A 46158-nucleotide genomic window follows, 5' to 3' on the forward strand; every position below is an offset into this window, starting at 1 on the left:
GTTTATCCTAACCATAACAATTTTATTTTGAGCTGACTATATATAAAATATAACAATCCGAATAGCTATGACAAACTACTTTGCCTGACGATCTTAAACTCTTCAGAAGAAATGAGTAAAAAAAGAGCGTTCAACATAGCTGATTTTATTTATGGTGTTATCAAAGTTTTTACCTACTTGTACAACGTGAAAGCTAGCCAATTAAATACCATGCACAATCCAATTAAAAACCAAACTACACTTTACCTTGCATATGATGATAATCACTATCGAATTGGTGGCTCACATTCATTTGGAGAAGACTTGACTGATTTTTGGAAATTCTTTAGTGACTATCTAAAAACAGAGTTAGGAGATACTATCAAAGAATTAATTGCTCATGCTCTTTTTCCAAAAGATAAAGAAGTATTCGCCGATCGTTTAATTGATGCATTTTATTGGTTCGGTGAGGCATCAAAGGATATCAATGAAAGTGCTCAAACTATTAAACTAGTTACAGCTATGGAACGCATAGTTACGGATCCAAAGGAAGATAATGGCAAGGTATCAGAAAATTTCAGCAAACGAACATCAAGTATGATAAGTAGGTTCCATGGTGAATGTAATAAATGGGGTCAGTATTCTACAGATATATATAACGAGAGATCCAATTTAGTGCATGGATCACAAGGTCTACATAAGTCCTATGGGCATAGTTTAGGCTTTAATAGATTTGAATTAGCCTATAAGGCCATACTATCAGCATGTGTATTATTTAATGAAATAGGTCTAGAAACACCTGCAACCAAAAATAAAATACAAAAATTCTTTAAAAATATTTGTGAAATAAAACCGTTAAAAAACACGTTCGGTAGTGATGAAACGTAGTTTCAATTATCTTTAGTTTTAGCCCGCCGACACCACTGCGAACAATAAATCACCTGCTCCCAGTCTTTCTCCCACTTCTTACGCCACGTAAACGGACGCTGGCAGATGGGGCAGGTTTTTCACTGTGATTACTCACAAACCTTTAGCCCTTGCTTAAAGCACTTGCTATATTTTTCTGCCATTTTAATCCGCAACTGAGTATTAGGATGACTTGATAAGAAGTCAGACAACTTGTCTTCCTCAACCTCTTCAACTTTTTCATTATTGGCTTCAGCTTCTGGTTGGTCTGCAGCGTCATCAACGTCTTCTGCATTGGTTGCTGTAGTCGAGTAGTCTTCCATACGGCTCAGGATATCTCCAAAGGCCTTTGGATCAATGCCAATCTCAAGCATCTTGTTAAAGGCAAACTCATCGGCTTCGGTTTCGTACTGACGTGAATAGTGATTTGACACCAGTGCCGTGCCCAACCCCGTAGCAAGCTCACTGATACCGTCTGGGTTGCCCAGTACCATTATCACAATCATCGTGGTTAATGAGTTCTGAGTGAGCATCTCTAAGCTATGACGCTCGACCACATGACCCATCTCATGTAACAGTACCGCATCTATCTCATCATCATTTTGGCTCAATTCTACAAACTTATCGGTCAAAATAATATCGCCAGACGGTAATGCAAAAGCGTTTGGCAGACTTGAGCCGCCTATGCTCATATCCCGAAAGTGTAGCCGATACTGAATATTGTCATCGCCACCGAATGGTTTAAGGCGTGTCTTAAACCGATATATGATTTGCTGTTGTTCAGTACCACTTATTTGAGTGGGTTCTAAAAAATAACGATCCATAAAATCTAATGACTGATGACCTATAAACTCGCCTGTCTGCTGAGGGAGCGCATGAGCGACTGTTTGACTCGTCCAAGGAATACCCCATTTAATAAAACTAAATACAAAAACAACAGTGATGACCAACATCGTCAAGACGCTGGTCATTTTTGTTTCATGACGATGTAAGCGTAAACGCCACTTTGAGGCTGTATCGCTGTTTTTATTACTATTGATTATAGTATCGATAGCATCATTATTGTGAGTCGTAAAGAGTGAGCCATCAGTGAGTGTAAGCTTGCGTTCAGTATTTCCTAAGCGATCATTGATCGTCACTTGCGACCACTGACCCGTGATATTTTGATGTCTTTCGCTGTCGTTACCAGTCTCACTAGATACAATTTTTACCTCATATCTCGTTTTAGCTACCGTGAGTTGCGCGGCGTATTGAACCGAGCTGTCTTTGGGATACCATTTGCCTGATATTGAATTTATCATTACTGTTCTCACTGTATCCACTAGCTAAACGAAGCAATCAAGGATGCCATTAACCAAGCCATGATTGAAATAAGGTGTCGATCAATAAGGTATCGGTTAATAGGATCTGGCTTAGATGGCAATATCTATATCGATATCTAAAACATCACCAATTTCTTCACCAATAGCAGACTGCTCTTGCTCTTTTTGGGTCAGATAACTATTGATATCTATATCTAAGGCTTCTATCCAAGAGTTATCAGCGATATAACGGGCCACACGGACTTTTGCCCAAGGCAATGCTAAGCCCGCAGTAAATAGAACCAATAGCATATTGGTCGCTAACACATAAAAATAACCTTTAGCGCTGACGGTTGACTTAAAAGTGATGGCTCTATCCAACGTGGTATTTTCGAACAGATACTGACGTTGACGGCTAAATGAATAGGCTGTAGCGAATAAGAACGTGGCAATAAAACCAAAATACATAACCAAAAACCCAACAACGAATAATGGATTTGCATCTGCGCTTTCGATGTCACTGGAAATACTGCCAAGGTTAAATCCGCCCGACAACGTAGACGCAAATATTAAGCCGGAGAGTATTAATAGGACAAATAAACAACCAATAATGATTAGCATTTTTTTAAGTTGAATTTTTATAAATTTTTCGGTGTTGATGTTGATGAAGAAATGACCTTGACCAAATTTTGTCTGACCAATCTGGTATTCTGCTGCTTTTTTTGTAAAGAGTCCTGTGACAAAAATGCCTATGGCTATCGCGGCAATGATACCTACGGCAAATAGTATGAAGGCAAAACTTAAATCAGAACCTTCATCTAGACTGGTCATTGGGACTAGGCTACCAAAGGCCAGCAACGCAACTGCTGCATAACCCAATATGGGTATAAGCATATAAATAATATAGGCGGGCTTTAGATTGCCTATGAAGCTAAAGCGCACGTTGCTAAAGCTGGTCATGCGCATATTGAACTTGAGACTGCGCCAGATGATCCAAGGAATAAAAGCAAATAAAATAATGGGTAAAATGACTCCGACGGTAGGTAAAACAGAGCCTACCACCTGTAGGGCAAGCAATATCAGCACACCGATTAAGTAGCCCAGAAACAGCTGTCTTCCGGTGGCATGGTAATCAAAATATCGATCTGCATATTCAGTATTCGCATAAAAATATCGACGCGTACGTACTTTTGCCCAAGGGTAATAAATGCCTATGGTGACGATGCACAATAAAACATTCACAATCCATATCTTAAAATACTCTGATCCGTCACCTTTAAATTGTATTTGTTTCATCCTATCCTTAGAACCTTAAAATTTGATGTGAATGTTTAGGGCGTGTCCGCATTTTAAAATAGTAATAAAAATAAGAACATGACCTAGTTGAATATGAGTTAAATTGAGTATATTTTTGAGATATTAGGGTCTGTTGAAAAACAGAAAATTTAAAAAAAGCATTATAGATTATAAGCTTAGTAACTTCGAGTATTTTATGGAATTTTGTTGATTGAAATATTTTTGCGATGTTATCGCGACAGGAGTGCTGAATGAGATAGAATCGATTCGCTATTTCACGTTTTGACCATGATTCAAATAACATTCTTTGTAGTCATTAGCTAACATCTAGCAACGACTGAGATTTTGATTATTGAGTTTTTATGAATTGATAAAGCCTAGCAAAACAAAAAATGAGCTGCACCTTCTACTTTTTAAAGATACTTCGATTAAAGACGTGGCAGTTTTCTATTATCGACATTTAAAATTACTCTGTTTTATCCTTACTCCGCCGACAGCGCTCAGAACAATAAATTACCTGCTCCCAATCCTTTTCCCACTTCTTGCGCCACGTAAATGGGCGCTGACAGACTGGGCATACTTTTTGCGGTAGGTTTGCTTTTTTGTGTGCCATGAGCTTCCCTGCGTCACTTTGTATAGTTAATACTAAATAAAATGGATACGTTATTTAATAACGCGAAACTGGTATAAATTTTTCTGGCTTGCTGTGCCTATGCCGACAGAGGCTGCAAAAATCATATTAAAAACTAAGCATCCCAGTCCCGCTGTATCTTTTTCATATTGGACTGAATATAGTATAAAAGGCTGGGTTAAAAACCCAGCCTACAACCAACGCGAAATTTAGATTTAAATTCTTACTTTTGATGATCTAACCCTTCATACTTTTTTACGCGGCGGCATTGGTCGGAACAATAGACCATACTCTCCCAGTTTTTATCCAACTTCTTCGCCCAACTAAATTCGCGCTCGCAGACAGGGCAGAGTTTTTTGCGGACGTTTTTCTTTTTGTGCGCCATACGTTTCTCATTGGTTTGTTTAACATAGTCGAATCAACTGCCACGACTATACATCAATAACTTATCGCTATAGCCTATTAATTATAAGTTCTAATTATCATTATTGCTTATAAGCGTTAATCGTCAGTATCAATCATAGTCATCAAAGATTTTGTTTAGCCTGTTGAGGCTATTGACGATAAGCTTGCCGGATTGATCGGTACTGCTATCAATTGCCAGCTTCTCATCCATCCGCATCGTCAGTGGCGTAAGCGCTTCTTTAAGAGCTGTTGCCATCAGCGCGGTCTGTTGATGAACATCAAGCGTATCGCTGTCTGCCGTTTGGTTCTCATCATTCTTAAGCAGGCTCTCTGTTAAGCTATTAGACAAGCTATCAGCCATTTTTTGTGCCAGTTGCTCAACAGCATCCACCAGCTGCATCATCAGCGCTTTTTGCGCGCCTTGATTTTGTTTGAGATACTCGCCTTCCGCCTTTTCAGTATTGTGATTGTGCTTATATATTTGTACCAGTTGACTCACGCTTTTCTCAAAGCTATGGTCGATACTGTCGCTGACGACTTTGGCATTGTTAATGACGCTATCGGCAAGGATTTTCTGTGCTTCTAACTGGGCATTGAGTTGTGCTTGTTGTCCTGCCTCTCGTAAGCGGGCGATTTGCTCTGGGTCATTTTTCGTTAAGTATGTCTCAAACTGGCTACTGATGGTATTGAAGCCACTAGCCAAGTCGACCAACTGGGTAACGATACGCGCGCCAGTATCACCGTCTTCACCGCCCATGGCTTTATTACGTAAGAAGTCGGCTTTGATTTGTGCCCAACGCTCTTTTTCTGCGTCAGTCAACACACCGCGCATCTCGCCAAGCTTGAGAAGATTGCTCTCTGCGCCTTGGGTCAATAGCTGCGACTCACCCAAATAGTGATCGTCTATCAGCTGGTTCAGCTCGTTTTCATTCATGACCGCCGATAGCTTTTCGGTCATCTTATTCATATTACGATAACTGCCTTGCAGCTTAAATATTGGCTCGACACGGTATTTATCATCTTGTGATGCTGAGGCAATATAGGCTTGATTAACGTCAAGAATGACTTCTTGCACCCTAAACATATGGCGCAAGATAGCGATAATCTCGTTAACCTCTGAAGTGCTATACGGATACGTCAGCTCGCTGCTCTGTGCTTGGGCGAGGTTGGCATTGTCCGTTTTTGCCATTTTAATCAAACGATGAACATCCGCTAAGTCACGGTTGGCCAATGGTGCGAGGACGGTATTAGAGGTCAGTGAGTTTTCAATATAACTGAGCGCAAATACCTCTTCCATGCCGCTCATAATATCGCCCAAGTTATAAATATCGGCGCGGTTGGCGAGCATATCAGGGACTTTAAAGGCCTCACCGCTTTCGGTGTACGGGTTACCCGCCATGACCACACAGAACTTTTTGCCACGCATGTCATAGGTTTTGGTTTTGCCTTGCCAGACGCCATCGATACGGCGCGTGCCATCGCCGAGTGAGATAAACTTCTGCAAAAATTCCGCATGCGTATGCTGAATATCATCGAGATAGAGCATGACGTTATTGCCCATCTCAAAGGCTAAGTTGATTTTATTCAGCTCTTCTCGGGCGGTGGCATTGGGTGCTTTTTCGGGATCTAATGAGGTGACATCATGACCGAGTGATGGACAGTTAATCTTCATAAAGATAAGGCCGAGACGATTGGCCACATACTCCATCAAGGTGGTTTTACCGTAACCTGGTGGCGATATCATCATTAGGATACCCATCAGATCGGTACGCTTATCCTCGCCGATCGTGCCCATCTGTTTGGCGAGGTTGTCACCAATTAACGGCAAATAGCTCTCATTAATCAGACGGTTACGCACAAAGGAGGACAGTGGTCGCGGCATAAACTCGTCCAGTCGCAACGTCTCTTTTGAATCATGCAAAATCTCTGAGCGCATGGCTAGATAGCGTCTGTAAGCAGGGATGACTTGGGTATCATGGTGATGCAGACGATTTAAGAAGTCATCGACCGCAAAGGTCAAGGTCTGCTGATGAATACGTGTATGCTCACCTAGTAAGTTATTAATTTGAATCTCAAGCGATACTTTACCTGTGCTGCGCTCAAAGCTCTGCACTTGATTGAGCGGATTGTTGAGGCTGGTCAGCGAGGTTGTGGCTGAGAATGACAGTGTAGATGGCGTGCCAGTGGCGCTCTTATCGAAACTAATACCTGAATCAATGAGGCGCTGTACCAAGGCTTCACGCTGGGTATCATTTAACTGGGTAAGTAAGACCGCAATCGCTTCGGGCACATAATGACGGCCACTTTCTAGCTGTTGTTTGCGTAGTGCTTCTTTTTCTTGACTCTCAGCAAGCTGCTCTTCAGTGAGGGCCGCGCCTGCCTCATCCGTGCCATCAGCTGATACGTTAGCCGACTCAGTATCACCATAGGTCTTATCAAGTAACGCATGAAACCATGTTGCCAATAGCTCATAGGCCGATTTGGGCTGAAAGCCAAGCTTGCCGATTGAAGACTGTAGCTGCTCAAAACTGGTCGTATTTTGCGTGCTACCTGACGCACTATTCAACGTTTGGCTTAACTGCTCACACAACTGCTGCGCTTGTTGACTCGTTTGCCAGTCTATCTTGGCATCTACGCCACTATCAGAGATACTCGCCTGCCCTATGACGCTCACCAGATACTCACTGGCAAGCTGGACATAGCTTGGTTTAAAGATGTTAGCGTTATGAATATCGCTATTTTCAGAACCTAGCTTTGAATCTAAGCCTGATTTTGACTGCTTACTAGCGCCGTTATCAACGCTACTGCCTTTATTAACACCAATGCTGTCATCATTATGAGCGGCGACAAACTGATGCATGATTTGACTCATGTCCTCAACGAGCAGAGATTTGGCTGTGTCGCTACCCAGTGCACGGCGCAGTTGCTCAGCGGTAGCGGCTCTATCTGTCCAGTTGCTCGCACGCGTCAGCACTGATTCATTCAGCCAATTATCATAACCAAACTGACGTAAGGCGTCTAAGCCAAGCGCTTGCACGAGGTTCAATTGCCAATAAAACAACTGTGCCAAGGCACGTACTTGCGGGGTATAAATCAGTAGCCCTGCTTCACGCAATGTCGGTAGTATTTGCATCAATAATAGCGTGGCATCATGGTCATGAATGCCCTTGTCATAACCGAGCTGATAGCGAGGGGTGGCGTAAGCTTTGACCAATTTAGACAATGGGCTGTCATTATCAATATCACCATTAATATCAAGGGTAATGATGGTCGCATCGTATGCTTGATATAGGCGCGTTTCAGTCAGGCCGTCTTGGCTATTTTTGGCACTTTCGATAATGCTATAAGCCAAGTACTCCGCACGGTATACCTTGTCAGATTCGGATGCGATATTCATATCCCAGTACGGCCGCAAGGCGTTTAGCTCAGCATTATTAAGCACTTCATAATAATCTGTTCCCGTTAGATGTAAGTTCAGCACACGCTTGCCATCTGACTGTTGACGACTCAATAAGGTCAAATCAAGCGGCTGAGTATTAACTGAAAAGCGGTGCTTGCCCAGTTTGATGATTTGACCACCATCTTCAAACAAGTCTGACTTATCTTTTAGACTCTTATAGCTTTCGATTTGAATGGCTTTTAAGCGGGCATCGATGTCATCAGCTTTGACACTAAAGCCCATCGCTTGCAGCTCTTTGGCGATATTACGTACTTTTTGTACCAGTCCGTCGGCAGCAAAATACGTATTGAGCGCTTCCTCTTCCTTAAAGCCGGTGACGCCTGTGCTTTGCGTGCGTTTTTTGATACTCTCAAGCATCCGCAGCGCGCCATCGCCTAAGTTCTGCGCTTTGCGGTTGCGGGCATCGAGCAATTGCTGCTTATGATTCTCAAAAGTCTCGTAAATCTCTTCACGCTTGCTGATGATGTCGGCTAAAAATTGATCGCCACTACCGCTCTCTGGGTCCGCGAACTGGCTTTCTAACTCTTCCAACTGCACCAGCAATTTTGCCATTTGCTCGTCTGATTTCTCAGGCGTATTGGCAATGGATAAGGCATTAGCAATCGACTGACCAAATAGCTTGAACTGCGCGCCAAACTGCGCGACTGCTTCAGCCGATCCTAAATTTTTGCGCTTATGATTAAGCTTGGCTTTGCTCTGATTGAGACTCGCATAAATGGTCGATATATCATCGATAATTTGGGTACGTACCGTAGCATCAGCAACATCTAATGTGCCTAATAGCTCAGTCAACAAATCTAAGCCTTGCGCTGTCTCATCAATTTTTTCTAGTACAGGTTTTAATTCAGCATTAGTTTCTGCTGTGTTTAAACGCTCACTGACATCGATCAATATACCTTCGTAACTTGAGAGTGCCTCTTCCCCGCTTAAAAACAGCACGGTTTTTTCGGCAAGCTCGCTCTCTGCTGTTGCTAGCTGAGTCTGCAACGCTTCTAATTTATCACTATCTAAATAGCGTAAATCCTCTAGGCTAACCAAACGGCCCTTTTGCCGTCTTAATGCTGACAGCTGATCGACATAATCACTGGCAGACTCAAAGGTGGTAACGCGTATCTGCCGCAAAATCTCATTTTGCTGCGTGTCGGCATCGGCCAATGCCGTTTGGGTTTGCTTCTGGATGCTTTGTACTTTGGCGAACTCATCAATGACCAATTCAGCCGTCGCCGTCACTTCCTTAATACTACTGGCGACTTCACTCAGCTCAGGCTCAGACAGCCAGTAATAGCTATCAAAGAGACGGCTAGTATTGTCGGCTAATTCTTCATAGAGCTTTTGTGACACGCTTTGATTGTCAATGAGGCGGGTGATGCTATAGAGATCTGAGATGCCGCGCACCAATTCTTTATTGCCAATTTTGCCATAGAAGCTCGTGCTTTCAGGTAATTCACTGACATACTCAGGAGAGGCATAAGGGGTATGCCATATCTGCATCGGGTGAATGCGTGACGGCTCACTTTGGTCACTAAACAGCACCAAGCGCCCATTTTCTGCCAGCGCCATACCATTACAATAAATGGGGTTTGCCAATTGCTTTTTGATAAGGTTGTAGGGAAACAGACCTGTGACACCTAAAGCGACATCATAGAATAAAAACAACACATCTTCGCCATTGGGCGATACGATTTTACGTTTAAACTTTAAGTCTTTGGCACCGACATTATTGGCATCAAACAGCTTATACTCGCCCGTTTGTAAATAATAACCCCCCGGAAATATAATGCCGTGATCCTCAGGCAGCTGCACACACGACTGTCCAATTGCGTCTAAACGCAGTACCGTTTCGGTCAAGGTGTTATAAACAAAATAGCGATAGCTGTCTTCGCGATACGGCAGTATCTTGAGCAGTATTAAACTGCCAACTTTGGCATAAGCAATCTCGGCATCGGTCAGCGACTGGGTGCGATCATTTACAGGCTCACTATAGATACCCTGCCCTGACTGGGTATTGTCCTCAATTTTAATGGTCAAATCGCCGCCGACGGTTTCTACAAATACCGTATCTAAGATATTCATATGCGGATACTTGCCATTAATCATCTGCTCGCGAGTGGTCTCAATCCAATCAAAATCGTAAGCAGGCGGCAACTCGATATCACGCTCGCCTCGATTGTCTACGTAAGCAATTTGAGCCGATTCAGGTGTGCCTTGACTAAAATCTAACGCAAAACGAAAGACGCGAATATCGGTGATACGCTCGCCAATTTGAAACGCCAATAGCAGCTTGCTGTCTTTGACTGTCAGCTGAATCAGCCGTGTTTGCTTATAATATCGATACAGCTCATTAAAGTCTTGAACAAAGGCCTCTTGATCTAAGAAGGTGTTTTTTAGATCCACTTCTTCTAGCTGATACTCTTGCTCAGTGTGTTCGCGGCTCCCATTGTTATCTGTAGCGCTTTCAGTATGTGCCGTGCTTTCACCATTATCAATATCGGCAGCACTTTCACTATTATTATCACCAACATTCTTGTTAGGAGGATCTATCAATCGATATAGCGACAACACATCTTTGATATTGCTCGCGCGTTTGAGACCCATAAAGACGTTGTAGCCGAATAGCATATAATCACCGACTTGCACCATGTCTTGCGCCACACAGTTATATTCGGTGCGAATGCGGGTGCGAGCGATGACTTGCATTTGGGTACTGCCAAACTCTTGCAAGCGCGCATTGTTCAGCTTGGCCGTTTGCTGCTCTAGACGACTGCCCTGCTCAGTAAGACGCTTTTTAATAAGCTCATAAGCATTGCCTGAGGCGACCGCTTGATCCGTTTGCTCGGATTGATTATGACTATTGGTATTATTTGGATTGGTTGCGTTTTGGGTGTCCGCCATCGTTGCTCGTCCATTTGTATTTTTGGGCAATAAGATAAATCTAAGGAAGTTTTGAATTAAATAAGCACTTGGCTAATCTAAAAAAACCAGCATTGACTACTTGTTTTTTTAGATTAGCCAACTCATGGTTAATAGTAGTCATTAACTACTGCTCTGTTAAAGCTTTTAGATTGAGTTGGTTAAAGCAATCCGCCACCTAAATGACAGACTGCTTATTGATGAAAAAGTTATGGGTCAAATCTTGCTGATAATAAATCAGTCGTGTCGAATAACGATGATACTAAGCCGTTTCATCATCATTCTGCTTATTCGCTTTAGTCATCACTTGACTGGCCATCATTGTATTGATGATACCGCTCAATGTGTCTGATTTACCCGCTAGGCCATCGATGGCTTTACCGATAGACAGTGACTTGGCAAAGTTATCGAAGAAGTGCGCTTCACCGCCAACAATATCGATTTTGGCTTTTTGGAGCGCAACCGCCAAGACTTCAGCGTTTTCTTTGGCAATCTCTTTACCAGCTTCGATAGACGCCATGGCTTCTTGCAGCGCAGTCTCAAGACCCATACGGAACTCTTCGTGCTCGCGCGCTTCTTTGCTCATGCTGCCCATCGCATTGAATTTTTCGACCAGACCATCGGCTTCGGCTTGGAAATGCGCACGGGTGACTTCCGCTTTTGCCAGTCCCACTTCACGCTCCGCTTTGGCATTTGATTCGCCTTGAGCGGCGATAACTTGAGCATTTGCCAGCCCGATATCACGCTCAGCTTTGGCGTTGGATTCGCCGCGCGCCGCGATAACTTCAGCATCAGCCATGCCTTTTTCACGCTCTGATTGCGCTTCGGCTTGACCAGTTGCTCTGATAACGTTGGCTTTGGCAATGCCTTCTTTTTCAAGCGAGGACGCTTTGGCTTCTTGAATAGCCGCTTCGGCAAAGCCGTGTGCCGACTCTTCAGCCTTGATACCTTCCGCCATTTTAATTTTGGCTTCCGAGTCTTTGGCTGAGGCTTCAAGATTAGCGGCAGCCAGCGTGGTAATCTCGACGGCTTTGTGCTTGGCTGAAAGCTCTTCGGCTTCGGCTTTTTTGACCTGACGTACTTTGATTTCTTCGGCGTCTGCTTCGGCTGCCAATACGCGCGTCTGTTTAGAACGCTCGGCTTCGCTCACTTCGCGGACTTCTTTGATACGCTCTTCTTCTTGCGCGACCGTTTTGTCTACCGCGATACGCTCACGAATGACATTGGCGATTTCTTTTTTCTCAAGCTCAATTGCGCGTTCAGCTTCGATACGTTGTAAGTCAACTTCACGCTCACGTGAGACGATTTCTAAATCACGAGCACGCGTGACTTTCTCTTCTTCAATCACAACCGCACGCAAGCGGTTCTGACCAGCCACTTCAATTTCACGTTGTTGGTTTTCGCGCTGAATCGCTAAGTCCTGCTCAACTGAAATAATCGCGGTTTCAGACTTTTTGCGCTCTTCTTCTTCAATTTTGCGCGTCTCAGCTGTCTCACGCGCAATGACAGAAGAGATTTCACGTTGCTGTTTGGCTTCGGCATCGGCTTGTTGACGCTCAAGCTCCAGCATTGCCTCTTTGGTCTCAACGTTTTTCTTTTTAACGGCCAACTCTTCGTCACGCTCAAGCTCGTTAGTGATGACGTTTTGGAAGGCTGTTAGCTGAGTAATCTTTTTGATACCTTCAGCATCCAAGATATTGCTTGAATCAAGTGACGCTTTCGGCGTTTGCTCTAAATAATCAATCGCCACATCTTCTAAGACATAGCCATTCAGATCGTTACCGATTTCTTGGACGATACTGTCACGGAACTCGCTGCGATTTTCAAACAACTTAACGAAATCAATCTGCTTGCCCACAGTTTTTAGTGCTTCTGAGAACTTAGCGTTAAACAGCTCATTGACAGCGACTTTATCAGAAGCGCGCTCAACCCCAACCGATTTGGCAACCTTTAACACGTCTTCTTCGGTTTCATTGACTCGCAAATAAAATGCAACAGTAATGTCCGCACGCATATTATCCGCGCAAATCAGTCCTTCTTTACCTCGTCTATCAACCTCTAAGGTGATGAGTGAGATTCTCATCAATTCTTTTTTATTGATGATAGGCCAAACAAAGCCACCATCAAAACGTACAGCGATTTTACTCACACCATTGATAATCAGTGCTTTGCCTTGCTCAACCTTGAAGTAAAAGGCTTTGAGCATCAAAAGTGCTACCATCATAAAAACAAACGCCAGCACCACAACCACGCCGACGATAATGAGTATGTCCATATCCATTCCTTTAATTAAAACATTCTATAGTCAATCCTACATAAATCAGATACGGCATTAAACGCGCTCAGCCTACTATTCGTAGGACTTGCACTCACTTTTCTTGTATCTCAATTATATTGAATCAACCACAAGCGAATTTAAAACCGTTACGACCATTCTTAAAAATAGTTTATTTTTATCTTACTGAATCATTATTCATTAACCGTTGCCGTCTATTTACTCTGCACGTCTAATCTACGCTAACAGCGACTATTAATAGCCATCACGATTACATTATTGGTGACAGTTACTCATCTTTGACAGAAGCGACTCGATAGGTATTGGCTTCGTCTAAATACTCTATCAATACCACTCTATCGCCTTGTCTTAGCAAATCATCATTAGTGTCTGAGCGAATTTTAAGTATCAATCCTGCGCCGCCATCGTTTAATTCTGCTTCGCCATGTTTGTCGGTCACACTCAGGGTGCGCACAACGGCGATTTTGCCAATATTGCTAGACGCATTCCGTTTGGGAATTTTAGCGATATTTTTGCGAATGGGTGAAATGATAATGCCCGTCAACCACATGGAGACGACCAGTACAAAAATGAGCGCCCCTGTACCGAATAGGTAATACAAAAGACCAGAGTCAAAATATTGATGTAAAAAGCTGGTATATAGGTAGCTTAGCAGCCAACCGATTAAGCTAATCAAGCTTAGTATGATAATTAAAGGCACGCCATAAAGACCAAATTTGAGCATGAGACCGGTAAAAAAGCCAGGCGATGACAAGGGGGAGACATCACCATCTGCCTCACCAAAATCCACGCTATCCATATCCGCCATGCCAAGTAAAGACACCAGCCAATATAGAGTCACGAACATCACAAGCCCCGTAAAAACAATCGTGGGGTACAAACTGATTTTAGTGATAAAGACTAAAAAAGACTCTTGCATGAACCGCTCTCTCCTATTACTCGCTTAATCCAACATATTAATGGCTCGGTTATACAATTTGGCAGTATGTGGTTACAATTTACTCAACTTTGCTCCACTCAGATTCGTTCTGTCAGCTTGCTTATACCAGATTTTTTACCCATAGCTTGATTATTCTCTTTTGAATGGCAGGCGATATGGCTATAAGCGCATTGGCTTTAACGAATTTAAGCGATGGCTAAGCCACCTCTAAAATGCAGGCTATACAATCAACTTATGTTTCTTTGTCAGTGATTATATATACATTCCATTACATAATACATAGGTTTTACTCTTACCGTCCCCAAATGGGTGAGCGTACGACGCCTCCCGTCTTACTGCCAATGGCATAGCTTGTATTACCTGTTAATGAATGAATGACCAAGCTGCCGCCATTTTGACTGCCCACTTGTGCAAGCTTGGTGGGATAGACGGCATACTGCGCGGAAGGTGACAGACGAGCGGGTTCATCAAGACCCGTTTCGGCTAGATTGATAACTTGCCCAGTAGCCAGCGTCATCACCGCCGCCTTGCGACCATTAAGGTAGGCCAAACGTTGACCATCTAAGCTCAGTTGCGGACTGGCCGCATAGCCCGCTGTCGGTATCACGCTTGCATTGGCTGTGGCAAAACGATAGCGATAGATACTGGGGCGACCAGCGCGGACCTTATCACTGGTATAAACAAAGCTTTGCCCGTCGCTGGCGTAGCTTGGCTGCACTTCCGTACTCGGTAAGGTGGTTAGCTGTTTGGTACTACCGTCGCTTAGGCGCATCTCATAGATATCGGCATTGCCGCCGACGGTTGAGCTGTAGAGGAGTTTTTGACCATCAGGCGAAAATGATGCTGACAAATTACTGCCCTCAGCATTTACCACCAGATTTTGGGTATTGCTTTTGCGATCATAGATATAAATCTTTGGATGCTGACGCAGCGCTTGTTTACTATAGGCCAGCATTTGACCATTTGCTGACCACGCTGGCGCATAGATATAACCCTTGAGCTGATCAATCAATTGGCGGTCGCTACCATCAGGGCGAATACTATAGAGTGTCGATATCTTTGCAGCGCCAAAGCCTTGCTCCTCAACATAAGCAATATACCCTTGCCGATCTATTGCTGACATGCGGGCTGTCAGCGGATTGTTCGTCATTATATTGACAGCAGCATTGGGTGCGGTCATGTTCGGCAATGTCTGACAACCTGTTAGGACCATCCCCGTTAAAAAAGTGATAGCCGTTATGACGATTATTTTATTTAGGTAATGTACATTACTATTCGGTTTCAAAACAATCGGTTTTAACATGAAATAAAGTCCAATAGGGTTTTAATGGTGCGGTAAATATGCTTGAGTAAAAGCTAAGGTTATATAACAGCAAAGAGGATTAATCGACCCCAACAATCCATCACTACAAAAGTTGATGACCTTAGTGTAGCGCAAACGGCAGCATATTTTGGATAAAAAAATGCCCCACTACATAGTGAGGCATATCAAAGACAGGAATTACTGATTAAGTTGCGTCATTGAATTGGCAAATTATTTTGCGACAGCTTTAAAGTACGCCACTTGATTGGCATTACGGATAGTCAAGATAGGCACGTTATTCGCATTGTTATTGATGCTGTATTTGCCTTGTACCGTCGCCATAGTTGCTGTATCGAAGCTTGCTTGTGGCTCAGGGCATGCCATCATAGTCGACATTACATTACCTAACACCACATTGTCATTTACGACGCTATAACTAGCGCCCATGTTATTACAAGTATTAGCAAAGGTGACACGGTTGCTCGTACCGTCTTTGAAGAATTTTAGCGTTAATGGTTTGCTTGGGTCAAAAAACAATTGGCTGACTTTGTCACCATTGCTGCGTTTGGCATCGACAAGCTGCCAGTTATATGCTTGTAGTGCATCAACAGTAATTGGTTGAGTCACAGGCGCGGTCACACTAGGGGTAGTTTGGCAACCTGCAGCCAATGTACCTACCGCAAGTGTCGCAGCCATCATTATTTTAGTCATGTTTTTCATAGTATCTCCTAAAAGGTTTAAGCAAATTTTTATAGACATGTGCGGAGCTTTATAGCGCCTGTTTGATTATTTTATTCATTGACCAGCACTTTATTCATTGAGCAGCACATGGGCGCTATTATGCATGACTGCCATATGACTGTCATGATAGATTAGGTATAGATTGAGACGTGGTTTGTGCCAACTATACAGGTGATTTGCTAATAGGTCTTGTTAGCAGCGCCATAAGCTGCTAACACTTTTGTGTGATGGCGAGTCTGCTTGTTACTTTTGGCTTATCAACTTATCAACTTATCAACTTATCGACTTATCGACTTATCGACTTATCGACTTATCAACCGATGATCGATCAAGCTGTTATTTATCGAACATCTCACTGCCAAATAATCATTTGCCCCGTATCTAATTATTAGGAATTATTGGGCAGCCGCAGCATTTTGTTGTTGCATCGCCGCATAACCCGCCAAGCGCTTGCGCTCAGTATCGTTAAATAACTGCTGCTCGAGCTGATTGATTTGGGTTTGTGCCTGCGCTTTGTCCGCATTTCGGCTCAATAGGCGCTGCTTTTGTGTTTGGTATTGATCAAAACGCTGATCGAAATTGGCGTCTTCTTGATCTACTTGTGCCAGTCTCGCTGCTGCAGGCGCACCGACCAGCTCTCGACGCATATTGTATAGTGCTTCGGGGCTTGCGCCTTTGGCTTTCATCTGCTCAGTACGAGTCATTAGCTCATTTAGATTGGCTTGTTGTGCAATATTGGCCTTGGTAGTGTTGTCCGGCATGCGGCTAATATAGTCTTGTTTTGCCGCCTCTTTTTGCGCATCAGACAACTGGGTATTTTGGTTGATTCTGACCATCTCCATACTATAATCGTCATAGTCATCCTCTGTACCAAAGAAGGCGGTGATGGTTTCTTTGGAAAAATACTGCTGACGTAGCTTACTGACGTCTTGCTTTTGCTGTGTCACCGCATTCAAATCCAACTCGCCACTTTTGGTCGCCTGCAATTGCAGATTACCATAACGCTTTTCTATCTCAGGGATGGCTTTTAGATAGGCAATATATTGGTCAAATATGGCAACCGCTTGACTGGCGGCAGGCTCTGGCGTGTGATTACGGATATAGCTCTCAACGCGAGCATAGATGACAGCGTCATTTTCTTCACCAAGCGCCGATAAGAAATAATCGAACAAGCGGCGTAAGCCTTCGGTAACGACTAATTGTTTATTTTCATCAATGATGATTTCACCGTCTACATCCGTGCCTTGTAAAGACCGCGGCAAGTTCTCAAGCCCTGTGATGAATTGAGTGTTATTTTGACCAGACAATGTCGCCACCCCACTATTAGCATCAGAACTATTGATCATTGTGCTATTGGCGTTATTCTCCACTGCTGTAGAGGTAGTCTCAGAAGATCCAGCAGTGCCTTGGTCAGGCTTAAACCACATGATAATCGCCACAGTGATAGCGATGATGACAGCGATAATAATGATAGGAAGATAAGGTAAACGGCGATTGTTTGGCATAACGAAAATATCTTATTTAATAAGTCAGTTGATATGTGTGTAGCATACTAATATATGAAAGAGGCACCAAGCGATAGCATGAATAAAAAATTTGTTTGTGTGAATATATAACCTCTGCTACCCATATAAGAAAAGGGTCAACTCAGTTGACCCTTTTCTTACACAACGCTTGCAGACTCAAGGCTATAGTCCACTCATTAACCAATTATAAATTGGCTTTTTTAAGACGATTCACTTGATCACGGTATACCGTTTTTGGATCAGGTTGACCCCACGCGACTAGACCTAATAATTGATTGGCAGAATCCAGATGATTCATTCGATAGTCATCACGAACCACATAGCCGAGTCGGCTTGAGCAGGCAGATACTAAGCCATCATTTGGCTCACCCTCGAATGTCGTTCCCGTTAAAGCCAGTAGATAATCACTAGGATCCAGTCCATTGGTTACCTGACCGATACCACTAAATGAGTAATATTTGATGCCGTTGACTTCGGTAGCTGTTGGCTGACCACAATAACTGGTTGGCATCGCTGCCGGAAATTTAGCATTAAACTTAGTAGCAGAATCAGTAGATAAGGCTTGAAGTGCCTCCCAACCGTCCTGCTCTTGTAACTCTTTAAAACTTATACCGGCGCTAATGTCCGTCAAGTTACCAACTAACTTAAAGACACCAAGGGTAATCTGTGAGGCGACATTAAACTCACCGTCAGCATAACCATCCTTAGCACTACCTTCAATAACTTGTTTCATAACCCAATCACCCATCTTTGAGCCTTGCTCTGGGCTTGAGATTGCCGTTACTGAAGCGACGTATTGTGGAGCAACACCAGCCACATAGCGGATATCAATACCACCCTGACTGTGTCCCAGCAAGTTAACTTTTGGACTGCCAGAAATAGCACTGATGGTTTTAATCTGTTGCAACAATTGCTCACCGCGGAGCTCACTGTTATGGACGGAAGACGTTTTGGTTGTATAAACCTGACTTCCGCCTTGCATTAATGTTTCAGGGATACCATAAAAATAGTCGACCAACCCAAACGCTTTAGTAAAGCCACCTAAACCATGTGCCATGACAACTGGATATTTGGTATCCGTATGATTGGACGTCCAGTATTTGTTACTAACCAGATTGCAACCTGTGGCATTGGCACAATTATAGTACTGACCAGCCGCTTGGGCTGATGTGGTTTGTAACGCCATTAGGAGCAAACCGGCACTGATAGCACCAAGTGAGGGTAAAAATGCGCTAGGCGTGAGAGCCGAGGCAAGAGAGGGTTTTTTAGTCATAACAACATCCTTGTTATCGTTAAAGTTTGGCAGTTCCTTTATATAAACTTATATTGCACTTACTGCAAAAGTTATAAAGAAACTATTGCTAAATCATTTAGCAACCAAAATTACCATACTGCTATCTTCTGTAACATTCAATCGTTTTTTAGAATATACGGGGCGATTTTTAGTGACTTTTCAGTCATTAATTAATAAATAATTGCTTTTATAGCTTTAATAGTCATTCATGTTAATGCTTTATATTCCAACAAGCTTTTGATAGTGTTACAGACTTTCATTTTTGAGACGATTAACCTGAGTAGTATAAAGAGACTTTGGATTAGGCTGCCCCCAAGCGGTCAATCCTACTACTTGATTGACAGAGTCCAAATGATTCATTTTATAATTGTCTCTGATGACATAGCCAAGACGACTTGAACAAGAAGACACTAAACCATCATTTGGCTCGCCAGCAAACGCAAGTCCTGTAGTAGCTAACAGATAATCACTTGGATCAAGACCATTGGTTATCTGGCCAACACCACTAAATGAGTAATACTTAATGCCATTAACCTCAGTATCAGCGGGTTGACCACAATAGCTGGTCGGCATTGCAGCAACGTAGCGAATGTCGATACCACCTTGGCTGTGACCAAGTAAATTGACTTTAGGGCTGCCTGAGATGGCACTGATAATTTTGACTTGTTGCAATAATTGTTCACCGCGAAACTCACTGTTGTGGATAGCAGAGGTTTTAGTTGCAAATACATTCGACCCACCATTTATCAAAGCTTGTGGAATACCATAGAAGTAGTCGAGTACCCCAAACAGCCTATTAAATCCATTAGCGCCATGCACCAATACAACGGGGTACTTGGTATCCGTGTGATTTGACGTCCAGTGTTTGCTACTGACTAGCTCACATCCAGTAGCATTGGCACAGTTATAATACTGTCCAGCCGCTTGCGCCGAAGTAGTTTGCATCGTCATTAACAGAAGACCTGTGCTCAGAGCACCTAGAGTCGGTTTTGCAATATTCAATGGAATTTTTATGCTAATAGTCCTATATTGATGACTATATAGTCATATATGTGCATATAAAGTCGTTTAATATCACTATGATTGAAATAGTCAATGACTTGCATTCAAACAGCATGTTGTCGATTTATGCTATAATTGACCACATAAAACCCATAACTATAAGTACCACAATGATGACTAAAAAATCCCTTATCCAGTCCCCAGAAGCCATAGAAAAAATGCGTGTGGCCGGCAAACTTGCCAGCGACGTCCTTGTCATGCTCGATGAGCATGTCAAAGTTGGCGTCAGTACCGAAGCCCTCAACCAAATCGCTCATGACTATATCGTTAATGTGCAAAAAGCCATCCCTGCTCCGCTGAATTACAACGGTTTTCCAAAATCGATTTGTACCTCAGTAAACCACGTGGTCTGTCACGGCATCCCAACCGAAAGCAAGCTACTCAAAGATGGTGATATCATCAATATTGATGTGACCGTGATCAAAGACGGCTACTACGGCGACACCTCAAAAATGTGGATCGTCGGTAACGGCTCTATCATGGCGCAGCGTATCTGCAAAGTCGCACAAGACGCGCTATATGCTGGCATGAGTGTGGTCAAAAACGGCGCGCGTCTCGGCGACGTTGGTGCAGCGATTCAAGCAGTGGTCGAGCCTGAGCGCTTTAGTATCGTCCGTGAGTTTTGCGGTCATGGCATCAGTGATGAATTCCACCATGAGCCACAAGTCATGCACTACGGCAAAAAAGGCACAGGTTTTGAGTTAAAAACGGGCATGACCTTTACCATTGAGCCGATGATTAACCAAGGTACGTGGCAGACCAAAATCTTGCCAGACGAATGGACAGCGATTACCAAAGATCGCAAGCTGTCGGCGCAATGGGAGCATACCATGGTCGTGACTGATAACGGCTGTGAGGTGTTTACAACGCGCCCCGAAGAAGACTTAAGCTTTTTAACTCAGTAGTACAAAAAAAGATCGCCTAGGCGGTCTTTTTTTTGCGCTATTATTAGAGCATGTTCTTAACTCAATCGACAACGATACCGTCGTATTGTGCTTATCGATTTTTCAGTTTTATAACTCCAAGAAGTTATTGGCTTCAATGATCCACCTTTTTAAATTGTTAACGGGATAACACTCATGTTTACTTGTGATGCCGCCTCGATCGATCTGACGCCGCTGCCTTCCTTTTCCTCACCTACGGCATCACTGTTGCCGGCGGAAAAAAGCCTACTCGGCATTCCTGAATGGTTAACCCAAATAAATGAAGATATCAGCCGCGCGCTTGAGCGTGGTATCAATATTCGTCAACTGGTGGCGGCACGCGCCTGTGCTATAGACAGTCTACTTATCGCCCTGTTTAAATGGTTTGAGCTGGATAAGACCGATTTGGCGTTATTCGCCACTGGTGGTTATGGGCGCGGCGAGCTGTCCCTATATTCCGATATCGATATTCTATTATTGGCTCCCAATGAGATTGGTCCTGATGCCAGTAGCAAGATTGATAACTTGGTGGCGTTACTGTGGGATATCGGACTTGAGCCTGCCTTATCCGTGCGTAGTGTCAGTGATGGCGTGGAAGCAGCGCTTGACCATACCATTGCCAGTGCACTACTCGAAGCAAGGTTGCTCATTGGTAATGAGGCTTTGCAAGACGTGCCTATTCAGATCGTCAACAAACAGTGGTCGCCGCGTGCATTTTTTGAGGTAAAGATTGCAGAGGCCAAAGCGCGGTATTTGCAGCACAATGCCACAGAATATAACCTTGAGCCTAATATTAAAACGGCCCCCGGTGGTCTACGTGATATTCATATCATCGGCTGGGTGACCAAGCGCTACTTTCGAGTGAGCAAGCTCTATGACTTGGTGCAGCAGAACTTCTTGACCGAAAAAGAGTTTGACGAGCTGAGCTTTGCCGAAGGCTATCTATGGCAAATACGTCATCATTTGCATGAATTGACTGGGCGCAATGAAAACAAGCTGCTTTTTGATTATCAGCGTGATATCGCCCAACTGATGGGTTATGAAGCGCAGCCAGACGATCAGCCTAACGCCGCCGTTGAGCGTTTTATGCGCGATTACTATCGCTGTGCCATGCAGATATCGACGCTGTCTGAGATGCTGACCAATCACTATTATGAGACCATCATCGAGCCGCAACTGCCTGATGATGAGCGCCCAAAAAAGCAACCCATAAACGCGCGCTTTAACCAAGTCGGCGAACAAATTGCCATGGCGCATCATCGCGTTTTTGCCCAACATCCTGAGTCGATTTTAGAGATGTTTTTACTCATGGGTCAATATGGCATCAAAAACGTCCGTACCCATACCTTGCGAGCGCTAAAAATCGCCGCGCGTGGCATCGATCAGACTTACCGTGACAACCCTAACCACCAAGCGCTGTTTTTGGGCAATCTAAAAGAACAGAATTACTTGTTTCATCGCCTGCGCACCATGAATCGTTATGGGGTTTTGGGCAATTATATTCCTGCTTTTTCTCAAGTCACCGGCCTGATGCAATACGATTTATTTCATCGTTATACCGTTGATGCGCATACCTTATTTTTAATTCGTATCTTGCACCGCTTCACCGATTCGCGTTTTTATGAAGACTTCCCGCTGGTCAGCGCTATCTTTCAGCGTATTGAGCGCAAAGAGATTTTGGTATTGGCAGCGATGTTCCATGACATTGCCAAAGGCCGCGGCGGCAATCATAGCTTGCTTGGTGAGACTGAATCGATTGAATTTTGCTTGGCACACGGCATGAGTGTCGCTGATGCCAATTTGGTTGGTTGGCTGACCCGCTATCACTTATTAATGTCGATGACTGCGCAGAAAAAAGACATCTCAGACCCAGAAGTCGTGACACTCTTTGCAGATTTAGTAGGCAACGTCACCCATCTCAATCATCTGTACGTGCTGACCGTCGCCGATATGAATGCCACCAATCCACAGTTATGGAACAGCTGGCGGGCGACCCTTATGAAACAGTTATACTCGCAAACGCGCCGTATTTTGCGTGCTGATATCGATGCACCGACCAATCGCCAAGACATGATTAGTGCCACGCGTAAGCAAGCATTGGTCATGTTAGACAATGTCGATAATCAACATATGAACCGCGATGAGGTACTTAGATTGTGGGATGATTTGGGCGATGAATACTTTTTGCGCGAGATTGCTGAAGATATTTTATGGCATACCGAAGCCATCTTGGACCATCCACCCATTGGTCGTGCCTCTGATGCCAATAGCCCGCCATTAGTCGTGTTACGTGAACATCGTGAGCTGGCGCTAGATGCAGTGCAAGTCTTCGTTTATACCCAAGATCAGGTCAACTTGTTTGCAGTTACCATGGCAGTCTTTGATCAGATGAATCTAGACGTATTGGATGCAAGAATCATTACTGCCACCCGTGACTTTGCCTTGGATTCCTATGTGCTGCTGGATCGTAGTGGCACGCTACTGGTTGATGAAGACAGCCAACAAGAGCTTAAACAGCGACTGATCGATGCCTTCAAAAACCCGACAGTGCCAAAATTGACGCACAAACGTATCCCGCGCCAGCTCAAGCACTTTGAAGTGGCGACGACGATTAATTTTGAGTTTAATGAAGCTTCAGATCAGCACATTATGAGCTTAGAAACCCTCGATCAGCCAGGACTATTAGCACGAGTCGGTCAGATATTTTTGCAGCAACAAATTGAGGTGCATGCAGCCCGTATTACCACTTTGGGCGAACGTGCAGAGGATATGTTTTATATAAGTGACCGAAATGACGAACCCTTATCAGCCGATAAGCTCGAAACCTTAAAAACGGCACTGATAACGAGTCTTAGCTTACGTAGCGACAATGTTGAAAGTTAAACGGTACTGAAGATTAAGATGGTATAGAGAGTTAAAAATATGAACGATCCATGAATTGGACAAGTGTCGTTGATTGATTGGGATTGAAGTTCTGAGGTGAAAAAATTTTTAAGGTGAAAAGTGGATTGGTGCTGGATAAGTTTAGACTTTTTAGCACCAAGTCATTAATCCATTTTTAATTTTGTATAATTGAATTCAAGTAACTTTGATACAAGGAAACCGAGTGCAAGCGATGCATTAGCATGCTTAGCGAGGATAACGATGTAGCGAATTTATATATAGTCAATTCGACATAAAATCGATACGCTAATGTTATCAGTGTTACTGGTGCAAATTTTACTTGCGTGCTGTTTCTACGCTGACAGAGGCTGCGCAAAATTTATCCCAGCAGCACGGTATTGGTTTGATAGTGATTCAACTATAGAATTGATTATATGATGCTTTTATATATCATCTCGCTAGCATGCTCGTTGAGCTCATCATCAGCCAAATCTGGTGGCAATATATTTGCCTCTAGCTGCTGCTCACCCAAGAGTAATCGTCCCGCATCAACCTCCTTTTTAAGCAAGCATTGCAAGCTTGAGAGATGAAACTGGGCATCGTAATACTCATAGAGTGCTTTTAAAGAGATAGGTGCTTTTGCATGCACATCGAGATACAGACTGTCAGCGGCTAAGATAGTCATCTCATTCAGCGCCTCTTCGCGCTGTAGCTCTTGTTTATTGATTTGGCGTTGTAGATTATTGGCCAATCGACCTTTAAAAGCCAACATAACGATAAAAATCAGCGTTTGTAGCACAAATAAAGCCACATACTGCCATAGCGGCAGCGAGATATTTAATAGCTTGCTGAGCGACATCAGTACCATCGCTACGACCACATAGCTGACCAGTTGCCATAGCAGCCACATCATAAAGCTGTTCTCACCGAACCAAAACATCTGGCGCTCTTTTAGGCGAATCAGATGCTGACGCGCCTGCCACCAATGATGCTCACGCTGCTTTAATTGCCTATACAACTCTGCGCGCGGCGTACTATTATCAAAGTTTTTGTTATTGATATCTTTGGCATTGAGATCATCAGTCTTTGAGACACTAGCCATATCAAATTATCCTCAGCATAATCTGTCGTTAACACTGACAGTTACTTTTATATTATTATCATGCCAATCCCAAAAATGTGATTAGCGGTATCAAGCTCACTTAGTGTACTAAATGTAGTACTGGCATTCGCCTTCCTTGCTAGTCAAGTTTTTACAGATGCTATCAGCTGTAAAGCACCAAGCAGCTATAAAGCACCAAACTTACGATAATGCCTGCAATCTTCTTAGGTTTGCCTGTCGCTTCAATCAATGAATAATTTCTAATTAGCATTTATTTAAGAGACGATAAATTAGCAGCGATAAGAAAAAGACAAAAAATAAGGGAAGTGCTACACTGCTCGAATGTAAATTTTCTTTATAACTTTATTATTAATTGTCTATTATAGTTACCCTACTTATGAATCACAACTTGAACGCTCTGCATCCTTATCCCTTCGCTAAGATGGCAACTTTACTTGCTAATAGTACGCCAGCCCATAACCACAGTGAAATCAAGCTCGGTATTGGTGAGCCGAAACATGAGCCACCTGAATTTGTGCTGGACGTCCTACGTGAAAACTTGGACAAAATGAGCCGTTATCCAAACACTAATGGCCTCTTTGAGCTACGCCAAACCATTGCTCACTGGCTTGAGAGGCGCTTTTTTTTAAATCACGTCGATGCCAAAACGCAAGTATTGCCCGTCATGGGCACGCGTGAGGCGATTTTTAGTTTTGTGCAAGCGGTTGTTGATCATAAGGCTAAGACAACAGATAGCATAGAAAACCAACAATCGCCTAGCTCATCGACTGGCTTATCGCCTACTGTGGTCATGCCCAATCCGTTTTATCAGATATACGAAGGTGCTGCGATACTGGCGCAAGCAACGCCTTACTTTGTGCCTTGCACGCTAGACAATGATTTTAAAGGCAATTATCGCGCTGTACCGAAAGAAGTATGGATGCAAACACAGCTGTTATTCGTGTGTAGTCCGAACAATCCAACAGGTTCGGTCATGACGATGGATGATTGGGAGTATCTCATTCGCCTGTCAGACCAATATGACTTTATCATTGCCAGTGACGAATGTTATAGCGAGCTATATTTTGATACCGCGCCGATTGGACTCCTGCAAGCTTGTGCAGCCTTGGGTCGTCATAACTTTAAAAACTGTGTGGTGTTTCATTCATTATCAAAACGCTCCAACTTACCCGGTCTGCGTTCGGGCTTCGTCGCTGGTGATGCAGAGATTTTGCATGCTTATTTGCAATATCGCACCTATCAGGGCTGCGCGATGCCCATCCCTCATCAGCTGGCGTCTATCGCAGCGTGGCAAGATGAGAAACATGTCGAGCACAACCGCGCGCTGTACCAAGAAAAATTCGCCCTATGGATGGCCGAGCTCGGTGAACTGTTAGCACTGCGCATGCCAGAAGCGGGATTTTACTTTTGGGTCAAAGTCCCCGAGCAGTTCGCGGGCGATGACGAGGCATTTGTGAAAGCCTTGTACGAGCAGACCAATATCCACGCCTTAGCTGGGCGCTATTTGTCACGTGAGGTCAATGGCAACAACCCCGGTCAAGGTTATGTGCGTATTGCACTGGTTGCCAGTGTCGAAGAGAGCCGTGAGGCCATCAGTCGTATTCGTCAGTTGCTTGGCGCATAACAGTCGCTTTAACAGCATTCACCTTTAACGGCAGTAGTCCTTAAAGCAGTAAGTTCTAAAAAATATATCCACCTCTACATAGCAACCTCCAATAACCACAACAATAATATGGTTATTGGAGGTTTTTTGCTTTAATAGTGCTATAGTAAAGCGTCTACTATTGAATATGCCATCAAGGATGATGCCATGCCCCATCTTGATTTTACCCAGCCACCGTTTGATGTTTTTCGTTTACCTGAACGGCAAAGCATCAGAAAGCACACCCAAATTCGCTATCTTGCCAAAAATGAAAGCTTGGCTACTGAAGACATGCAGTATCTTTATGTGGTCATCAAAGGGCAAATTGAGCAACTGCTTGATGGTGAGTTTGTCGCTTCCTACTTGGGTAGCAATCACTCTGACCACTTGAATAGCAACGACTGGTTCGATAGTCGGCGTCTGCCCAAATCGCTAACAGAGAAAACATCGGTAGCAGACTCAGACATAAATACTACCAACCCCTCACCCTACCAGTTCCGTGCGGCTGAAGACACTCTACTGCTACAAGTTGATGGTACGGCCGTGGACAAAATCAGTGCGCAAAACCATTTGGTACGCCAGTTATTGTCAGACAAATTGCCTGAACGGTTAAAAGCCTTACAACAGCGTCGTAGTAGTCAAGGCTTAGATATTGATAGCTATAATGATCAGCAAGAAGTACAGCAAATCATGCTGCAGCCAGTGATTGATGTCAATCTATTGCCGGTACACATTGTCGATGCCAATAATAGCTTATACGAAGCCGCTCATACTATGACCAAAGCGGGGCTAAAACATGTACTGATAAGACCCTTAAATCATTTAGAAAATATAAAAGAAACATCACATGGCACCGGTCATCTGCTCGGCATCTTGACCGATAGCGATATTTGCCGTGCCGTGAGCGAACAGCAAGACCCTGCCACTACCCTTTGCCAGCGTTATGCCAACTTCAATCTGCGTACCATTAGGGCTGATGACGAGATTGGCGATGCGCTATTGACCATGACCCGCTACCGTATTCATAGGCTCCCTGTGATTGACAGCAATGGAGACGTCGCAGGCGTACTGGGACAAAGCGATATGCTCGCCCATATTGGGCATCATTCGCAGCTCATTAGTATTCAAATCGGGCAAGCAAAAGACTTGCCGAGCCTAGATACGGCAGTCGAGCTCATCGGTCGCTATATACGCGCGCAACATCAAAACGGTGTCAAAATTGGCAATATTAGCCGCATGGTACAGACGCTCAATGCCCAAGTTTTCACCAAACTCTGGTGTCTTATCGTTCCTGAAGACATTGTGGAAAATACTTGCTTAATCGTCATGGGCTCAGAGGGTCGCGGCGAGCAAATCATGCGTACTGACCAAGATAATGCCTTAATTATCCGTGATGGCTTTACCCATCCTGACTTGGCGCAGTTCGCTGATACCTTTAACAATCACTTGGCAAACCTTGGTTATCCGTTATGTGATGGCAATATCATGATGACCAATCCGATGTGGCGCCAGCCGTTAAAACAGTTCAAAGCAAACCTCAGTTTGTGGTTTAAAAACAGCGATCCGATGCACAGTGTTTATTTGTCCGCCATACTGGACGGCGAATATGTCTGCGGCGATGAGTCGCTACTCACTGAAATACGCGACCATCTAAAAACAGCGCATAGGCAATCTGATCCAATGTTCGTCCGTCAGTTCGCCCGTGCCGCCTTACAGTTTGGTGATGTCAATCAGTGGTGGCAAAAGTTCGTGCCCCTGCTAGGCGGTAAGCCCAATGCACAAGATATTGACTTAAAAAAAGCCGGTATCTTTCCGCTGGTTCATGGTATTCGCACTTTGGCATTAGAGAATGATGTCTTACACGTGCCTAGCACTAAAGGTCGTCTAAAGGCCTTGGTAAGCAGTCATGCCTTAACCCAAGAACGTGCCGACACTTTATTAGAGGCGTTAGAGTTTTTTATGGCGCAGCGTTTATCCGTGGCGCTCTCTACCGATGACAAACATGCACGGCAGGTCAATCCGACGACGTTATCAGCGCTCGAGCGCGATCTATTAAAAGAGTGTCTGGCGGTGGTTAAAAGCTTTAAGGCGCAGCTCAGACAGCACTATCAACTAGAAATCTCTTGAATGGACGATCGACTAATATGGGTTGGTTTAGACAGTTATCATGCGCGTGGCAAAAGAAGCAGCTACAGCGTCCAGAGCTAGCAACGATGTTTACCCAATCAGCACCTGAGCAATGGGTGGCGATTGATTGTGAAATGACTGGCCTCAATCCAAAAAAACATCATCTACTCTCTATAGCAGCGATTCATATCAATGGTAATACCATCGATACCGGTAATGGCATGCATTTGGTTTGCAGACCGCCAGTGATGCCTGACCGCGATACCATCGTGATTCATGGTCTGCGTACCGCTGATGTTGAGCATGGCATGAGCTATGATGAGATGCTAGCATTATTGCTGCCATTTATTGATAATCGACCGATAGTGGGGTTCTGCCCACAAATAGATACGGGGTTTTTGAATCCCTTGGTGAAACGCTATATGGGCACGACATTACCGAACGAAGTCATTGATGTGCGGCATTTATACAGTCGGCGTATGGGCGATCGCACGCAGGGTATCCCCACTCAGTCACAACAGCTGGGCAATATCTTAGCGCATTATCAGATTCCCAAATTGGGAAGCCACGATGCGTATAACGATGCTATCATGACAGCAATGGCATTTTTACATGTACGTTAGAGCGTGTTGATGTTGAGAGGGGCTCGCTACAGCTACGCGAAAACAGCAACTCATGTTACCATAGTCTGATTTTTTACCTGATGACAGACTGCTCATGCTACTCACTTCTAAACCCTCTAATGACCCTGCTATTACCACCAAACATCAATCGCTTGCGAAATATCTGAGACTGTTTATGCCGTCTGGCAAACGCTTATCAACGCTGGCCTTGTTGGCAGCTATTATGGCATCGCCGCTCTATGCACAAGCGGCTCTACCAGCAGCCATTCAAGCCGCGCTAGGGCGAGCCGATTTAACCGCAGCAGATATCAGTATTGTGATCACCCCAGTGGGTGACAAAAATGCCAGTCGCTTACCCGCGCCTATTCAGATTGTTAATAGCAGCGAAATCACTAATAGTGACAAGCATAGTGATGATCATATTAACAAGCAAAACACACCCGTCTATCAGAGTCCATTGCTAACGATCGAGAAACAGACAATCCAAAAACATGAGCAACAGCTACACGCTTATACCGATGATCCTTATACTTATCAAAGTTTAAAGAATACGCCATCGATACTGCCGGATGATACCTCAACATCTGCCAATAATGGCAGTAGCAATGAAGGTAGCGACGTTGCCATAAACGCTGCGCCTACAAATGCTACGCCTACAAAAAATACCTCTATCAAGATTTCATTTTCACCGTTGATCAATCATCAAGCCGACATCCCTCGCACACCTGCCAGTACGATGAAGCTCGTTCCCAGTTTTATTGCCTTGGACACACTTGGTGCTGACTTTGTCTGGCATACACGCGTGTATCATAGCGGAATCATCATCGGCGACCGTTTGTATGGGGACTTAATCATTCAAGGAAGTGGCGACCCAAAGATGACCCATGAGCGCTTACAACAACTACTCTATCGCGTACAAGCAGCGGGTATTCGCCATATCGATGGTAATATCATTATCGATAGCGCGGTCTTCGATCATGTGAGTAAGGATCCGGCAGCATTTGATAATGCGCCTCTACGGCCTTATAACGCCAGTCCTGATGGGTTTTTGGTGAATTTTAGTACGATAGGTATCAAAAGTTATCCATTAGATAATGGGCAAGCAAGCCTCGACTACACACCAAAATTGGCTGATTATCAGCTGCCAACTACGATCAGTACGCGCACGGCCTCCTGTGGTCAAGCCCGTTATAGCCTAGCACCGCAGTGGCAACCAAATCAGCTGACGTTAAATAACAACCTGCCGGACAGCTGCGGCGAGCATGTTTTTTATGTTGCTTATCCAGATGCCAAAAACTTTGCGGCACGCGTTATCGCGGCCAAATGGCAAGCACTAGGCAACACTCTAAGTGGCAAGGTCATCTCACAAGAAACGCCGTATCGGGCCACAAAAAACAGCAAATCGACACAGGGTTTGGCAGCGTTATCGATGTCACCTTTGCCGCTGGTCAGTTATCCGTCTTTAACTTTAACCCAGCAGATTTATGATATTAATCATTTTTCTAACAATGTCATGACCGAGCAAGTTGTACTATCGATTGGCGCTTATAATCAATCTGCTATGGTTAACAGTACAACCAAAGCAAGTAGCGTTGAAGCCGTAGATAATAAAACCATGAGCAAGCAGACAAGCAGCTTATATCAGTTTGGCAAACCTGCTGCTACAGACTATCCTGCAGCATTACAAACGATAAATCAGTGGTGGGAGAGTCATCTGAACACCCCGCCACCCTATCTGACCAATGGCTCAGGACTCTGCCGCGACTGTACCATCACGGCCGCTAATTTAAGCGAGTTGTTAACCTATGCTTATAGCCATCCTAGTTTCGATGCTTATGTCAATTCGTTAGGCGTCGCTGGGGTCAGTGGCACCATTGCCGCTCATGGCGAGCGCTTGCCTGAGTCAGACGCTATCGGTCGCGCGTGGATAAAAACTGGCACTTTAAATAACGTCACATCGATGGCAGGATATGTCAAAGGCTTGTCTGGGCAGGATTATGTCGTCGTTGGCCTTATCAATACCGAACAGGCGTTAAATGCAACTACCGCCAGACCCGTATTGGATGTCGTGCTCGACTGGACCGCTCAGCAATGATTGGTCTTTATCAAGTAATATAGACGAACAGCTCTAACAAATAGCACTCAACTTTCTCTTTTGATTTATCGCACGGCTTTATCAAACATTTTTATTGCCTTATTTTGCACTGTTATCGATAGTCAGTGTTTTACCTTTATAAAGGTCAGCTTATGTCACGTAAGACCACGCCACTCAGCAAGTCTACTACTCAATCAGCACATAATGGGTCGCCGCAAAATAGCAAATTAGCACCGCCTAAACTGACACAGTATGTTGGTTTTTTTACGGTAGGCTATATTCTTGCCAGCGCGATATTTATGATGATTCAGACCAAACTTGCCCTAAATTCGCAATTGGTCACCGTACTTTCTATCATTATTGGCGCTTATATTGCGGTCAGTAAATTTATTAAGCATCAACAGCGCGCCCTGAATAAAAGTGAAATCAATCGCTTGACGTTAAGCGGGGTTGCGGTGGTCTGGTTATTGACTGCTATTTATTTCTTAGGCATATGGTTCTTTTTATTCGATGTGGTGAACCGTGAAGTCTTGGTCGAGATGGCTATGCAGCAACCTCTACCGCTAGTTTCTGCTTTAGTCATGATACTGGTACTGACTTTTATCAGTGCGCGTATCAGTATTTGGGCGCTGAATCGTCTGCTTGATCCCAAACGCAAAACCCTTTGAATTTGAACACGCCTGACTCTCTACAACGTACTACAAAGTTTTTTCACTATTAGGGTGTGAATTCCGTTACGCTAGTTTTAGCTAGCGTAACCTTCAGATTGAAGACACGCCCTAGCCTTTAACATTGAACTACTTTGTATTATTGATAGGAGTTGACACTATGGACATGCTATTTTTTGACAACATAGACAAGCTTGGACGCATCGTTTTGACCACTGTGATGGTGTACATCCTAATCGTGCTGACCACCAAAATCTCTGGTAAGCGCTCCACTTCTCAGCTCAATAACTTTGATTGGGTCGTCACCGTGATGATTGGCTCATTGGGTGCCAGTACCATATTGCTCAAAGAAATCCCCCTTATCGAAGGCATGGCTTCTATTTTGGTTCTATACCTATTACAGTTTTTGGTCACCAAATATGCTTCTATCTCACCGCAATTTAGCAGTTTTATTTTGTCAGAACCGCGCATTGTTTTTTATCAAGGGCAGTTTTTGCCAGATGCCATGAATGCTGAACGCCTGACCCGTCAAGAAATCGAGTGTGCCATGCGTTCTGAAGGCATTAATAGTTTTGATGATGTAGAGGCGATCGTTTTTGAATCTGACGCTAAGCTGACGATTATTCCTAGACCAAGCGATAGCGCTGATATCCAAAATACAGAAGACAAAGTCTCACAAACCATTGCGCCACTTATGTGATGTCGTTAGTAATACAGATATAAAAAAGGATAGCCAATTTGATCGGCTATCCTTTGTTGTTAAATTCATACTCAACGAGACTATTTCTGAAATTACAGCTTTCTGAAATTACAGCTTTCTGAAATTACAGCTTTCTGAAATTACAGCTTTCTGAAATTACAGCTTTCTGAATGACAGTCTTGCTAAATGGTCTAGCTGATCGATAGCCCAACCTTTATTTGATGCGTTTCCATGTTTGCGAACGACCGAAGAGTGGCGAGCCAACATAGCCTCGAAGGTCTAGACTTTGACCGTTGTCACTTAACGTAAGTTTGCCAGAATACGTTTTGCCAGATTCAGGATCTACTAACTTGCCATCGCTCCATTTATTATTACCATCGGCTTTTAGGCCTGATAAAATTTGCAAACCTTCAACAGGTTGATTTTTAAGGCTGCCAGGGCACTTAGTACAAACGGCTTTAGCATTTTCTTTGTTGAGTACTTTGATTATTTTTCCTGACACCTTGCCATTGCTCTCACTCAGCTGAATGATGGCCTTTTTTTCACCCGTTTTGTCATCAATGGTTTGCCATTGCGAGCCATTTAAAGAGGCAGCAAAAACAGAGGTAGATAGCAGAGCACCAGCGGTAAAGGTAAGTAAACTCGATATAGTACGATTCATAAACGACTCCTTTCGTTAAAAAAATTTTCAATTGAACTTATGATGCATTAAAAAAATAGCATAAAGACATTATACAATAACTCCTTACTTCTCAAGATAACAATGAAGTAAAGAACAACTGTTTGTCGAATGCTAGTAAAGCATAAAAAAGCTTTGTAAAAGGGTTGTTTGTTACGGCAACTTAACCTTAAAAATTTTTTGTTACATTTTCTCAATTATTGACATGGTATGTATTATGAAAGTAAGAATTTTGACGGTTGGTAACAAGATGCCGAGCTGGGTGCAGACGGGTTTTGATGAATATTTTAAACGTATCCAGCCAATGCTCAGCACAGAAATTGTTGAGCTTGCCGCCGCCAAACGTGCCAAAAACCCTTCGAATGCCAATCTCGCCCAGTACCGCGAGCAAGAAGGTCAGGCGATATTAGCCGCTCATAATGCAGCGGGACGTGAGCAGTTATGGGTATTGGATGTCAAAGGAAAGATGCTCTCGACAGAAGGATTGGCCGATAAATTGGCCGGTGCCATGCAGCAAGGCGATGATATCGCCCTAGTCATAGGTGGCGCTGATGGCGTATCGCCGGACGTATTGGCAAAAGCTGATGTGAAATGGTCGTTATCCGCGCTGACCTTGCCGCACCCATTAGTACGGGTGGTGTTGATGGAGCAACTATATCGGGCGATGAGCATCAATCACAACCACCCTTATCATCGTGGCAACTAAAAACCTTAACAATTGAAAACTTAAGCAATTGAAAGCTTTAATATCAAAAATCTTAGCTACTGAAAATTATAGCCATTAAAAATAGCATGAATGCTATATTAATGGATAACGGTTTGCTTAAAAAAGATACCTCATCAAAGCGATTGAAAAATGGGCGCGCGCCCTAATAAACGGAACATGAAATACCCAAAACGAGCGACATCGAACGCCCCTTATGCGCATCAGCAACGTGAGTCACATCACCAAGAGCTGCATAAGCCCATTACGACCACAGCAGCTTTGGCAAATGCCCAAGCTGGGCAGTCAACTGCGCCCAATTTAGCCAAACTACCAGCGGTATTTATCTCGCATGGTGCTCCAACGCTGGCGATTGAGCAATCGGCCACAACCAGCGCCTTGGCTCGTATCGGGCAAAACTTACCTAAGCCACGTGCCGTCGTCATTATGTCGGCGCATTGGCAGTCGGCAAAGTTGGAAATCAGTAGTAACCCAAGACCAAAGACATGGCATGACTTTTCGGGCTTTGCGCCTGAGCTATACGAGCTACAATACCCTGCTGCTGGTCACCCAGCGCTCGCTGAATCGTTAGCGCAGCAGTTAACGGCACGTGGTATCGCCTGTAGCGTCAATCCGATGCGCGTCTGCGATCATGGCGTTTGGGCACCGCTTATACACCTCTATCCGCTGGCCGATGTGCCTGTCGTCCAGATATCATTGCCACGGCACTATGACAGTGTTGCCTGTTATCAGCTAGGCGCGCAACTGGCGCAGCTGCGTCGTGAGCAAATCCTCGTCATTGGTTCAGGCAATATCACTCATAATCTGCAAGCCCTACGCTGGCAAGCTGATAGCATAGATGAGACGGCACAAGACTTTAAGCTATGGTTACTCCAGCAGCTCAAAACAGACATCCCAGCAGCATTAGACTGGCAGCAATATCCTAATTATCGAAGCATACATCCGAGCGATGAGCACCTATTACCACTATTTTTTGCCCTAGGAGCGGGTCAACGCGTCTCGGTGGTGCATCAAAGTATGGCGCACCACAGCTTAGGAATGGATATCTTTCGCTTTGATTAAGCAACTTTCAAGCCATAGCGATGGCAAAAATACAATTACTTTTCAAAAGCAGCTTTGGTAAATAGTCCCGCACGCTCCATTTCGCCAGCAATACTAAATAGCGTCGTCTCATCATTCATACGCCCAATCAGCTGCATCCCAATCGGCAAACCCTTTTTGCTCATACCTACTGGCAACGACATGGCAGGCAGTCCAGTGACGTTGCCCAGCAAAGTAAAGGCCATTTTGCCCAGTACAGCCTGACTAAGTTTTTCAATCATCCCTGAGCTAAAGGCATATTTACCCATATCGATGCCTTTGTTGAGTAAGCCTGCGCTACGCATGAGCATCTCATCCATACGGCTTGGTGGTAGCACACCGTGTTTAACCGCAGGCGTCGGTACGGTCGGACACAGAATCATATCGTAGATGTCGAGTAATAGACCCGTTTGATATTGACTGTCATGCCAGCCCTGCTTAGCATGCGCCAAGTCAACGGCAGAGAGCGAGCGTCCCAACATCGCCATGTTATAGGTTTGCGGCTCTAGATTCTTTATATGTTCCGAGCCAAATGTGCGTTCAATATTATCAATGGTAAAGGCGGTATGGGTACAAACCACCACTAAAAAATCATGCCAAAATTGCTCGATATTAATATTTGGCTCGGCGGGTACCACTCGATGTCCCATAGCTTCTAATTGCTTTGCCGTCTGCTCCAGAACGTTCAAAACTTCTTTGTCTATTACGGTATTGGCGACTAGTGGCTGCTGGTGCAAAGCTATCGTTAATTGCCGAGGGGCGCGCATCGCTGCTTGTAAAAATGTCCCATCAGGTGGCGCAATCACATAAGGCGCGCCAATCTCAGCGCCACTGGTAGCGTCGAGCATAGCGGCACTGTCACGTACGCTACGAGTAATCACATGATCAGCGACCGCGCCTTCCCAACCTTCCCCGAATGACGGGCCCATTGGGTTACGTCCACGACTGGGTTTGAATCCAAACGCTCCGCACCATGCTGCCGGAAAACGTATTGAGCCGCCACCATCGCCAGCACCTGCCATCGGTACGATACCGCTCGCCACCGCCGCCGCGCTACCACCCGATGAGCCACCAGAGCTATAGCCCTTTTTGAATGGATTGTGGGTGGCACCGTGCGCTTTGGGTTCAGTGGTGATGATTAAACCAAACTCTGGCGTATTGGTCTTACCAAAGGTATTGACACCCGTCGCTTTCATACGTTTAACGATTTCGCTGTCGTTTTCTGGCACGACATTCACGCTACGACTGCCCATCGTGATGGGTTCGTCAGCAAAATAAAATGATAGGTCTTTGAGTAAGTACGGCACACCATTAAATGCACCTGCTGGCAATTCTGCTTGCGCGGCATTATAAGCACGCTCATCAAAACGATGAATAATCGCGTTTAACTTAGGATTGAGTGTATTGGCTTGATGAGTCGCAGCGTCTAATAGCTCTTTGGCACTGACCTCACCTAAATTGACAAGCTTGGCTAAACCTAGGGCATCGTATTGGGTGTATTCTTTAAACATAGTAGCGTCCTTGCTGGATGGATTACTTGATTGTATCGCGTAAACAATACAGGTAGCCAGTGGAAATCTACTACTTCTTGGTAATTAAAGAAAATATAGAATTATTATGATTTCAACTTAAAATAGATATGTAAATTAGCATAAAATATACAATAAGAAGTCACATCATTAAGCTTATAATCAATAATGTACATATTTAGATAACCAAAGGTGACTACCAAAAAACTAGTCATCAGCAGACCAAGAAATAACACGGCTTCGGTACTTTTTGTTTTTTCACTTATTTGCTCATTCTTGCTTTTAAAATAAAACCAGCAACCATAGAAGAATACAACTAACAGTATTAATAAAAGAACCTTTATCTTTTCTAATGAAAGTGCAAAGTAGTCAATGATACTCCACAGTAGAGTTAATATACTAAAAACTGGAAAGACAAGAAGAGCGAACATTAAAAAAACAGCTAATATGACAGTAAAACTAAGGATGATAAGTCGGTAACCAGTAAATTCAATTTTCTTATTAGCAATACTATCAAGATGTATTTTATTTTCCATTGTTCTACTCCGATACATATGTACTCATAAATGACATACTCAGTTATTTATAATAGTATTTATAATAAGATTCAAAAAACGTAAGACCTAAACCCATAATAAAAATACTAATATAAAAAGCATCTGAAAATGGTACGCTCAACATATCAATTAATATGATCGCAGCTAATAAAAATAAAATAACACTATAAACACCCGAAGCAATATCTTCTAAAAAATATAAATATTTAGCCATTAATTTTTCATCATACCTTTTAGAGAAATAGATACCGAAAATTACGCTAGCGATAAGCGTAGGAATTAAGCCTAATATAACGACACCGAATAGAGTGTTTATCGGAGTCAGACTAACGATATATTTGTGTCCTAAACCATAAAGCCAATAGGGCAAAAACCCTATGTTAAACACTAATACGACTAGTAAAATTATACTAAAAACACCAAGTCTATACTTTTCATAGAATCTCGTTATATTCTTAATACCTTTTATACTTCGCATATGCACTATCAGCGTCCTCCATGACGACACACTCAATTTGGCTATAAAAAACTAATGTTCACTATTTTATACAGGAGTAACCTTTAAGTTTCAATGAAATATTTTAACGTTCACTATGTGATTTTCAATGTCAGACCTGATAATTAAAAAAGACGAACCACTCTCGTGACTCGTCTTTTTTATTGTTTAATATAATCTAAATGCTACATCAATAACTCACGCTTACCACTTTTACCCATCGAACTGACCAAGCCAGCCTCTTCCATTGAGTCAACGATACGAGCAGCACGGTTATAACCGATGCTAAACTTGCGCTGAATACTAGAGGCAGAGACTTTTCGCGTCTCCATAATAAACGCCACAGCATCGTTATAAAGGTCATCGTCCTCACCAGAAGCATTCGCCGTACTACCACCGCCACTAGGACTAGACAGTTCAAAGTTGCCTGCCATATTATCGATATAATCAGGCGCACCGCGTTCACGCCATGCATCACAGACGCGGTTGACCTCTTCATCGCTGACATATGCACCATGCACACGGTCTGGCTCAATTTGCCCAGGTCCTAAAAATAGCATATCGCCATTACCAAGCATGTCTTCGGCACCGCCACTGTCTAGAATCGTTCGCGAATCCACTTTTGAGTTCACTCGTAACGCTGCACGCACTGGGATATTGGCTTTAATCAAACCCGTGATAACATCGACCGATGGACGCTGGGTGGCAAGCATCAAATGAATCCCTGCCGCGCGTGATTTTTGCGCCAAGCGCGTGATCAGTTCTTCAGCTTGTTTGCCGACTTGCATAATCATATCGGCAAACTCATCCGCGACAATGACAATCATCGGCAAAGTTTTTAGCTTCGGTGCTTGGCTGATACTCACGCTGTCATTGGGTCGCCATAAAGGGTCAAGCATAGGATTGCCTGATTTCTCAGCAGCAATGACCTTTTTATTGAACTCGTTAAGCTTACGCACCTTTAATAAGCTCATTAGCTGATAACGGCGCTCCATCTCTGCCACACACCATGACAAGGCACTAGCGGCTTCAGTCATATCGGTGACGACTGGCGTTAGCAGATGCGGAATGTCGTTATAGTTGGCAAGCTCTAATTGCTTTGGATCAATCAAAATCAGACGCAGCTCATTTGGCGTATATTTGAGTAGCATCGACAGTAGCATTGAGTTGACCAATACCGATTTACCAGAGCCTGTGGTGCCCGCAACCAACATATGCGGCGCGCGGGCAAGGTCAGTAATGATGGCATTACCACCGATATCCTTACCCATCGCCATACTGATTTGGGCTTTCGGGTCGTTGAACTTTTCGGTATTTAATAGCTCAATCAAACGCACCATCTCGCGCTGTTTGTTTGGCACTTCTATACCGATATAGGGCTTGCCCGGTATGACTTCGACCACACGCAAAGATGCCATTGATAGCGAACGCGCCAAATCGCGTGAAATACCGGTGACCTTACTGGCCTTTACGCCAGCGGCAAGCTCCACTTCAAAGCGCGTGACAACGGGACCCGGAATAGCATTGACCACAGCAGCCTTGACGTTGAACTCTTGCAATTTGATCTCTAATAACTCAGACAATTGCTCAAGCTCAGCAATAGTATAACTGGGCTTACGATCAGGATCTGGTTTATCTAAAATAGAGATCTCAGGGATAGGCGTCAGACTACTGCGATAGGCAGCCGTTTGCATCGAACGAGATTTTTGGCTAAAGGCGGCATCATCACTAATATGAGGCATCACAGGCAGGTCAGTGTCGTCAGCTCGACTGTCATCTTCTGGCATCATATCAGCAATATGGTTACCGCTATCACCCTCTGGCACGGCAAAGCTTACCGTTGGTTTAGACGCAACTATCGGTTCAATAGCTGGCGCTGTGACGGTAGTTTCTACTGTAGGCGGCAGTTTAGGATTAGCCGGTGGCGTATTGGTCGGGGTCATATCAGCGACTGGTGCGACGATACTTACATCATCCTCTTCTGGAGCAGGACTTTGTATTGACAATGGGCTTTTCCATTGCTCTTCATTTGATAACTTGTCTGCTAACTTGTCTGATGACCCAGCAGAGGCGTCATAAGTATTCTCTACTGCTGGCTTTAGTGCTGGCTGTTCAGGTTTATTAGTATCTTCTTCTGTTTCTTGAGAAGGTGGTGAAACAGGCGCATGCTCTGCTAACCAAGACTCTGCCAATGTATCAACTGTTTCATGCGTTGTATGACTGTCATCTGACGTTGCAGCTTGAGGCTCATCCATAAGATGAGGCGCGATTTGCTTGCTTGCTGCCCCTACAACTGCCTGCTCGACGCTGTTTGGTTGGTAATTAACAGTAGAGCTTGCTGTTGGTGTCTCTAGCATTGCCGTTTCTGTTACCGCGTCTGTGGCTACTGAGGTCTCAGTTGGTGACTCAGTATGATTCATATAAGTAGGTGCAGCAGCGTCAGAATACTGATTACTGTCTTGAATACTTTGATCGTGAATAGCAAAGTCGCTGGCCAATAGGTCATCAACGGTATTGGCATCATTCCAAGCAAAGCTCGGCTCCACTTTACGGGTAGGCGTCGTGACAGGGTTTGAGGTAGTAGATACCTTGTTCTCGCTAAAGGTGCTAGAGGCATTTACGCTGGTGCTGCTAGGCGTGACGGCGGCGCTTGATAAATGCTCGCTCTGACCATCATTCCTCGCGGATACTGGCGTCGCTGCTGCCATAGAAGCCTTGACGCTAGCACCTAACCCAGAAGTCGCTAAAAAATCAGTCAGTACATGACTGAAACGACCACTATTATCTGCTTGTTGCTTATGCGCAGTGTCCTCAGTAGCTTGCAGCTCAAGGGGCAGCTGCTCATATTCTGCTACCGCTTGCGCGGCTTCTTCGTCAGTTCGACTGTCATCATCACGCTGTTGATGACGTTCTTTAGTTGCCTGCACACTATCACGCTCGTTATCTTGCTTTCTTACACCAGAACCAAGCCATGATAGGGTCATGATTTTTTGATATATCACCAGCCAATGAATATTAAAGGCAAAGGTCGCGGTGATAATCACGAACACCGTTAAAAAAATCACACTCCCCCACTGCGATAATAATTGAGCCAAACGCGCTTGCAGCTCAAGCCCGATAATACCACCCGCTACCCCTTTTAGGCCTGTGGCGACCGGATCGGCTACTTGCTGCACTAAAGCGACCAGTTGCGCGAATAAAGCACTCGCACTTAGGATTAAAAACACATAAGCAACCAAGCGCAGCAACCAAAACGTCGGCTTATTGTCCCACCAAATAAGAATAGATTCATAGACCACAAACGCCAGCAACCACCATGCGCCAAAGCCAAAAAAGCTATAAAGCAGGTCAGATAACCAAGCACCTGTCTCACCACCCATATTATTGATGGTCGTCATATCACTACTGATATGCGACCAGCTTGGATCATTACCGGTATAGGTCAGTAAAATAACAAACAGATAAACTGCCAGTATCAACCCAAGGAGGGTAAATATTCCTTTTTTCAAATACTCAATAAGCGGTGCTGATATCACGTAAGATCTGCCTTGTTATTAATACTAATTGGTCGCCAATGCATGACTAAGCCTAACCATGCTGACATAAAATTCTGATATAACGCACCAATATAAAGTGCTGATATGCATTTACCTAGTGCAGTGTTTATGATGAAGCGCATCAGGCTAAACCTTGTGTAAAAAGGAGTTTAGCCTCATTGATAAGATAAAACATGTGCTTTATCACTTGCCCTTATTTGTCATTTGCTATCGTTTGTCCATCGAATAATTGACGCGGACAAGCGTCATGACACTGGGCATAACCTCCTATAATAACAAATAGATAGGGACGGTGGCGACAGTGTTATAAAGAAAGCGTGCAAGAAAACCTCTTAATAGACAATTTGGGCAAAAATCTGCCACATTTAACCGATATGACTCACAGAAAACGCTTAAACTTCTTACCTAAACGCTTTAAAATACCCAGCCGTTCTTAGGCTGTGTTTGCGCATGTTAAGCATTCCTATAGATGCTTTAATTCTAATGATACCCATGTTTGTTTTAGCAAACTTGCACTTTTTGCCGTCTGCCCTTATGTTATTATCACACAGCAATTAAAAAAACTATACTAACGCATATTTTTGGTGATTATTTCTTATCATATTGATTATTAGCTCTTTTCATTCTTATATTTAGCAAGGAAAAAACATGGCAACTGACAACCCTACTCCACGCCACGAAAAACTCATTATTCTAGGCTCAGGTCCTGCTGGTTACTCTGCTGCTGTTTATGCAGCGCGTGCCAACCTAAAACCTGTTATGGTCACTGGTTTAGAAGTGGGCGGACAGCTCACCACCACCACCGAAGTCGACAACTGGCCGGGCGATGCGCATGACTTAACGGGTCCTGCATTGATGGATCGTATGAAAGCGCACGCTGAGCGCTTCGGTACAGAATTGGTCTATGACCATATCAATGATGTCGATTTAACAGAGCGTCCCTTTAAATTAACGGGCAATAACGGCAACTACACTTGTGATGCCTTGATTATCTCAACCGGTGCCTCAGCGCAATACTTGGGCTTGGCATCAGAAGAAAAATTCAAAGGTTTGGGCGTATCAGCTTGCGCAACTTGCGATGGTTTCTTTTATAAAGACCAAAAAGTAGCGGTTATTGGTGGTGGTAATACCGCCGTTGAAGAAGCCTTATACTTATCAAATATCGCAGCTGAAGTCACGCTGGTGCATCGCCGTGATGGTCTACGTTCTGAGAAAATATTACAAGACAAATTGTTTGAAAAAGCCAAAAACGGTAATATCAAAATCGAGTGGAACCATAGCGTCAAAGAAGTGGTAGGCGACGATATGGGCGTCAATGGCGTGGTTTTGGAGTCTACTATCGATGGCAGCACCAAGCAACTAGACGTGTTTGGGGTATTCATTGCTATTGGACACAAGCCAAATACCGAGCTATTCAAAGGCCAGATGGATATGAAAGACGGCTATATTGTGGTCAACAGTGGCCTCAATGGTAATGCGACACAGACCAGTGTTGAAGGGGTTTTTGCCGCTGGTGATGTGGCAGATCATGTCTACCGTCAAGCGATTACTTCCGCTGGTACTGGCTGTATGGCAGCCCTCGATGCAGAAAAATATCTAGACTCGCTAGGCGAAACCGTGGCGACCGATCATACTTATGCATCAACGCTCACTGCTGATAAAGAAGTCTAAATGAGCCACTCTGCTAAAACTGCTAACCCAAGCGTCAGTGTCGATAATCATATCGATACTGACGCTCATATAAAGCCTGAGACTCTAAAAAGTCTTGGGCTTTATGATTTCCCCAATCCTATTTCCGTCGATCCTGAAGGGGTTGGCTTGGTCGCTGTGGGTGGAGATCTAGCATCTGAAACGCTGATTTCTGCTTATGCGCAAGGCTTATTTCCTTGGTTTAATGAAGATGAGCCTATCGCTTGGTGGTGTCCTGAGCCGCGCTGTGTGATGCTGCCAACTGACTATCAACCAAGTAAATCCCTACGCAAACAAGCCCGTCGCGAACGTTGGCAACTTACTCTCAACCAAGACTTTGATGAAGTGATTCACTCTTGTAGTATGCCGCGCAGCGATGGCTTACCCGAGGGCGAGCATACGTGGATTCATGATGAAATGATTGCAGCCTACACCAAACTACATGCGCAAGGCTTTGCGCATAGCATTGAAGTTTGGGATGATAACAGCCAACTAATTGGCGGCTTATATGGGCTAAAAATAGGCAACATCTATTTTGGTGAATCGATGTTTCACCGTGCTTCCAATGCGTCTAAATTAGCATTTTGGGGCTTGATGCGCTTATGCGCACAAAGCAATGTCGCGCTTGTGGACTGCCAACTACCCAATGAGCATTTGATGAGCTTGGGGGCAACGACCCTACCACGTGCTGAATTTCTTAACCAATTAGACACACTGATAGCCAGCCGTTCAGTCAAATGGCACAAAGACTCTCATAAACCTTTAGCCGTATCGTTACTAGATACCGCAGAGCCTTGGCAGCCACAGTTATAAGTGCAGACTCAAACTGGATTGTAGATAATAATCGAATCAAACATCTTACTTACGAGGTTATTATGGCTCCTGATACATCATTTTTGTTAATTGGAAAACTGGCCATCAAAGCCAATACAACCAAAGACACCGTACGTCATTATGATGAGCTAGGGCTACTCAAGTCTCGCAAACGTCAGGCCGGCTCACGCTTATATACTGAGTTTCATCCCGAATGCATTGAGCGTATTGAGTTGATTAAAAGCGCACAAGCCATTGGCTTTACCCTTACTGAAATCAGAGACAGTCTTAATGACTATTATGATGGGCAGCTAGATATCGATTTACAACTGACGCTCACACAGCAAAAACTGGCACAAGTCAAAAAACAACAAGCCAATATCAATGTCATGATAGAGCTGTTAAGCGAACGTATTGAAGTGCTTGAGCGAATGAAAGCAGATAGTGACTATGAGCTCGATATTGAAGTGTGCAAAAAGACAATACCCGAGTAATCTAGGGCATGTTCTCATTTATAATACTTATTAATCCAATAGTATGTGTGCTGCTAATAACTATTAAAGATACACACGCTGCATAATTAATGCGTCAATGGCTGGGTGATGAGGAATCTGGTAATAGCCTTTCCGCCGATGAATCACTGCCAATCCTTGCTGCTCATATAAATTAATAGCCGCTACATTATCTGCGCGCACCTCTAACAATAAGCTCTCTACCTGATTACTCATTAGCTCTGCATTTAATTTCGCAAAAAATTGCGAGGCGATACCTTGGCGTTGGTAGGCAGGATGCGTGCCGATGCGCAGGATCTCTGCTTGCTCAAAAACCACTTGATAGAGGCAGTAGCCAACGACTTTATCGCTTTGATAAACGACCAATAAATCAATACTATCCTGTGCAAGCAATTCTATTATTGTCTGATAACCCCAAGCATCTTGCGATTGGATAATAGTTTCAATATTGGCAACGGCTTGAATAATGCTTTGAGCTTCGGATGATTGTTTATTGAGTAAATCTAGGGTTAGCATTATTATTCCTGATTCTAGTTTTATTACACATATCTGCAAATTTGTGGAGCTTTTGTACGGTGCGTTCCACGCAACAATAACTATAACCGCAAAACCAATTTATCTCAGTCGCGTAGGTCGCGTTAGTTTTTCAAAATCTTTCAAAGAGTAAAGATAAAACGTAACTCACCATCTGATTTTAATAAGCTCTACCATGACCTGTATACTTACGTTGTACTAAATCGAATCCATACCAAAAGTCGCGCATATGAGTGTCATTCGTATTAAACACTATTCTCAATTCGTTATCAATTTCCCAAGACCAAGCATATATTAGAGTTATTTTTTTATTCTCAATTTCCACATCAGAAAAAAGTATGACGAACATGAAGCTACTCTTCTTGTCGTATACTTTTGCTACAAAACTTGTCTTAGTAGATAGTCTCTCTTTACTAAACACCAAAATATAATCGAAATTATCGAGATTTCTAACTTCATCATATTCAAAGTCAATATCAAAACCGCTTAGCAGTGATACTTTCTCAGGAGTATTAAGTTTCATTTCTTTACCTTATTATCGATTTTGCTAAGAGGTATGACCTTAATTTCTATTGATGTCGTAAAATATTAATAATTAATGCACTTAGATTGATTTACCACAGCGTATCTACGACAGATAGCCAGCCCGTAGATAGCATTAGAATATAACAAATAATCGGTGCGCGGGGCGCACCCTACAGCCAACTTGCATTTATCACCACCCAAAAAAAAGCCACCCTTTCTCAAGGATGGCTTTTCACGAACTGATCAACTTTCTCAGATGACTCTGATAGGTTAAATCTTAGTTCAATACGTTAGCAACAACACCAGCGCCTACAGTACGGCCGCCTTCACGAATAGCGAAGCGAAGACCTTTGTCCATAGCGATTGGGTGGATAAGCTCTACGCCCATCTCAACGTTATCACCAGGCATAACCATTTCAGTACCGTCTTGTAATTGGATTGCGCCAGTTACGTCAGTGGTACGGAAGTAGAACTGTGGACGATAGCCGTTTAGGAATGGTGTGTGACGACCACCCTCTTCTTTTGACAGTACGTATACTTCTGCGTCAAATTTGGTATGCGGGGTGATAGAACCTGGCTTAGCGAGTACTTGGCCACGTTGGACGTCTTCACGCTTAGTACCACGTAGC

General features: G+C 43.9%; 35 protein-coding genes and 1 pseudogene. 14 read left to right on the plus strand and 22 right to left on the minus strand.

Features of this window, described 5'->3' with window-relative positions:
• The first annotated feature begins 111 nt into the window (after positions 1–111).
• Positions 112–867 carry a HEPN domain-containing protein gene (locus CXF65_RS02245; protein WP_101210895.1) on the plus strand — a complete coding sequence of 252 codons (756 nt, stop codon included), beginning with the start codon at positions 112–114 and terminating at the stop codon, positions 865–867.
• 2 nt (positions 868–869) lie between these two features.
• Here CXF65_RS02245 and CXF65_RS02250 read toward each other — a convergent pair whose 3' ends face one another.
• The 13 genes from CXF65_RS02250 to CXF65_RS02310 form a co-directional block, all read right to left on the minus strand.
• Positions 870–974, minus strand: a complete 105-nt coding sequence (locus CXF65_RS02250; protein ID WP_101210918.1) for a DUF2256 domain-containing protein — start codon at positions 972–974, stop codon at positions 870–872.
• 21 nt (positions 975–995) lie between these two features.
• A complete protein-coding gene (locus CXF65_RS02255; protein ID WP_101210896.1) occupies positions 996–2186 on the minus strand; it encodes a M48 family metallopeptidase in 1191 nt (396 codons plus the stop codon).
• Positions 2187–2297: 111 nt separating this feature from the next.
• Entirely contained in the window at positions 2298–3482 is a 1185-nt protein-coding gene (locus tag CXF65_RS02260) for a YjgN family protein (protein WP_101210897.1), read from the minus strand.
• A 466-nt stretch (positions 3483–3948) separates the two neighbouring features.
• Complete coding sequence (locus CXF65_RS02265) at positions 3949–4095, minus strand: DUF2256 domain-containing protein (protein ID WP_101210898.1); 147 nt, start codon at positions 4093–4095, stop codon at positions 3949–3951.
• A 241-nt stretch (positions 4096–4336) separates the two neighbouring features.
• Entirely contained in the window at positions 4337–4498 is a 162-nt protein-coding gene (locus tag CXF65_RS02270) for a DUF2256 domain-containing protein (protein ID WP_084212304.1), read from the minus strand.
• Between the two features lie 129 nt (positions 4499–4627).
• Complete coding sequence (locus CXF65_RS02275) at positions 4628–10870, minus strand: DNA repair ATPase (RefSeq protein WP_101210899.1); 6243 nt, start codon at positions 10868–10870, stop codon at positions 4628–4630.
• Positions 10871–11150: 280 nt separating this feature from the next.
• A complete protein-coding gene (locus tag CXF65_RS02280; RefSeq protein WP_264754719.1) occupies positions 11151–13163 on the minus strand; it encodes a flotillin family protein in 2013 nt (670 codons plus the stop codon).
• Positions 13164–13452: 289 nt separating this feature from the next.
• Positions 13453–14103 carry an OB-fold-containig protein gene (locus tag CXF65_RS02285; RefSeq protein ID WP_101210901.1) on the minus strand — a complete coding sequence of 217 codons (651 nt, stop codon included), beginning with the start codon at positions 14101–14103 and terminating at the stop codon, positions 13453–13455.
• 313 nt (positions 14104–14416) lie between these two features.
• Entirely contained in the window at positions 14417–15427 is a 1011-nt protein-coding gene (locus CXF65_RS02290) for a PD40 domain-containing protein (RefSeq protein WP_101210902.1), read from the minus strand.
• Between the two features lie 231 nt (positions 15428–15658).
• Positions 15659–16147 (minus strand): META domain-containing protein, encoded by a 489-nt coding sequence (locus tag CXF65_RS02295; protein WP_101210903.1) that lies wholly within the window; start codon positions 16145–16147, stop codon positions 15659–15661.
• Positions 16148–16563: 416 nt separating this feature from the next.
• On the minus strand, positions 16564–17673 hold the full coding sequence (locus CXF65_RS02300) for a lipase secretion chaperone (protein ID WP_101210904.1): 1110 nt from the start codon (positions 17671–17673) through the stop codon (positions 16564–16566).
• Positions 17674–17878: 205 nt separating this feature from the next.
• Positions 17879–18967 (minus strand): esterase/lipase family protein, encoded by a 1089-nt coding sequence (locus tag CXF65_RS02305; RefSeq protein ID WP_101210905.1) that lies wholly within the window; start codon positions 18965–18967, stop codon positions 17879–17881.
• A 267-nt stretch (positions 18968–19234) separates the two neighbouring features.
• A complete protein-coding gene (locus CXF65_RS02310) occupies positions 19235–19939 on the minus strand; it encodes an esterase/lipase family protein (RefSeq protein ID WP_025652128.1) in 705 nt (234 codons plus the stop codon).
• Between the two features lie 224 nt (positions 19940–20163).
• On the opposite strand from CXF65_RS02310, the gene map reads away from it, so the two are divergent.
• Positions 20164–20955 carry a type I methionyl aminopeptidase gene (gene map / locus CXF65_RS02315; RefSeq protein WP_392397124.1) on the plus strand — a complete coding sequence of 264 codons (792 nt, stop codon included), beginning with the start codon at positions 20164–20166 and terminating at the stop codon, positions 20953–20955.
• A gap of 174 nt (positions 20956–21129) precedes the next feature.
• On the plus strand, positions 21130–23856 hold the full coding sequence (gene glnD / locus CXF65_RS02320; RefSeq protein WP_101210906.1) for a [protein-PII] uridylyltransferase: 2727 nt from the start codon (positions 21130–21132) through the stop codon (positions 23854–23856).
• A gap of 430 nt (positions 23857–24286) precedes the next feature.
• On the opposite strand, the gene CXF65_RS02325 is transcribed toward glnD, so the two are convergent.
• The gene (locus CXF65_RS02325) at positions 24287–24958 is read right to left on the minus strand and encodes a hypothetical protein (RefSeq protein ID WP_101210907.1); all 672 of its coding nucleotides are present in this window, start codon (positions 24956–24958) and stop codon (positions 24287–24289) included.
• Positions 24959–25355: 397 nt separating this feature from the next.
• Between CXF65_RS02325 and dapC the strand changes: the two genes are divergently transcribed.
• The 6 genes from dapC to CXF65_RS02355 all read left to right on the plus strand — a co-directional run bounded on the left by dapC (position 25356) and on the right by CXF65_RS02355 (position 32834).
• Complete coding sequence (gene dapC / locus CXF65_RS02330) at positions 25356–26603, plus strand: succinyldiaminopimelate transaminase (protein WP_025652124.1); 1248 nt, start codon at positions 25356–25358, stop codon at positions 26601–26603.
• Positions 26604–26789: 186 nt separating this feature from the next.
• Positions 26790–28748, plus strand: coding sequence for a DUF294 nucleotidyltransferase-like domain-containing protein (locus CXF65_RS02335; protein WP_101210908.1), 1959 nt, complete (start codon positions 26790–26792; stop codon positions 28746–28748).
• A 17-nt stretch (positions 28749–28765) separates the two neighbouring features.
• A complete protein-coding gene (locus CXF65_RS02340) occupies positions 28766–29371 on the plus strand; it encodes a 3'-5' exonuclease (RefSeq protein ID WP_101210909.1) in 606 nt (201 codons plus the stop codon).
• 94 nt (positions 29372–29465) lie between these two features.
• Positions 29466–31466, plus strand: coding sequence for a D-alanyl-D-alanine carboxypeptidase/D-alanyl-D-alanine-endopeptidase (locus tag CXF65_RS02345; protein WP_101210910.1), 2001 nt, complete (start codon positions 29466–29468; stop codon positions 31464–31466).
• A gap of 152 nt (positions 31467–31618) precedes the next feature.
• Positions 31619–32134 carry an ABZJ_00895 family protein gene (locus tag CXF65_RS02350; RefSeq protein WP_101210911.1) on the plus strand — a complete coding sequence of 172 codons (516 nt, stop codon included), beginning with the start codon at positions 31619–31621 and terminating at the stop codon, positions 32132–32134.
• Positions 32135–32294: 160 nt separating this feature from the next.
• Complete coding sequence (locus CXF65_RS02355; RefSeq protein ID WP_101210912.1) at positions 32295–32834, plus strand: DUF421 domain-containing protein; 540 nt, start codon at positions 32295–32297, stop codon at positions 32832–32834.
• Between the two features lie 214 nt (positions 32835–33048).
• Here the strand turns inward: CXF65_RS02355 and CXF65_RS02360 are convergent, their stop codons facing one another.
• Complete coding sequence (locus CXF65_RS02360) at positions 33049–33495, minus strand: DUF2147 domain-containing protein (RefSeq protein ID WP_025652119.1); 447 nt, start codon at positions 33493–33495, stop codon at positions 33049–33051.
• 235 nt (positions 33496–33730) lie between these two features.
• Between CXF65_RS02360 and rlmH the strand changes: the two genes are divergently transcribed.
• Together rlmH and CXF65_RS02370 are read left to right on the plus strand one after the other, a co-directional pair.
• On the plus strand, positions 33731–34219 hold the full coding sequence (gene rlmH / locus CXF65_RS02365) for a 23S rRNA (pseudouridine(1915)-N(3))-methyltransferase RlmH (RefSeq protein ID WP_025652118.1): 489 nt from the start codon (positions 33731–33733) through the stop codon (positions 34217–34219).
• Between the two features lie 177 nt (positions 34220–34396).
• Entirely contained in the window at positions 34397–35299 is a 903-nt protein-coding gene (locus CXF65_RS02370) for a DODA-type extradiol aromatic ring-opening family dioxygenase (protein ID WP_101210919.1), read from the plus strand.
• Between the two features lie 35 nt (positions 35300–35334).
• Here CXF65_RS02370 and CXF65_RS02375 read toward each other — a convergent pair whose 3' ends face one another.
• The 4 genes from CXF65_RS02375 to CXF65_RS02390 form a co-directional block, all read right to left on the minus strand.
• Entirely contained in the window at positions 35335–36828 is a 1494-nt protein-coding gene (locus CXF65_RS02375; protein ID WP_101210913.1) for an amidase, read from the minus strand.
• A gap of 104 nt (positions 36829–36932) precedes the next feature.
• Positions 36933–37382, minus strand: coding sequence for a hypothetical protein (locus tag CXF65_RS02380; protein ID WP_101210914.1), 450 nt, complete (start codon positions 37380–37382; stop codon positions 36933–36935).
• 43 nt (positions 37383–37425) lie between these two features.
• Entirely contained in the window at positions 37426–37881 is a 456-nt protein-coding gene (locus CXF65_RS02385) for a hypothetical protein (RefSeq protein WP_025652113.1), read from the minus strand.
• A 203-nt stretch (positions 37882–38084) separates the two neighbouring features.
• On the minus strand, positions 38085–41435 hold the full coding sequence (locus CXF65_RS02390) for a DNA translocase FtsK (RefSeq protein ID WP_101210915.1): 3351 nt from the start codon (positions 41433–41435) through the stop codon (positions 38085–38087).
• A gap of 669 nt (positions 41436–42104) precedes the next feature.
• Between CXF65_RS02390 and trxB the strand changes: the two genes are divergently transcribed.
• The 3 genes from trxB to CXF65_RS02405 all read left to right on the plus strand — a co-directional run bounded on the left by trxB (position 42105) and on the right by CXF65_RS02405 (position 44452).
• Positions 42105–43127 carry a thioredoxin-disulfide reductase gene (gene trxB / locus CXF65_RS02395; protein ID WP_101210916.1) on the plus strand — a complete coding sequence of 341 codons (1023 nt, stop codon included), beginning with the start codon at positions 42105–42107 and terminating at the stop codon, positions 43125–43127.
• Positions 43128–43958, plus strand: coding sequence for a leucyl/phenylalanyl-tRNA--protein transferase (gene aat / locus CXF65_RS02400; protein ID WP_101210917.1), 831 nt, complete (start codon positions 43128–43130; stop codon positions 43956–43958).
• Positions 43959–44020: 62 nt separating this feature from the next.
• Entirely contained in the window at positions 44021–44452 is a 432-nt protein-coding gene (locus CXF65_RS02405; protein ID WP_025652108.1) for a MerR family transcriptional regulator, read from the plus strand.
• Positions 44453–44515: 63 nt separating this feature from the next.
• Here CXF65_RS02405 and rimI read toward each other — a convergent pair whose 3' ends face one another.
• The 3 genes and pseudogenes from rimI to tuf form a co-directional block, all read right to left on the minus strand.
• Entirely contained in the window at positions 44516–44986 is a 471-nt protein-coding gene (gene rimI / locus CXF65_RS02410; RefSeq protein ID WP_025652107.1) for a ribosomal protein S18-alanine N-acetyltransferase, read from the minus strand.
• A gap of 178 nt (positions 44987–45164) precedes the next feature.
• Positions 45165–45527 carry a hypothetical protein gene (locus CXF65_RS02415; protein ID WP_025652106.1) on the minus strand — a complete coding sequence of 121 codons (363 nt, stop codon included), beginning with the start codon at positions 45525–45527 and terminating at the stop codon, positions 45165–45167.
• A gap of 279 nt (positions 45528–45806) precedes the next feature.
• Positions 45807–46158, minus strand: a pseudogene (gene tuf, locus CXF65_RS02420) (elongation factor Tu); the annotation flags it as partial.

The sequence above is a fragment of the Psychrobacter sp. Sarcosine-3u-12 genome (assembly GCF_002836005.1).
GTDB classification, from domain to species: Bacteria; Pseudomonadota; Gammaproteobacteria; order Pseudomonadales; family Moraxellaceae; genus Psychrobacter; species Psychrobacter okhotskensis.

What these genes read in the sequence shown, in the direction of transcription:
- CXF65_RS02295 (WP_101210903.1), bottom strand. Translation starts at nt 16,147, where the DNA reads ATGAAAAACATGACTAAAATAATGATGGCTGCGACACTTGCGGTAGGT.
- CXF65_RS02370 (WP_101210919.1), top strand. Translation starts at nt 34,397, where the DNA reads ATGAAATACCCAAAACGAGCGACATCGAACGCCCCTTATGCGCATCAG.
- CXF65_RS02290 (WP_101210902.1), bottom strand. Translation starts at nt 15,427, where the DNA reads ATGTTAAAACCGATTGTTTTGAAACCGAATAGTAATGTACATTACCTA.
- glnD (WP_101210906.1), top strand. Translation starts at nt 21,130, where the DNA reads ATGTTTACTTGTGATGCCGCCTCGATCGATCTGACGCCGCTGCCTTCC.
- CXF65_RS02245 (WP_101210895.1), top strand. Translation starts at nt 112, where the DNA reads ATGAGTAAAAAAAGAGCGTTCAACATAGCTGATTTTATTTATGGTGTT.
- dapC (WP_025652124.1), top strand. Translation starts at nt 25,356, where the DNA reads ATGAATCACAACTTGAACGCTCTGCATCCTTATCCCTTCGCTAAGATG.
- CXF65_RS02345 (WP_101210910.1), top strand. Translation starts at nt 29,466, where the DNA reads ATGCTACTCACTTCTAAACCCTCTAATGACCCTGCTATTACCACCAAA.
- CXF65_RS02360 (WP_025652119.1), bottom strand. Translation starts at nt 33,495, where the DNA reads ATGAATCGTACTATATCGAGTTTACTTACCTTTACCGCTGGTGCTCTG.
- CXF65_RS02355 (WP_101210912.1), top strand. Translation starts at nt 32,295, where the DNA reads ATGGACATGCTATTTTTTGACAACATAGACAAGCTTGGACGCATCGTT.
- CXF65_RS02380 (WP_101210914.1), bottom strand. Translation starts at nt 37,382, where the DNA reads ATGGAAAATAAAATACATCTTGATAGTATTGCTAATAAGAAAATTGAA.
- CXF65_RS02300 (WP_101210904.1), bottom strand. Translation starts at nt 17,673, where the DNA reads ATGCCAAACAATCGCCGTTTACCTTATCTTCCTATCATTATTATCGCT.
- CXF65_RS02270 (WP_084212304.1), bottom strand. Translation starts at nt 4,498, where the DNA reads ATGGCGCACAAAAAGAAAAACGTCCGCAAAAAACTCTGCCCTGTCTGC.
- CXF65_RS02255 (WP_101210896.1), bottom strand. Translation starts at nt 2,186, where the DNA reads ATGATAAATTCAATATCAGGCAAATGGTATCCCAAAGACAGCTCGGTT.
- CXF65_RS02375 (WP_101210913.1), bottom strand. Translation starts at nt 36,828, where the DNA reads ATGTTTAAAGAATACACCCAATACGATGCCCTAGGTTTAGCCAAGCTT.
- CXF65_RS02280 (WP_264754719.1), bottom strand. Translation starts at nt 13,163, where the DNA reads ATGGACATACTCATTATCGTCGGCGTGGTTGTGGTGCTGGCGTTTGTT.
- CXF65_RS02340 (WP_101210909.1), top strand. Translation starts at nt 28,766, where the DNA reads ATGGGTTGGTTTAGACAGTTATCATGCGCGTGGCAAAAGAAGCAGCTA.
- CXF65_RS02310 (WP_025652128.1), bottom strand. Translation starts at nt 19,939, where the DNA reads ATGACGATGCAAACTACTTCGGCGCAAGCGGCTGGACAGTATTATAAC.
- CXF65_RS02305 (WP_101210905.1), bottom strand. Translation starts at nt 18,967, where the DNA reads ATGACTAAAAAACCCTCTCTTGCCTCGGCTCTCACGCCTAGCGCATTT.
- rimI (WP_025652107.1), bottom strand. Translation starts at nt 44,986, where the DNA reads ATGCTAACCCTAGATTTACTCAATAAACAATCATCCGAAGCTCAAAGC.
- CXF65_RS02415 (WP_025652106.1), bottom strand. Translation starts at nt 45,527, where the DNA reads ATGAAACTTAATACTCCTGAGAAAGTATCACTGCTAAGCGGTTTTGAT.
- map (WP_392397124.1), top strand. Translation starts at nt 20,164, where the DNA reads ATGACTAAAAAATCCCTTATCCAGTCCCCAGAAGCCATAGAAAAAATG.
- trxB (WP_101210916.1), top strand. Translation starts at nt 42,105, where the DNA reads ATGGCAACTGACAACCCTACTCCACGCCACGAAAAACTCATTATTCTA.
- CXF65_RS02335 (WP_101210908.1), top strand. Translation starts at nt 26,790, where the DNA reads ATGCCCCATCTTGATTTTACCCAGCCACCGTTTGATGTTTTTCGTTTA.
- CXF65_RS02385 (WP_025652113.1), bottom strand. Translation starts at nt 37,881, where the DNA reads ATGCGAAGTATAAAAGGTATTAAGAATATAACGAGATTCTATGAAAAG.
- CXF65_RS02405 (WP_025652108.1), top strand. Translation starts at nt 44,021, where the DNA reads ATGGCTCCTGATACATCATTTTTGTTAATTGGAAAACTGGCCATCAAA.
- aat (WP_101210917.1), top strand. Translation starts at nt 43,128, where the DNA reads ATGAGCCACTCTGCTAAAACTGCTAACCCAAGCGTCAGTGTCGATAAT.
- CXF65_RS02265 (WP_101210898.1), bottom strand. Translation starts at nt 4,095, where the DNA reads ATGGCACACAAAAAAGCAAACCTACCGCAAAAAGTATGCCCAGTCTGT.
- rlmH (WP_025652118.1), top strand. Translation starts at nt 33,731, where the DNA reads ATGAAAGTAAGAATTTTGACGGTTGGTAACAAGATGCCGAGCTGGGTG.
- CXF65_RS02350 (WP_101210911.1), top strand. Translation starts at nt 31,619, where the DNA reads ATGTCACGTAAGACCACGCCACTCAGCAAGTCTACTACTCAATCAGCA.
- CXF65_RS02275 (WP_101210899.1), bottom strand. Translation starts at nt 10,870, where the DNA reads ATGGCGGACACCCAAAACGCAACCAATCCAAATAATACCAATAGTCAT.
- CXF65_RS02260 (WP_101210897.1), bottom strand. Translation starts at nt 3,482, where the DNA reads ATGAAACAAATACAATTTAAAGGTGACGGATCAGAGTATTTTAAGATA.
- CXF65_RS02285 (WP_101210901.1), bottom strand. Translation starts at nt 14,103, where the DNA reads ATGCAAGAGTCTTTTTTAGTCTTTATCACTAAAATCAGTTTGTACCCC.
- CXF65_RS02325 (WP_101210907.1), bottom strand. Translation starts at nt 24,958, where the DNA reads ATGGCTAGTGTCTCAAAGACTGATGATCTCAATGCCAAAGATATCAAT.